Source organism: Mycobacterium attenuatum (genome assembly GCF_900566085.1).
Lineage (GTDB): Bacteria > Actinomycetota > Actinomycetes > Mycobacteriales > Mycobacteriaceae > Mycobacterium > Mycobacterium attenuatum.
This window is the reverse complement of sequence record NZ_UPHT01000059.1, coordinates 1-55,217: the sequence shown is the minus strand read 5'-3', so window position 1 is coordinate 55,217 and position 55,217 is coordinate 1. Positions and strand designations below refer to the sequence as shown.

58 protein-coding genes and 1 pseudogene are annotated in these 55,217 nt (G+C 65.6%); 31 read left to right on the top strand and 28 right to left on the bottom strand.

Going from position 1 to position 55,217, the window contains the following annotated elements; all coding sequences use genetic code 11:
* Nucleotides 1-193: 193 nt before the first annotated feature.
* The 3 genes and pseudogenes from EET13_RS10520 (at nucleotide 194) to EET13_RS30305 (ending at nucleotide 1,637) form a co-directional block, all read left to right on the top strand.
* Entirely contained in the window at nucleotides 194-748 is a 555-nt protein-coding gene (locus EET13_RS10520; RefSeq protein WP_168991262.1) for a PE/PPE C-terminal domain-containing protein, read from the top strand.
* A gap of 65 nt (nucleotides 749-813) precedes the next feature.
* Nucleotides 814-1,104: pseudogene (locus EET13_RS10515) on the top strand (PE family protein); the annotation flags it as partial.
* A gap of 185 nt (nucleotides 1,105-1,289) precedes the next feature.
* Entirely contained in the window at nucleotides 1,290-1,637 is a 348-nt protein-coding gene (locus EET13_RS30305) for a hypothetical protein (RefSeq protein WP_168991261.1), read from the top strand.
* Here the strand turns inward: EET13_RS30305 and EET13_RS32260 are convergent.
* Both EET13_RS32260 and EET13_RS10510 read right to left on the bottom strand, forming a co-directional pair.
* Nucleotides 1,620-1,904: a hypothetical protein gene (locus tag EET13_RS32260; protein WP_280177868.1), complete on the bottom strand. Its 285-nt coding sequence runs from the start codon at nucleotides 1,902-1,904 to the stop codon at nucleotides 1,620-1,622. The genes EET13_RS30305 and EET13_RS32260 overlap by 18 nt on opposite strands.
* Nucleotides 1,801-2,694: a tellurite resistance/C4-dicarboxylate transporter family protein gene (locus tag EET13_RS10510; protein WP_280177869.1), complete on the bottom strand. Its 894-nt coding sequence runs from the start codon at nucleotides 2,692-2,694 to the stop codon at nucleotides 1,801-1,803. Before EET13_RS10510 ends, EET13_RS32260 begins: the two co-directional genes overlap by 104 nt.
* Before the next feature lie 632 nt (nucleotides 2,695-3,326).
* Between EET13_RS10510 and EET13_RS10505 the strand changes: the two genes are divergently transcribed.
* From EET13_RS10505 to EET13_RS10490, 3 genes are all read left to right on the top strand, one after another.
* The gene (locus EET13_RS10505) at nucleotides 3,327-3,827 is read left to right on the top strand and encodes a DUF421 domain-containing protein (RefSeq protein WP_122442228.1); all 501 of its coding nucleotides are present in this window, start codon (nucleotides 3,327-3,329) and stop codon (nucleotides 3,825-3,827) included.
* 419 nt (nucleotides 3,828-4,246) lie between these two features.
* Nucleotides 4,247-5,341: a PPE family protein gene (locus tag EET13_RS32255; protein WP_122442226.1), complete on the top strand. Its 1,095-nt coding sequence runs from the start codon at nucleotides 4,247-4,249 to the stop codon at nucleotides 5,339-5,341.
* 11 nt (nucleotides 5,342-5,352) lie between these two features.
* Nucleotides 5,353-5,568 (top strand): hypothetical protein, encoded by a 216-nt coding sequence (locus EET13_RS10490; protein ID WP_122442225.1) that lies wholly within the window; start codon nucleotides 5,353-5,355, stop codon nucleotides 5,566-5,568.
* Nucleotides 5,569-5,723: 155 nt separating this feature from the next.
* On the opposite strand, the gene EET13_RS10485 is transcribed toward EET13_RS10490, so the two are convergent.
* Together EET13_RS10485 and EET13_RS10480 are read right to left on the bottom strand one after the other, a co-directional pair.
* Nucleotides 5,724-6,911 carry a class I SAM-dependent RNA methyltransferase gene (locus EET13_RS10485; RefSeq protein ID WP_122442224.1) on the bottom strand — a complete coding sequence of 396 codons (1,188 nt, stop codon included), beginning with the start codon at nucleotides 6,909-6,911 and terminating at the stop codon, nucleotides 5,724-5,726.
* A complete protein-coding gene (locus EET13_RS10480) occupies nucleotides 6,908-8,905 on the bottom strand; it encodes an APC family permease (protein ID WP_122442223.1) in 1,998 nt (665 codons plus the stop codon). Before EET13_RS10480 ends, EET13_RS10485 begins: the two co-directional genes overlap by 4 nt.
* 132 nt (nucleotides 8,906-9,037) lie before the next feature.
* Here EET13_RS10480 and EET13_RS10475 point away from each other — a divergent pair, with 132 nt between their 5' ends.
* Together EET13_RS10475 and EET13_RS10470 are read left to right on the top strand one after the other, a co-directional pair.
* Nucleotides 9,038-9,721: a potassium channel family protein gene (locus tag EET13_RS10475; protein ID WP_122442222.1), complete on the top strand. Its 684-nt coding sequence runs from the start codon at nucleotides 9,038-9,040 to the stop codon at nucleotides 9,719-9,721.
* Between the two features lie 64 nt (nucleotides 9,722-9,785).
* Nucleotides 9,786-10,448: a potassium channel family protein gene (locus EET13_RS10470; protein ID WP_122442221.1), complete on the top strand. Its 663-nt coding sequence runs from the start codon at nucleotides 9,786-9,788 to the stop codon at nucleotides 10,446-10,448.
* Between the two features lie 136 nt (nucleotides 10,449-10,584).
* Here the strand turns inward: EET13_RS10470 and EET13_RS10465 are convergent, their stop codons facing one another.
* Together EET13_RS10465 and EET13_RS10460 are read right to left on the bottom strand one after the other, a co-directional pair.
* A complete protein-coding gene (locus tag EET13_RS10465) occupies nucleotides 10,585-11,253 on the bottom strand; it encodes a DUF3159 domain-containing protein (RefSeq protein ID WP_122442220.1) in 669 nt (222 codons plus the stop codon).
* A 24-nt stretch (nucleotides 11,254-11,277) separates the two neighbouring features.
* Complete coding sequence (locus tag EET13_RS10460) at nucleotides 11,278-11,646, bottom strand: OB-fold nucleic acid binding domain-containing protein (RefSeq protein WP_036411151.1); 369 nt, start codon at nucleotides 11,644-11,646, stop codon at nucleotides 11,278-11,280.
* A 156-nt stretch (nucleotides 11,647-11,802) separates the two neighbouring features.
* Here EET13_RS10460 and EET13_RS10455 point away from each other — a divergent pair, with 156 nt between their 5' ends.
* Nucleotides 11,803-12,528: an alpha/beta fold hydrolase gene (locus EET13_RS10455; RefSeq protein ID WP_122442237.1), complete on the top strand. Its 726-nt coding sequence runs from the start codon at nucleotides 11,803-11,805 to the stop codon at nucleotides 12,526-12,528.
* Here EET13_RS10455 and EET13_RS10450 read toward each other — a convergent pair.
* Both EET13_RS10450 and dut read right to left on the bottom strand, forming a co-directional pair.
* A complete protein-coding gene (locus EET13_RS10450; protein WP_425293666.1) occupies nucleotides 12,525-13,283 on the bottom strand; it encodes a DUF3710 domain-containing protein in 759 nt (252 codons plus the stop codon). The genes EET13_RS10455 and EET13_RS10450 overlap by 4 nt on opposite strands.
* Complete coding sequence (dut, locus tag EET13_RS10445) at nucleotides 13,280-13,744, bottom strand: dUTP diphosphatase (RefSeq protein WP_122442218.1); 465 nt, start codon at nucleotides 13,742-13,744, stop codon at nucleotides 13,280-13,282. The genes EET13_RS10450 and dut overlap by 4 nt, the downstream gene beginning before the upstream one ends.
* A gap of 25 nt (nucleotides 13,745-13,769) precedes the next feature.
* Here dut and EET13_RS10440 point away from each other — a divergent pair, with 25 nt between their 5' ends.
* The gene (locus tag EET13_RS10440) at nucleotides 13,770-14,246 is read left to right on the top strand and encodes a DUF3093 domain-containing protein (RefSeq protein WP_122442217.1); all 477 of its coding nucleotides are present in this window, start codon (nucleotides 13,770-13,772) and stop codon (nucleotides 14,244-14,246) included.
* A gap of 14 nt (nucleotides 14,247-14,260) precedes the next feature.
* On the opposite strand, the gene EET13_RS10435 is transcribed toward EET13_RS10440, so the two are convergent.
* Nucleotides 14,261-14,563: a DUF4193 domain-containing protein gene (locus EET13_RS10435; RefSeq protein ID WP_023372621.1), complete on the bottom strand. Its 303-nt coding sequence runs from the start codon at nucleotides 14,561-14,563 to the stop codon at nucleotides 14,261-14,263.
* 185 nt (nucleotides 14,564-14,748) lie between these two features.
* Here EET13_RS10435 and cei point away from each other — a divergent pair, with 185 nt between their 5' ends.
* Nucleotides 14,749-15,402, top strand: a complete 654-nt coding sequence (gene cei, locus EET13_RS10430; RefSeq protein WP_122442236.1) for an envelope integrity protein Cei — start codon at nucleotides 14,749-14,751, stop codon at nucleotides 15,400-15,402.
* A 5-nt stretch (nucleotides 15,403-15,407) separates the two neighbouring features.
* Here the strand turns inward: cei and EET13_RS10425 are convergent, their stop codons facing one another.
* Entirely contained in the window at nucleotides 15,408-16,277 is an 870-nt protein-coding gene (locus EET13_RS10425) for an inositol monophosphatase family protein (protein ID WP_122442216.1), read from the bottom strand.
* 120 nt (nucleotides 16,278-16,397) lie between these two features.
* Here EET13_RS10425 and ppgK point away from each other — a divergent pair, with 120 nt between their 5' ends.
* The 3 genes from ppgK to EET13_RS10410 all read left to right on the top strand — a co-directional run bounded on the left by ppgK (nucleotide 16,398) and on the right by EET13_RS10410 (nucleotide 19,567).
* Entirely contained in the window at nucleotides 16,398-17,192 is a 795-nt protein-coding gene (gene ppgK / locus EET13_RS10420; protein ID WP_122442215.1) for a polyphosphate--glucose phosphotransferase, read from the top strand.
* A gap of 179 nt (nucleotides 17,193-17,371) precedes the next feature.
* Nucleotides 17,372-18,916 (top strand): RNA polymerase sigma factor, encoded by a 1,545-nt coding sequence (locus EET13_RS10415; protein ID WP_122442235.1) that lies wholly within the window; start codon nucleotides 17,372-17,374, stop codon nucleotides 18,914-18,916.
* 261 nt (nucleotides 18,917-19,177) lie between these two features.
* Entirely contained in the window at nucleotides 19,178-19,567 is a 390-nt protein-coding gene (locus EET13_RS10410; RefSeq protein ID WP_122442214.1) for a RidA family protein, read from the top strand.
* On the opposite strand, the gene EET13_RS10405 is transcribed toward EET13_RS10410, so the two are convergent.
* Nucleotides 19,552-19,920, bottom strand: a complete 369-nt coding sequence (locus EET13_RS10405; protein WP_122442213.1) for a DUF952 domain-containing protein — start codon at nucleotides 19,918-19,920, stop codon at nucleotides 19,552-19,554. The genes EET13_RS10410 and EET13_RS10405 overlap by 16 nt on opposite strands.
* A 126-nt stretch (nucleotides 19,921-20,046) precedes the next feature.
* On the opposite strand from EET13_RS10405, the gene EET13_RS10400 reads away from it, so the two are divergent.
* Both EET13_RS10400 and EET13_RS10395 read left to right on the top strand, forming a co-directional pair.
* Nucleotides 20,047-20,232 (top strand): DUF7455 domain-containing protein, encoded by a 186-nt coding sequence (locus EET13_RS10400; protein WP_023372607.1) that lies wholly within the window; start codon nucleotides 20,047-20,049, stop codon nucleotides 20,230-20,232.
* A gap of 75 nt (nucleotides 20,233-20,307) precedes the next feature.
* Entirely contained in the window at nucleotides 20,308-21,240 is a 933-nt protein-coding gene (locus EET13_RS10395) for a YihY/virulence factor BrkB family protein (RefSeq protein ID WP_122442234.1), read from the top strand.
* A 522-nt stretch (nucleotides 21,241-21,762) separates the two neighbouring features.
* On the opposite strand, the gene EET13_RS10390 is transcribed toward EET13_RS10395, so the two are convergent.
* On the bottom strand, nucleotides 21,763-22,002 hold the full coding sequence (locus EET13_RS10390; RefSeq protein WP_211186404.1) for a DUF3039 domain-containing protein: 240 nt from the start codon (nucleotides 22,000-22,002) through the stop codon (nucleotides 21,763-21,765).
* A gap of 45 nt (nucleotides 22,003-22,047) precedes the next feature.
* On the opposite strand from EET13_RS10390, the gene EET13_RS10385 reads away from it, so the two are divergent.
* From EET13_RS10385 to ideR, 3 genes are all read left to right on the top strand, one after another.
* Nucleotides 22,048-22,482: a DUF3099 domain-containing protein gene (locus EET13_RS10385; protein ID WP_168990744.1), complete on the top strand. Its 435-nt coding sequence runs from the start codon at nucleotides 22,048-22,050 to the stop codon at nucleotides 22,480-22,482.
* A gap of 148 nt (nucleotides 22,483-22,630) precedes the next feature.
* Nucleotides 22,631-23,590: a sigma-70 family RNA polymerase sigma factor SigB gene (gene sigB / locus EET13_RS10380; protein ID WP_122442210.1), complete on the top strand. Its 960-nt coding sequence runs from the start codon at nucleotides 22,631-22,633 to the stop codon at nucleotides 23,588-23,590.
* Between the two features lie 192 nt (nucleotides 23,591-23,782).
* Nucleotides 23,783-24,475: an iron-dependent transcriptional regulator IdeR gene (gene ideR / locus EET13_RS10375; RefSeq protein WP_122442209.1), complete on the top strand. Its 693-nt coding sequence runs from the start codon at nucleotides 23,783-23,785 to the stop codon at nucleotides 24,473-24,475.
* Here ideR and EET13_RS10370 read toward each other — a convergent pair whose 3' ends face one another.
* Nucleotides 24,476-25,552, bottom strand: a complete 1,077-nt coding sequence (locus EET13_RS10370) for a DUF4192 domain-containing protein (protein ID WP_122442208.1) — start codon at nucleotides 25,550-25,552, stop codon at nucleotides 24,476-24,478.
* Nucleotides 25,553-25,666: 114 nt separating this feature from the next.
* Here EET13_RS10370 and sthA point away from each other — a divergent pair, with 114 nt between their 5' ends.
* From sthA to EET13_RS10350, 4 genes are all read left to right on the top strand, one after another.
* Nucleotides 25,667-27,073 (top strand): Si-specific NAD(P)(+) transhydrogenase, encoded by a 1,407-nt coding sequence (gene sthA / locus EET13_RS10365; protein WP_122442233.1) that lies wholly within the window; start codon nucleotides 25,667-25,669, stop codon nucleotides 27,071-27,073.
* 261 nt (nucleotides 27,074-27,334) lie between these two features.
* Nucleotides 27,335-28,309, top strand: a complete 975-nt coding sequence (locus tag EET13_RS10360; protein ID WP_122442207.1) for a proteasome assembly chaperone family protein — start codon at nucleotides 27,335-27,337, stop codon at nucleotides 28,307-28,309.
* Between the two features lie 54 nt (nucleotides 28,310-28,363).
* Complete coding sequence (locus tag EET13_RS10355; protein WP_122442206.1) at nucleotides 28,364-29,389, top strand: alpha/beta fold hydrolase; 1,026 nt, start codon at nucleotides 28,364-28,366, stop codon at nucleotides 29,387-29,389.
* Nucleotides 29,390-29,434: 45 nt separating this feature from the next.
* On the top strand, nucleotides 29,435-30,121 hold the full coding sequence (locus EET13_RS10350; protein ID WP_122442205.1) for a PhzF family phenazine biosynthesis protein: 687 nt from the start codon (nucleotides 29,435-29,437) through the stop codon (nucleotides 30,119-30,121).
* A gap of 2 nt (nucleotides 30,122-30,123) precedes the next feature.
* Here the strand turns inward: EET13_RS10350 and EET13_RS10345 are convergent, their stop codons facing one another.
* The 3 genes from EET13_RS10345 to EET13_RS10335 all read right to left on the bottom strand — a co-directional run bounded on the left by EET13_RS10345 (nucleotide 30,124) and on the right by EET13_RS10335 (nucleotide 31,767).
* Nucleotides 30,124-30,609: a peroxynitrite isomerase gene (locus EET13_RS10345; RefSeq protein ID WP_122442204.1), complete on the bottom strand. Its 486-nt coding sequence runs from the start codon at nucleotides 30,607-30,609 to the stop codon at nucleotides 30,124-30,126.
* 23 nt (nucleotides 30,610-30,632) lie between these two features.
* Nucleotides 30,633-31,097 carry a transcriptional regulator NrdR gene (nrdR, locus tag EET13_RS10340; protein WP_122442203.1) on the bottom strand — a complete coding sequence of 155 codons (465 nt, stop codon included), beginning with the start codon at nucleotides 31,095-31,097 and terminating at the stop codon, nucleotides 30,633-30,635.
* A gap of 166 nt (nucleotides 31,098-31,263) precedes the next feature.
* Nucleotides 31,264-31,767, bottom strand: coding sequence for a LysM peptidoglycan-binding domain-containing protein (locus tag EET13_RS10335; RefSeq protein WP_122442232.1), 504 nt, complete (start codon nucleotides 31,765-31,767; stop codon nucleotides 31,264-31,266).
* 297 nt (nucleotides 31,768-32,064) lie between these two features.
* On the opposite strand from EET13_RS10335, the gene lexA reads away from it, so the two are divergent.
* A complete protein-coding gene (gene lexA, locus EET13_RS10330) occupies nucleotides 32,065-32,745 on the top strand; it encodes a transcriptional repressor LexA (protein WP_122442202.1) in 681 nt (226 codons plus the stop codon).
* 40 nt (nucleotides 32,746-32,785) lie between these two features.
* Here the strand turns inward: lexA and EET13_RS10325 are convergent, their stop codons facing one another.
* Nucleotides 32,786-35,002, bottom strand: a complete 2,217-nt coding sequence (locus EET13_RS10325; protein WP_211189051.1) for an LGFP repeat-containing protein — start codon at nucleotides 35,000-35,002, stop codon at nucleotides 32,786-32,788.
* 290 nt (nucleotides 35,003-35,292) lie between these two features.
* On the opposite strand from EET13_RS10325, the gene EET13_RS10315 reads away from it, so the two are divergent.
* Nucleotides 35,293-36,471, top strand: coding sequence for a TerC/Alx family metal homeostasis membrane protein (locus EET13_RS10315; protein WP_122442200.1), 1,179 nt, complete (start codon nucleotides 35,293-35,295; stop codon nucleotides 36,469-36,471).
* 7 nt (nucleotides 36,472-36,478) lie between these two features.
* Here EET13_RS10315 and EET13_RS10310 read toward each other — a convergent pair whose 3' ends face one another.
* The 7 genes from EET13_RS10310 to EET13_RS10280 form a co-directional block, all read right to left on the bottom strand.
* Entirely contained in the window at nucleotides 36,479-37,639 is a 1,161-nt protein-coding gene (locus EET13_RS10310) for an acyl-CoA dehydrogenase family protein (RefSeq protein WP_122442199.1), read from the bottom strand.
* A 68-nt stretch (nucleotides 37,640-37,707) separates the two neighbouring features.
* The gene (gene hflX / locus EET13_RS10305) at nucleotides 37,708-39,153 is read right to left on the bottom strand and encodes a GTPase HflX (protein WP_122442198.1); all 1,446 of its coding nucleotides are present in this window, start codon (nucleotides 39,151-39,153) and stop codon (nucleotides 37,708-37,710) included.
* A gap of 46 nt (nucleotides 39,154-39,199) precedes the next feature.
* Nucleotides 39,200-40,084: a diaminopimelate epimerase gene (gene dapF / locus EET13_RS10300; RefSeq protein ID WP_122442197.1), complete on the bottom strand. Its 885-nt coding sequence runs from the start codon at nucleotides 40,082-40,084 to the stop codon at nucleotides 39,200-39,202.
* A gap of 4 nt (nucleotides 40,085-40,088) precedes the next feature.
* On the bottom strand, nucleotides 40,089-41,018 hold the full coding sequence (gene miaA / locus EET13_RS10295) for a tRNA (adenosine(37)-N6)-dimethylallyltransferase MiaA (RefSeq protein WP_122442196.1): 930 nt from the start codon (nucleotides 41,016-41,018) through the stop codon (nucleotides 40,089-40,091).
* Complete coding sequence (locus tag EET13_RS10290) at nucleotides 41,015-41,713, bottom strand: class III extradiol ring-cleavage dioxygenase family protein (RefSeq protein WP_122442195.1); 699 nt, start codon at nucleotides 41,711-41,713, stop codon at nucleotides 41,015-41,017. The genes miaA and EET13_RS10290 overlap by 4 nt, the downstream gene beginning before the upstream one ends.
* Nucleotides 41,714-41,800: 87 nt before the next feature.
* On the bottom strand, nucleotides 41,801-42,826 hold the full coding sequence (locus EET13_RS10285) for a DMT family transporter (protein ID WP_168990740.1): 1,026 nt from the start codon (nucleotides 42,824-42,826) through the stop codon (nucleotides 41,801-41,803).
* 449 nt (nucleotides 42,827-43,275) lie between these two features.
* A complete protein-coding gene (locus EET13_RS10280; protein WP_122442194.1) occupies nucleotides 43,276-44,178 on the bottom strand; it encodes a DMT family transporter in 903 nt (300 codons plus the stop codon).
* A 591-nt stretch (nucleotides 44,179-44,769) separates the two neighbouring features.
* Between EET13_RS10280 and EET13_RS10270 the strand changes: the two genes are divergently transcribed.
* Together EET13_RS10270 and EET13_RS10265 are read left to right on the top strand one after the other, a co-directional pair.
* Complete coding sequence (locus EET13_RS10270; RefSeq protein WP_122442192.1) at nucleotides 44,770-46,563, top strand: serine/threonine-protein kinase; 1,794 nt, start codon at nucleotides 44,770-44,772, stop codon at nucleotides 46,561-46,563.
* Nucleotides 46,564-46,774: 211 nt separating this feature from the next.
* Complete coding sequence (locus EET13_RS10265; protein WP_122442231.1) at nucleotides 46,775-48,121, top strand: DUF349 domain-containing protein; 1,347 nt, start codon at nucleotides 46,775-46,777, stop codon at nucleotides 48,119-48,121.
* Between the two features lie 18 nt (nucleotides 48,122-48,139).
* Here EET13_RS10265 and EET13_RS10260 read toward each other — a convergent pair whose 3' ends face one another.
* From EET13_RS10260 to recA, 4 genes are read right to left on the bottom strand one after another with little or no spacing between them, the layout of a single operon-like run.
* Nucleotides 48,140-48,754: an Rv2732c family membrane protein gene (locus EET13_RS10260; RefSeq protein WP_122442191.1), complete on the bottom strand. Its 615-nt coding sequence runs from the start codon at nucleotides 48,752-48,754 to the stop codon at nucleotides 48,140-48,142.
* On the bottom strand, nucleotides 48,738-50,336 hold the full coding sequence (miaB, locus tag EET13_RS10255) for a tRNA (N6-isopentenyl adenosine(37)-C2)-methylthiotransferase MiaB (RefSeq protein WP_168990739.1): 1,599 nt from the start codon (nucleotides 50,334-50,336) through the stop codon (nucleotides 48,738-48,740). Before miaB ends, EET13_RS10260 begins: the two co-directional genes overlap by 17 nt.
* A gap of 41 nt (nucleotides 50,337-50,377) precedes the next feature.
* Complete coding sequence (recX, locus tag EET13_RS10250; RefSeq protein WP_425293665.1) at nucleotides 50,378-50,917, bottom strand: recombination regulator RecX; 540 nt, start codon at nucleotides 50,915-50,917, stop codon at nucleotides 50,378-50,380.
* Entirely contained in the window at nucleotides 50,874-51,923 is a 1,050-nt protein-coding gene (gene recA / locus EET13_RS10245) for a recombinase RecA (RefSeq protein WP_122442188.1), read from the bottom strand. The genes recX and recA overlap by 44 nt, the downstream gene beginning before the upstream one ends.
* Nucleotides 51,924-52,094: 171 nt before the next feature.
* Here recA and EET13_RS10240 point away from each other — a divergent pair, with 171 nt between their 5' ends.
* From EET13_RS10240 to EET13_RS10225, 4 genes are all read left to right on the top strand, one after another.
* Nucleotides 52,095-52,790 carry a (2Fe-2S)-binding protein gene (locus tag EET13_RS10240; RefSeq protein ID WP_122442230.1) on the top strand — a complete coding sequence of 232 codons (696 nt, stop codon included), beginning with the start codon at nucleotides 52,095-52,097 and terminating at the stop codon, nucleotides 52,788-52,790.
* A gap of 309 nt (nucleotides 52,791-53,099) precedes the next feature.
* On the top strand, nucleotides 53,100-53,480 hold the full coding sequence (locus EET13_RS31320) for a helix-turn-helix domain-containing protein (protein ID WP_122442187.1): 381 nt from the start codon (nucleotides 53,100-53,102) through the stop codon (nucleotides 53,478-53,480).
* Nucleotides 53,477-53,839, top strand: coding sequence for a hypothetical protein (locus EET13_RS10230; protein WP_122442186.1), 363 nt, complete (start codon nucleotides 53,477-53,479; stop codon nucleotides 53,837-53,839). The genes EET13_RS31320 and EET13_RS10230 overlap by 4 nt, the downstream gene beginning before the upstream one ends.
* A gap of 542 nt (nucleotides 53,840-54,381) precedes the next feature.
* Entirely contained in the window at nucleotides 54,382-55,158 is a 777-nt protein-coding gene (locus tag EET13_RS10225) for a reverse transcriptase domain-containing protein (RefSeq protein ID WP_211189050.1), read from the top strand.
* The last annotated feature ends 59 nt before the right edge of the window (nucleotides 55,159-55,217 follow it).

Sequence of the window (55,217 nt, the reverse complement as noted above, 5' to 3'; positions counted from 1 at the left end):
GATCGAACGGGCAAACGAAGAGACCACCGACGCAACGCGCCGGTGGTCCCATAACTGGCAATCCAGGTGGTCCCATCACCCTGGCAAAAATCAGGTCACACTGGTCCCAAGCTCATGGCAAACGACAGTCTCGGGAACCGCTGCGGCGCTGACGGCGACCGCGATCCCGGTCGTACTGACCAATATCGGTTTGGTGTCAACCAATATCGGACTCACGTCACACAGCATCCAGCAAAAGGAGCAGCAGCAACAAAGTCAACAGTCCCGAACGCCGTCGGGGCCAACAACGCCAGGCTCGGCTAGCAGAGGTTCGGCAGGCATTGGGCGAGCGACTGTCGTTGGTGCACTGTCGGTTCCGTCTAGTTGGACCGCGGCCGCGCCGGTCAGGCTGGTCACGGCGGCGTTGCGCGACGCCGGGTTCAGCGCCGCCCCGGCCGCATCGGTACACGACATGCCCGGTGGCCCGGCTCTTCCGATCGCGGGCATGGCCGGTGCCGGCCTCGGCGGTGCCGCCGGGGGCGCCCTGGCGGCTGGAGCGCGCGCCGAAAAGTCCACCGGCCGCAATGACTACCGCTCCGGAATCGCCGCAACCTTAGGACAGCCGGCCGACCGGGCCGACGATGCCGCGAACTCGGATTTCACCGCCCGGTCTGCGGGGGACGAAGGTCTCGAGAGCGTGAAACTAACCGGATTTGAACGCGAAATCGTTGCGTTGGTGCGCCGTTACACCGAAGGCCACGGGCCGTGACGCGCCGGACCAAACACAACATCACTGAACCGCGATAAGCCGACGCAACGCGAAGGGAGTCTGAAATGTCCATTGTCACTACTCAACCGGAGAGTTTGGCAACCGCGACCAGCGATTTGCACGTCATCGGATCTGACTTGGCCGCTCAGAATCCGGCTTCGGCGGCCCGACCAGCGGCGTGACTCCAGCCGCCGTTGATGAGTTATCTGCACTGACCGCAGCACAATTCGCCGCTCAATGCCAGCTGTATCACGCGATCGCCCCACAGGCTGCCGCCTTCCACGACATGTTTGTCAACACTTTGGCTAGCAGTGCGGGATCATATGCGACAAACGGAGGCCACCAATGCGGTCGCCACAGCTAACAGCAAGCATGCTCAGTCCACGAACTTGGACAGGAGCAGGTCTGCCATGCCACTGCGAGGAGGTGCACACTAGCCAGCAACCTCAACCAGAGACAACTCACCGCTTCGACGTTCCTGCCTAGACCGTCGGGGAATCCTGGCTGTTGGACGCGAGCGTCTTGTCACTGAGCATCGCCGGTGCCCGCAGGAGCGGATCCGCCCCAGACCAGCTCTGACGACGCCGTGATTCAGCTGCATCAGGCGCAATCCGACGTTGTCAACATGCTGAATGGCGTTCGAGACGAAGATCAGCAATTCGCGCTGGCGACAGCTTCTTCTCAACACCACCAGCGGTCAACGGTCCCTATCCGACACGCCAAGGTCCTTGTAGGACGAATCCGCATAGCCGGGTTAGAGCATCGAGCACGGCTCGACGGCGCGGAGTTCGTGATCCGATGGCGAAGCAATCCGATCGTCTTCGACAACTCGAAAGCCGATGCGGCGGCGAAAGATTCAGGCAAACCGTGGCTATCTTCGATAACCTAAGCCTAGGCTCGTCGAACCGGACCCTGAAGCATCCGCGTGCGGCGCAGCGGCCAACCCGCGGCGGTTCCGCTGAGCTGCGCCTGATTGGTGCGGCTGCCTCGGCCCGTGGCCACTGATAGCGCCCAGCGCCCGCAGAACCCGCATCACGCCCCCGATGGCCACGCTAACCCAAACTAGAAGTGCATCCCAAAAGGCAACCAGCGCAACCGTTCCCAGTGATCGCCAATGGGTCAGATCGGCCACGAGGCTGGTGGCAACCGAATACATGCCCAGCGGGAAAACCAGCGTCCACCATGCCCCGGTGAATCGCAACATGTCCGGGCGCCGTTTTGATGTGGCGCAACCCGAAGTAGATCAGCGGCGGGATCCACATCGTTGCCACTGCCCAGGCTGTCAACGTCACCGCGTGCAAAGTACCGGCGAGTCCATCTCGGGATTGCCGGTGCATGAAGTAGCCCGCAACGGCGGCGATGGCCACTGAACCCGTTAGGAGCCAGGAGTCCGGCTCGAATCCCTCACGATCAAGCCGCTGGGTGACGGCACGCCACACCATCAGCGATGTCAGCAAGAGATAGGTGATTAGCGCGAGTATCCAGAGCGGGAGGGCGACCATCAGCCATTGACGTTGACCGGTGTTGGTAAGCAGCTTGGCCGCCACGATCGCCAATCCTGAGGTCGCCACGCTGGAGAGCAGCCAAGCACCGTGGACATGGTCGCGTAATGCTGCCCATCGAAGCCTCCCAACATTACGCATGGTGAGTACTACCAATCCCAGCCAGGCCACCCCGGCGACGACGCCGAGAATCGGCAGCACCGGCGGATACTGGGATGACAACCGGTTGTTGAGGACCGCGCATGCAGCGACAAATGTGAACAGCGAGAAGGTGACTTGAGGATCTGACAGATCCCAAGGCAGGACCCTGTGCTTGGCGACGGCTACCGCGACCACCATGGCGACCAGAACCGCCAAAGCGACTGTGGCGAGGATGCCGAGGACGTTACTCATCCGGGTGTAATCGTGATTTTGCGCAGCAATCGACAAGATCCCGGTAGCCATTACCGCCGCGAACGCATCCGGTGTCAGCCGACTCTGACTAAGCCGCGGCGTCATGGCTCGTCCAAAGTATTCGCGACGCACCCATGCTGCCTATGGCGTCGCCATTTCGCGCGTACCAGGCGAGGCTCTTGTACATACCCACAGGTTTCCCCCCCGGTGGCAGTCCATGCTCCGTGAGGTTGAATTCGTATCCGATTCGCCGTCAAGGTCGAGCGCCGAATATCGGTTACCACGGTCAGAGCTGACGAGAAAATGACTGGACCACAGTATTAGTCGGAATCAGAGCCGTGAATCTTAGCCGCCATGTGGCAAGTCGGCCCGGCCGGACACCAAAGCGTGAATTTTACAACCGGATCCGCCGCCAAGAAAGACAGCGCAGCCACCCGCGTGGTCCGCCCAGGCGACAGCGTACCCAAGGCGCGAGCGGACTCGGCATGATCACCGGGGCGGCCGCAATCGTTGCGTCGGACATTGGGGCTTACTTCGGCGTGCAGCGGGTAACCCACTCGCATGAATGAATCGGACGCCGTTGTCCAGTGCCCTTGGGTTCGGCCGGACGAGAACAGACTCGCCAACACAGATGAGTCGAGCTCTGGCCTTGAAGGCACACCTAGAGCGGCATCCGTTCTGACATGAGCGAGTTGCTACTTCAGCTGGTCGGCGGCTGGCGTCCCGCAATGTTTGCGGCTCTCAAGGCATTTGCATTGTTCCTGACGGCCGCGACGGCTTTTCGACTCATGTTGCGCCGCACCATCGCCGAGTTCACTCCCTTTGACTGGGTCACCGCCGTTGCGGTAGGCGCCATCGTGGGCCGCACCGCCACGGCCTCCGACACGTCGTGGCTCACTGGAACAGCGGCCCTACTGGCCTTAATCGTGGCTCATGATGTGGTCGCGCGGCTGCGGTTCATTCCCTGGGTGCGTCGCCTCGTCGACCCGCCGGTGCGAGTACTGATCCGCAATGGTCGCGTTGACCAGCGCAACTTGAAACGATGCAGGCTCACCCGCGACGACCTAGACGCAATCCTGCGCGAACATGGCCATGACACAACTGATGACATTCGATTGGCCCTCTTCGAGACCAAAGGAGTCGTCTCGATCCTCACCGACAACCAGCCGCCCAGGCGGGCGTAGCTAACGACGCTTTCTGGACCGCCACCGGTGGTCTGCCAACACCAGACCTGGACATCGGCTGACTCATCGCGCCGGCAACGGGTACCCACTTGCGACATGAGAGCCTGGCGACCAGATCAGCGGAGTTGGAAACCACATGTCGTTCATGGGCACGCACCCGGAGGTTATTCGGATCGGCACCAAGCGCCGCGAATGCCACCGCGGCGCCACCAACAGCCGGGGTGGTCCCAACCGCTTCGAAATAGGCATCAGCCTTGACCGCAAGATAATTGGCTGCCCAAGCCAAAAGTGCCACACCGTCGCAGCGCGGCCCAAGGCGATGCACGGCCAATCCTCGGGCACCTCCACAGCCAGCGGTGCGTCCCACGACGTCGCTGAGGGCGCCGACGTGACCATAGCTTGGAAAGTGGCCTAGTCCAATGGCATTCGCGATGTTGCCGCCGGAAGTCAACCACGACAGGATGTACGCCGGCCCCGGTCCTGGACCCATGCTGGCCGCCGCGGCGGCCTGGGACGGGCTCGCCAGCGACCTGGACTCGACCGCCGACGCCTGTCAATCGGTCGTGTCGCAGCTGACCAGCGGATGGTTAGGTCCGGCGTCGACGTCCATGGCGACTGCGGCGTCCGGGTATGTTGCATGGGTACGCACCTGCGCCGGCGAAGCCGAGCAGACCGCCGGCCAGGCCATGGCTGCTGCGACAGCCTACGAGGAGGCGTTCGCGACGACGGTCCCGCCCTCCGTGATCGCCGCAAACCGCACCCAGCTCGCCGTGCTGATAGCGACTAACGTTCTAGGTCAAAACACAGCGGCAATCGCCGCTAAGGAAGCCGATTACGTTGAAATGTGGGCACAGGATGCTGCCGCCATGTACGGCTATGCCAGCAGCTCAGCGGCTGCCACGACGTTGACACCGTTCACCCCGCCGGCCCAGGCCATCAACTCCGTTGCAGTGGCCGGTCAAGCTGCCGCGGTAGCCCATGCGGCGGCTACCGCTACCGGTTCCGCCACCCAGACGGCCGCCGCGCCGCTCGCAGCCGTGCCGCAAGCGCTGCTGAGCCTGACATCGCCTGCGGCGTTGCAGCAGTTGCCGCTCGGCGCGACCTCGATCCCAGTGGGCGCGGCCTTATCCCTAGCGGCACCGGCCGCAAGTGCCGACCCAGCTTTGACAGTGGCGCTAATCGGATTTGGTGTAGATCTTTTCGGCACGTTCATCATTGATTCGGCGGGCTCGTTCGGTATCGATTCGGCCGGCTCGTTCGGCATTGATTCCGCTGGCATAGGAATTGCCTTGCAGGCAGACGAAATTGAGACAAAGGACGCATTTCCGAGCTTGGGCATGCCGACCGCGGCGAGTATGGGTCAGTCCGTCCCGGTCGGAGCGTTGTCCGCGCCACCTGCATGGGCCACGACGGCCCGGCGTACCGGCCGGTTGCCCTTGCGCTACCGCCCAGCACCGCTGGGATTGCCACCAACGTGGCGGCGGGCAGCTCGGCAGGGCTGCTTAGCGATATAGCGCTGGCCGGCATGGCGGGCCGGGCTCTCGGCAGCACTGCCGAGCTGCGCCGCCGTGATCACGAGGCGTTGCGTGCCGACGAGCCCGCGGAACCCAACCACCGGTCGACCGGAAGCCCGATAACCGGGATCGCTGCCGAGCTGCGCGAGCTAGCCGACCTGCGGGATTCCGTAATCCTCACCGATGAGGAATCTGCGCAACAGAAGCAACGCCTGCTCAGTCAGTAAGGCGCCACCAATCGGAGCGATTCAGCGACCGGACGACCTCAGCTATGACGATAGCAGCGCCCGCCGAGACTGAACTGGTGGCGCTGAGACTGCGCCCACCGCGCGCCAAGTGCCTTGGCGCGCAAGCTCATCGCGGTCTGGCGGCACAACCGCTCCTAGCGGGTCAGCAGCGCAACGCACTCCACGTGATGAGTCAGTGGGAACGCGTCGAACACCTTGATCTTCTCCACCACATAGTCATGACTACGGTAAAGGCCGATATCACGCGCGAAAGATGCTGCCTCACAACCGATATGCACAATGCGCGGCACCCGCGCGGCGGCCAGCAGGTTGATCACGTCGCGCCCGGCGCCGGTGCGCGGCGGGTCCAGCACCGCGACGTCGGCACGAGATTGACTCGACAAAGCCCGCCGCACCGAATCGTTGACGACGGCTACCTGCGGCAGATCGGCCAGCGCAGCGTGGGCGGTTCTGGCAGCCGCACGCGCGCTGTCGACGGTCAACACTTGCCCCGACTCCCCGACCGCCTCACCCAGCACCGCGGCAAAAACACCAGCGCCGCCGTAGAGATCCCACGCGGTCATACCGACACCCGCCTCAGCCCAATCCGCGACCAGTCGGCTGTACACGCCCGCCGCATCCCGGTGCGACTGCCAGAAAGCCGTCACCGGCACCCGCCAACTGCGCCTGCCGACCCGCTGTACCGCGTGATAGCTACCCTCGACGACTCTGGTGGTGACCCTTCGGCCGTGACGCACCGTGAGAACCACGTGACGCTGGGCGTCGTCGTCAAGGACCACATTCAGCTGGCCGCCGGGCGGCCAGGAACGACCAGCGTTCAGGTCGTCGAGCATCCCGGTGGGCACCTGCCCGCAATGCAGATCGGTCACCAACGCGCTGCTGTGGTAGCGGTGAAAGCCGACGCGACAGGACGGTCCCACATCGAGCCGCACCCGAGTGCGCCAGCCGGTGGGACCGGCATCGGATAGCGGTTCGACCGAGCCGAACCAGCGGTGTCCGCCGAGCCGTTCCAGCTGATCGGCCACAACCTGGGTCTTGATCGCCCGCGCGGCTTCCGGGGTGGCAAACGCCAGATCGCAACACCCCGCGCCGTTCACCCCGGCAATCGGACACAATGACTCGGTCCGATCGGGAGATGGGTCGATTACCTCGACAACCTCTGCGTGCCAATAGGATTGGCGCTCAGCGGTCACCCTGACCCGCACCTTCTCTCCGGGCAGCGCATAGCGGACGAAGATCACCCGGCCGTCGTGACGCGCCACGCAGCTGCCGCCGTTGGCGGGGGCGCCGGTGACCACCGTCAGGTGGGACCCCAGGGTCAATCGAAAATTCCCCGTCTCGCGTCGCCGGGAGCCACGTGCGGCTGCAACGTCTTTACTCGCTCCGACGAAGTCAGTTGCCAGGGAACCGAAGTCACCATCACCCCGGGCATGAACAGCAGCCTTCCCTTGAGCCGTAGCGCACTTTGGTTGTGCAACAACTGCTCCCACCACCGGCCCACCACGTACTCCGGGATGAACACCGTCACCACGGTGCGCGGGGATTCCTTGCTGACCCGTTTGACGTAATCGAGCACCGGCCGGGTAATTTCCCGGTACGGCGAGGCAATGACCTTCAGCGGCACGCTGATATCGCTTTCCTCCCACTTGTGCACCAGATCTCGGGTTTCGGCGTCGTCGACGCTGACCGTGACGGCCTCGAGCACATCGGGACGTGTCGCCCGCGCGTAGGCCAGCGCGCGCATCGTCGGCAGGTGCAACTTAGACACCAGGACCACGGCGTGATTTCGGCTGGGCAACACGATTTCGTTGTCCTGTGCTGCGGCCTGTTCGGCCAATTCCCGGTTGACCGTGTCATAGTGGCGGCGGATCAGCTTCATGAGGATGAAGAGGGCGCCCATGGCGACAATCGCAATCCAGGCGCCTACTAGGAATTTCGTTACCAGAACGATAAGCAGGACGGTGCCGGTGGAGACCAATCCGACGGCGTTGACCACCCGAGAGCGGATCATCCTGCGCCGCACGGCGGGATCGGTCTCGGTGCGAAGCAACCGGGTCCAGTGCCGGACCATTCCGATCTGGCTCAGCGTGAACGAAATGAAGACTCCGACGATGTACAGCTGGATCAGTGCCGTGAGTTCGGCGCGGAAGGCCACCACCGCAGCGATGGCGGCGGCCGCAAGGAACAAGATCCCGTTGGAGAACGCCAGGCGGTCACCGCGGGTGTGCAGCTGGCGTGGCAGGTAGCTGTGCTGCGCCAGCACCGAGCCCAGCACCGGGAAGCCGTTGAATGCGGTGTTGGCCGCCAACACCAAGATCAGCGCGGTGACCGCGGCGATCAGCAGGAACCCGATGTGGAAGCCGCCGAACACGGTCTGCGCCAGCTGGGCGACCAATGTCTTTTGTTGATAGCCCGACGGGGCTCCGGTCAGCTGGGTCTCGGGATCGTCGACGACCTGGACGCCGGTCTCGACGGCCAGCAAGACCATGGCCATCAGCAGGGTCACCGCGATGGTGCCCAGCATGAGCAGCGTTGTCGCAGCGTTACGCGACTTGGGTTTTTCAAACGCCGGCACCCCGTTGCTGATCGCCTCTACGCCCGTCAGCGCCGCGCAGCCCGAGGAGAACGAGCGGGCCACCAGGAATGCCAGTGCGGCACCGACGACCTTGCCGTGTTCGGCGTGCATGACGAATCCGGCGGATTCGGCGCGCAGCGGGTTGCCCAGCACGTAGATCCGGAACAGCCCCCAACAGAGCATCGCGCCGACGCCGATGATGAACGCGTAGGTCGGCACGGCGAATGCCAGCCCTGATTCGCGAACCCCGCGCAGGTTCATCGCCGTCACCAGCACGATGGCGCTGACGGCGAACAACACCTTGTGCTCATAGACGAACGGGATCGCCGAGCCGATATTCGACATCGCCGATGCGATCGAAACCGCAACCGTGAGAACATAATCGACCATCAGGGCGCTGGCGACCACGAGACCGGCGGTGGGGCCCAGGTTGGTGCTGACGACTTCGTAGTCCCCGCCCCCGGATGGATAGGCGTGGACGTTTTGCCGGTAGCTCGAAACCACCACGAGCAATACCGCGGCCACCGCCAGCGCTATCCACGGCGCCATGGAGTAGGCGGCCAGACCGGCCACTGACAGCATCAGGAAGATCTCTTCGGGGGCGTAGGCCACCGACGACATCGCATCCGAGGCGAATACCGGCAACGCGATCCGCTTCGGCAGTAGCGTGTGGCTCAGCCGGTCGCTGCGAAACGGCCTGCCGATCAGCAGCCGGCGCGCGGCGGTGGAAAGTTTGGACACGAGAGCCAAGGGTAAGCCCCGACGGCTTTGACGGTAGCGTTCCCTGGGCGAGAATTTTCCGCACCGGAATCAGCTGCCCGGACGGTTCGCCGATTGGGTGCGACGCGCAGGACACAGCCGAGAGGACGTCAAGTGCGAGTGGTAGTGATGGGCTGCGGCCGGGTCGGCTCGTCGGTGGCCGACGCGCTGTCCCGGATCGGCCACGATGTGGCGGTGATCGACCGCGACAGCACCGCTTTCAACCGGCTCAGCCCCGAGTTTGCCGGTGAGCGGGTCCTGGGACAGGGATTCGATCGAGACGTACTGCTGCGGGCCGGCATCGAGGGAGCCGACGCATTCGCCGCGGTGTCTTCCGGGGACAACTCCAACATCATCTCGGCACGGTTGGCCAGGGAAACCTTCAGTGTGCCGCGGGTGGTCGCCCGCATTTACGACGCCAAGCGTGCCGAGGTCTACGAGCGGCTGGGCATACCCACGATCGCCACCGTGCCCTGGACCACCGATCGGCTACTCAACGCGCTGCTGCGCGAAACCGAGACCGCGAAGTGGCGTGATCCCACGGGTACCGTCGCCGTCGCCGAGGTGATCTTGCACGAGGACTGGATCGGGCGCCGGGTAACCGACCTGGAGCAGGCCACCGGCGCGCGGGTGGCCTTCCTGATCCGCTTCGGAACGGGCGTCTTACCGGAACCCAAGACGATCCTGCAGGCCGGCGACCAGGTCTATGTCGCCGCGATCTCTGGCCGGGCAGCCGAGGCGGTTGCCATCGCGGCCCTGCCACCCAGTGAGGACTTCGAGTCAGGACCGCGCAAATGAAATGCGCCGACGACGAAGACGCCGGCTGGGCCAGGCTTCGAGCCGGGGTTAAGGAGTGGCGCAGATGAAAGTAGTCGTCGCCGGGGCCGGCGCGGTCGGCCGCTCAGTCACTCGCGAGCTCATCGGCAATGGGCACGACGTGACCTTGATCGAGCGCAACCGCGACCACCTCGACCCCGACGCCATCCCGACCGCGCACTGGCAACTGGGCGATGCCTGCGAGCTGAGCCTGCTGGAGTCGGTGCACCTCGAAGATTTCGATGTGGTGGTTGCCGCTACCGGCGACGACAAGGTCAACGTGGTACTCAGCCTGCTCGCCAAGACCGAATTCGCGGTGCCCCGGGTGGTGGCCCGAGTCAACGATCCCCGCAACGAATGGCTGTTCACCGACGCCTGGGGCGTCGACGTTGCCGTGTCCACCCCGCGCATGCTGGCCTCGCTGATCGAGGAGGCCGTGGCCGTCGGTGACCTGGTACGGCTGATGGAATTCCGCAAGGGCCAGGCAAACCTGGTGGAGATCACGCTGCCCGACGACACGCCCTGGGGCGGCAAGCCGGTGCGCAAACTGCAATTGCCGCGAGACGCCGTTCTGGTGACGATCCTGCGCGGACCGCGCGTCATCGTGCCGCAAGCCGATGAACCGCTGGAAGGGGGCGATGAGTTGCTCTTCGTCGCGGTCACCGAGGCAGAGGAGGAGCTGAGCCGGCTATTGCTGCCGCCGACGTGACCGGCAGGCACGCAACGCGCCTTGAGCGTGCGCCCAAGGCCTTCACTGTGAGTACTCGGGCGGGTCGAACCCGGCCGATCCCGCCCGGTATGCACATTCGTCGCCGTGCGCGCACGCGCTTATAGAGGACGGGCGCCTAATCCCGACCGGCGTCGATATCCAGCTGTGCGACGCCTTTGGCCACGGGATCCTCCAGGACCGGCATCACCCGCTGAGCGGCCTTTATCGCGGCGTAGGTAGCCAGCGCTGCCATCGCGGTGAGCGGCCAGCCCATCCCGATCCGTGCGACGCCCAGCCAGCCGGTCTTGTCAGCGTCGTAGAGAAGCCGCTGGACGACGAACCGAGCTGCAAACACCAGCGTCCAACCCAGCGTGGCGATGTCAAACGCGCACCTGGCCCGGGCTGTGTCTCGCCAATTGCGGTCCCGTCCGGCGGCCCAGCTCCAGAGGACGCCGACGGCGGGCCGGCGAATCACCACCGACAGGGCGAAAATCACCGCCCACAGCAACGACATCCAAATACCCAGCAGGAAATAGCCCTTGGACTGACCCACCAGGTATGCGATCAGTGCACACACGGCGACCCCGAAGAACCCGGAAACGGCGGGCTGGGCGGACTCCCGCCGAATCAGCCGCAGTAGCAACACCAGCGCGGCCACGCCCACGGCAGACGCGATTGCGGGCAGCAATCCGGCGATGCTGGACACCGCGACAAAAATGACCACCGGCAGCGACGAATAGATCAGACCGCTCACACCACCGGCTTGCGCCAGCAGGCGCTCGGCGCTGAGGCGGTTAGCACTCACGACGGACCCAGATGATGCAGATGGTCACCGCTGAATTTCGTAGTGCGGGTTGTAGATGGCCTTGCTCCCGTTTTCCAGCTTGCCCAGCCGGCCGCGTACCCGCAGCGTGCGGCCCGAGTCGATGCCGGGGATCCGGCGCTGGCCCAACCACACCAACGTCACGGTGTCGCTACCGTCGAACAACTCGGCACGTACACCACCGGCGCAACCTTTGCCGTTGGTTTCCACACTGCGCAGCGTGCCCACCATCGTGACCTCCTGACCACGCTGGCAATCGATGACGCGCTGCGCGCCGGTAGTGAGCACTTCGTCCGACAACTCTTCGACGTCGCGCTGCTCGGGGTCTTCCGTCAACCGACGGGTCAGCCGGCGCAGATAACCTTGGGCCCCCATGGCCTCTCCTGACACTTCAACGTCGTTACGGAAGCTCTTCTTGCAATCAGCATTCCATCTATGCCAACGGTCACCGTAGACCTGTTGGTTCCCCTCCGCCACACGTATCGATGCACCCGGGTCGGAATACCCGCAATGGCCGGGCACTATCAAGCAATGCCAATCGATTTTCGCGGAGTCACGGCCGTGGTGTTGCCTGGAACCGGTTCCGACGAAGACTACGTCCAGCGGGCGTTTTCGGGGCCCGTGCGCGGTGCCGGCGGGGTGCTGATGACACCTGCGCCGCAACCGGAGCAGTTGATAGCCGGCTACCTCGCCGCCTTGGATGACGCCGCACGCCGCGGTCGCGTGGTGGTCGGCGGCATTTCGATCGGAGCCGCCGTCGCCGCCGCATGGGCGCTGGCCCACCCCGACCGGACAGTGGCCGTCCTGGCCGCGCTACCCGCGTGGACGGGGCCACCCGAGGCGGCCCCGGCCGCGCATGCGGCTCGTTACACAGCATCGCAGCTGCGCCGTGACGGCCTGGCGGCGACCACGACGCAGATGCGGGCATCCAGCCCAGCCTGGTTGGCCGACGAGCTGGCCCGCTCCTGGCGGGTGCAATGGCCGCAGTTACCCGGCGCCATGGAGGAAGCCGCAGCCTATGTCGCACCTGGCTGCAGCGACCTGGAGCGGCTGAATGCGCCCTTGGGGATCGCCGCGGCTGTCGACGACCCGATTCACCCGCTGCAGGTGGGTGTTGACTGGGTAACCTCGGCTCCGCAGGCCGCGTTACGGACGGTCACGCTGGATGAGATCGGCGCTGATCCCGCTGCGCTGGGAGCCGCCTGCCTGGCAGCGCTGGCCGAGACCTGGGAAGGCCCCCAGAACCGCAAACCCTAGCCGCTGGTGCTGCTGCGCAACTGCTGCATCGCCGACCCACCAGCACCGCGCCGCGCTGTCGGCGGGCTGGCTTGCTGCTGAGCCTCCGCCTGCGCCTGCGCCTGCTGGACGGCCGCGGCCTCGCGCAGCTGCTCCACCATCGGCTCGGGCAACTGCACCGGCAGCGGAGTACGCACCGGCAGCGGGGTGTCTCCGCGACGCACCACCGTGTCCGCCAATGCCTCGCGGGCCTCCTCGGTTAAAGCATCGATCGTCTCGTGCGGGCCGTTGACGACGCACCGGATCATCCAGCGGTAGCCGTCGACACCGATAAAACGCACCACGCCCGCGGCCGTACCGATCACTTCCCGGCCCCATGGGCCGTCTTTGATGGAAACCTGCGCGGAGTCTTTGCGCAGCGACTCGGCGAGCTCACCGGCCACCTCACGCCACAGGCCGGCAGATTTGGGCGCCGCGTAGGCCGCGATGGTGAAGCGGCCGTTGGGCGTCACCATCCACACCGCACTGGGAACGCCGTTCTCGGTCAGTTCAACCTGCACCTGGCCCGCCGCCGGCATCGGAATCAGCACCGAACCCAAGTCGAGCCTGGCCAACTCCGCAACCGAAGGATCGTCGAAGTCTTCGATGTCGAACGGGCCCACCAACTCGTCGCCGTCTTCGTCGGCCAGTTCCGATGCTTTTGGAACAGCCGCGGCCGGTTCGGCCGAGGTCGACCCGCCATCAATCTTGCGTGTGCGTTTACCGAATGTCATCACAAACTCGCATGTCCGCCGGAGGAGCCGTGACCGCCATCGCCACGGGATGTCTGTGCCAGTCCGGCCTCGTCGAACGACGCGACCTCGACCAGCTCGACCAACTCGACCCGCTGCACCAGCAGCTGGGCAATACGGTCGCCTCGATGCACCACGATCGGCGTGGCAGGGTCGAGGTTGATCAGTGCGACTTTGATCTCGCCACGGTAGCCCGCGTCGATCGTGCCCGGGCTGTTGACGATCGAAAGCCCCACCCGCGACGCCAAGCCCGAGCGCGGATGGACAAGGCCCACCATCCCCAACGGGATGGCGACTGCGACGCCCGTCGGCACCAGGGCACGCTGCCCCGGGGCCAGCTCAACGTCTTGCGCGCTGTAGAGGTCTACCCCCGCGTCGCCGTGATGAGCGCGGCTGGGCAGCGGAAGTTCGGGGTCAAGACGGACAACGGCCAGACTGGTCGACACGGGGCCACAGACTACTCTTGACCGAATGTCAGGTACGCGCGTCGCGCCGCACAGCGTGCGATACCGGGAACGGCTACGGGTGCCTTGGTGGTGGTGGCCGCTGGGCTTTGCAGCGGCCGCGCTCATCGCGTTCGAGGTCAACATGGGTATTCGCGCCCTGCCCGACTGGCTGTCGTTCGCGACGTTGTTCGCCGTCGCCGCCGGCACGCTGCTGTGGCTGGGCCGGGTGGAGATCCGAGTCACCGCCGGCCAGGCCGGCGTCGAGCTGTGGGCCGGTGCGGCGCATCTGCCCGTCACCGTCGTCTCCCGATCGGCCGAAGTGGCGCGCACCGCCAAGTCGGCAGCGCTGGGGCGCCAGCTCGACCCGGCAGCGTTCGTCCTGCATCGCGCGTGGGTCGGCCCCATGGTTTTGCTGGTGCTGGACGACCCTGATGACCCCACCCCATATTGGCTGGTGAGCTGTCGCCACCCCGAGCGGGTGCTGTCGGCCCTGGCATGCTGAGCGCAGCTGTTCGCTCAAGCAGCGCAGTCAGTACAGATCATCACGCCGTTCTTCTCGCTGGCCAGTCGACTGCGGTGTTGCACCAGGAAACAGCTCGAGCAGGTGAACTCGTCTGCCTGCTTCGGGATGACACGCACCGACAGCTCTTCACCTGACAAATCGGCGCCTGGCAGCTCGAATGACTCGGCGGACTCGGACTCGTCCACGTCGACCACAGCCGACGCCGCCTCGTTCCGTCGAGCTTTGAGCTCCTCCAGCGAATCCTCCGACACATCGTCGGCCTCGGTGCGCCGTGGAGCGTCATAGTCGGTAGGCATTATTCCGTCCCCTCGCATGCCCTCTCATAAGTTCAAGCATCGCTTTGTACCAGCGTCGAACGCATCCACCAAACGATTCGTGCCCGGAACTCGGTTCAATCAACTGTGATTTACGTCACACCACCCCGGTCGAGCTCGTCATCGTCCCCGAATACGGCGATAGACGCGCCGACTACAGTGCACATGTGGTCGCACAAATCACCGAGGGCACCGCCTTTGACAAGCACGGTCGGCCATTTCGGCGGCGCAACCCCCGCCCGGCCATTGTCGCCGTTGTCCTGCTGGCGATCGCGACGGCGGTGGTATGGACGGTTGCCCTGACGCGCCCGGTAGACGTCCGCGAGGCTGCGGCGTGCAATCCTCCGCCGCAACCGGCCGGATCGACGGCGCCCCCCAGACTCGGTGAACCCGTGTCGCGAACCGAAATGACCGACGTGACCCCGGCCAAACTCAACGAGACCAGGGTGCGCGTGCTCAACGCCAGTGGACGAGGCGGTCAAGCCGGCGACATCGCCGGGGCCATGCAGGATCTCGGTTTCGCCCAGCCGACGGCCGCCAACGACCCGGTCTATGCCGGCACCCGCCTGACCTGCCAGGGCCAGATTCGGTTCGGCACCGCAGGCCAGGCCGCCGCGGCGGCGGTATGGCTGGTGGCGCCATGCACCGAGTTGTTCCACGACAGCCGTGCCGACGACTCGGTCGATCTCGCCCTCGGCACAGACTTCACCACGTTGGCCCACAACGACGACATCGACGCGGTGCTCGCGAGCCTGCGGCCGGGCGCCACCGAGCCGACCGATCCCACGCTGGTGTCCAAGATCCACGCAAGCAGTTGCTGAACAGCTCAGACCGGGAGCGGTTCGAGCGCGTCGAATCGTCCCAGCACCGCCAACAGCTCATCGGCAATCCCGGGGGCGGCCGCGACCACCAACCCCCCTCCCGGGGCATCCGCGGCGGGCAGCACCACCCGTGCGCCCGCCTCGGCTGCTATCAGGGCACCAGCCGCGCGGTCCCACACCTGCAGCCCGTGCTCGTAGTAGGCATCCAGCTGACCGGCGGCGACCATACACAAATCCAACGCCGCCGAACCGATCCGGCGCACGTCTCGCACCATCGGCAACATGCGGGCCAGCAACCCGGCCTGCGCGGTGCGGCGCCGCGTCGAGTACGCGAAACCGGTACCCAGCAGCGCCATCGACAAACTCTCGACCTCGGTGCAGCACAATCGACGAGTCCCGTGTTCATCGGCGACGTGTGCGCCTAGCCCGACCGCAGCCGAATACACCTTGTCGCCGACGACGTCGGCGACCGCACCGGCCACCGACACGCCACCGACCTGGGCTCCGACGGACACCGCGTAGGCCGGAATGCTGTAGACGAAGTTAACGGTGCCATCGATGGGATCAAGCACCCAGGTCACAGCGTCGGTCGCCACGCCTGTCGGGTCGGCTGGGCCCCCGCCCTCCTCCCCTAGAATGGGGTCCCCGGGCCGAAGCTGAGCCAGTCGGATGCGTAGCAGTCGCTCGGTATCGGTGTCGACAACGGTCACCGGGTCGGTCGGGGTGGTCTTGGTACGCACCGCACCGTCGCCGCCGGTGGCCGGGTCGGCTCCGAAGATCTCGGCGCGCCGAGCGCGCACGAACTCGGCAGCCTCGGCCGCGAGTGTCTCGGCCACCGAACGCAACTGTGCGGGCTCGTTGTCGGATTGAGTCACTCCGCTATCGCATCACAGTCGGCCGGACCCACGCGCATCATCACCCGGGCAGGAATGCCGGGGTCTCGACAAGTACCGGGCTAAGGTGATCGGACACACATACCTCGCCGAGGAGATCCCATGACCAGCGCCGACCCTCTAGCCGATACAGCCGGTGCCACCCAGCAGCGTCGCGGATTCGGTATCGATGTCGGCGGCAGCGGCATCAAGGGCGGAATCGTCGACCTGGACACCGGTCAGCTGATCGGCGACCGGATCAAGCTGCTTACCCCGCAGCCGGCTACCCCGCCCGCCGTCGCCAAGACCATCGCCGAGGTCGTCCACGGGTTCGGCTGGACCGGTCCACTCGGGGTGACCTACCCCGGCGTAGTAACGCACGGCATCGCCCAGACGGCGGCCAATGTGGACAAGTCGTGGATCGGGACCAACGCGCGCGAGGTCATCAGCGCCGAGCTGGCAGGTCAAGACGTAACGGTCCTCAACGACGCCGATGCCGCCGGGCTTGCCGAAGAACGCTATGGAGCGGGCAAGGGCAATTCGGGCCTGGTCATCCTGCTCACCTTCGGGACCGGCATCGGTTCGGCGGTCATCCACAACGGCAAGCTGATACCCAACACCGAGTTCGGGCACCTTGAGGTCGGCGGCAAGGAGGCCGAACAACGGGCCGCGTCATCAGTCAAGGAACGCAAAGGCTGGAGCTACCAAAGGTGGGCCAAGGAGGTGACCAGGGTCCTCGTCGCCATCGAGAACGCCATGTGGCCCGATCTGTTCATCGCCGGCGGCGGCATCAGCCGCAAAGCCGACAAGTGGGTGCATCTGCTGGGAAACCGCACGCCGGTGGTACCGGCAACTCTGCAGAATGCTGCCGGGATAGTCGGTGCGGCAATGGCGTCTACCACCGATGTGACCCACTGAATTTTGCCGGCTGGGCCAGCACCAGGGCGCAGTGAAGTTACAATGGTCGTCGGCGACCGCCCGACCGATAGAGCGCACGTATCCACGCCGATATCAACGCCGACATTCGACATAACAGACACTTTCGGTTCAGCACGCCCAGACTCATACCGGAAGTGAGTACCACCGAAGGGGTGTATGTGGCAGCGACCAGGGCCAGCCAGGCGACCGGAGAGCCGGTGAAGCGCACCGCCACGAAGTCTCCCGGGGGGTCACCGGCAAAAGCCGGCGCCAAGCGATCGGCGGCAAAGACAGCCAATGGGTCTGCCCCCGCGAAACGGGCCACCAAGGCATCGGGGGCAGCAGGCCGGTCCACGAAAGCCGCAGACGCCTCCATAGACGCCGAGACCGCCGAGACCACTGGCTCGAAGAAAAGCCGTACCGCGGCCAAAGCCGCTAAGGCGCCGGCCCGCGAATCCGACACGTTCGGCGGGGAGCTCGAAGGCGCAGCCACGGACCCGGCTATCGGGCTCGATGCCACCGAAGACCTCGACGATGATCCTGACCTGGACGTCGACCCGGGCGAGGACCTCGACCTGGAGGCAGGTCTGGGCCTAGAGGACCTGGAAGACGACGTGGTCGCCGACGTCGTCGAGGACACCGACGAGGTTGAATCTCCGGCTGTTGCTGCGCCCGGGAATGCCGCCGACGACGAGGAGGAGATCGCCGAGCCCACCGAAAAGGACAAGGCCTCCGGCGATTTCGTGTGGGACGAGGACGAGTCGGAAGCGTTGCGCCAGGCGCGCAAGGACGCCGAACTCACGGCCTCCGCGGACTCGGTTCGCGCCTACCTCAAGCAAATCGGCAAGGTGGCGCTGCTCAACGCCGAGGAAGAGGTCGAGCTGGCCAAGCGGATCGAGGCCGGCCTCTACGCCACCCAGTTGATGGCGGAGATGGCTGAGCGCGGTGAGAAGCTGCCGGCCGCGCAGCGTCGCGACATGATGTGGATTTGCCGCGACGGCGATCGCGCCAAGAACCATCTGCTGGAGGCCAACCTGCGGCTGGTGGTCTCTCTGGCCAAGCGCTACACCGGCCGCGGGATGGCGTTCCTGGACTTGATCCAGGAGGGCAACCTCGGCCTGATCCGGGCAGTCGAGAAGTTCGACTACACCAAGGGTTACAAGTTCTCCACCTATGCGACCTGGTGGATCCGCCAGGCCATCACCCGCGCCATGGCCGACCAAGCTCGCACCATCCGCATCCCGGTGCACATGGTCGAGGTGATCAACAAGCTCGGCCGAATCCAGCGTGAGCTGCTCCAGGACCTGGGCCGCGAGCCCACGCCCGAGGAGCTGGCCAAAGAGATGGACATCACCCCGGAGAAGGTGCTGGAGATCCAGCAATACGCCCGGGAGCCGATCTCACTGGACCAGACGATCGGCGACGAGGGCGACAGCCAGCTCGGCGACTTCATCGAAGACAGCGAAGCGGTGGTTGCGGTGGACGCCGTGTCGTTCACGCTGCTGCAGGACCAGCTGCAGTCGGTCCTCGACACGCTCTCCGAGCGCGAGGCCGGCGTGGTCCGGCTGCGTTTCGGTCTCACCGACGGCCAGCCCCGTACTCTCGACGAGATCGGGCAGGTCTACGGTGTCACCCGCGAACGCATCCGGCAGATCGAGTCCAAGACCATGTCGAAACTGCGCCACCCCAGCCGCTCGCAAGTCCTGCGCGACTACCTGGACTGAGTTGTGCCGCTGTCGGGCGCGCTGCTCCGGCTACGTCTCGTCGGCATGTCAATCCCGAGTCGGATGCAGACCCGGCGCGCCCGGATCGTCGCCCTGATGTTGCAGTTTTTCCCGCAACTCTCGTTAGCTCGTCGGTCGGCTTTCAGGCGTCATGAGGCATGGGCGGCGGGTTGGCGTTCTCATGCATCAGAAATCCTCCTGCGTCACCAACTGCAGCACCTAATGGCTGCGCGCCCGCTGCCGCCGTCGTAGTGTCACGGCATGTCAGCAAGCCGCAGGTGTGTCTCCTCCGGATCCGACTTCGAATCGGCTGTTGGCTATTCGCGTGCGGTACGCGTTGGCCCGCATGTGGCGGTGGCCGGGACAAGCGGCAGCGGCAACGGCGTCGCCGCGCAGACCCGAGACGCCCTGCGCCGCATCGAGGCGGCGCTCGGGCAGGCGGGCGCAAGCCTCGCCGACGTGGTCCGCACCCGGATATACGTGACCGATATTTCCTGCTGGCGGGAGGTCGGCAATATCCACGCCGAGGTTTTCGGCGGAATCCGACCCGCCGCGACCATGGTGGAGGTTTCGGCGCTGATCACACCCGGCCTGCTGGTGGAGATCGAAGCCGACGCCTACCTGGATGCCGACGCCTACCTGGATGACTGAGGTCGCGAAATCGGCCGGAAGCTGCCGTCCGGCGCCGGGAGGTAGGCGACGACCTTGATCACCGCTCGTGCCGGAAGCTCGCCGTACAAGTGCGGGAACAACATCCGGTCGGGATCGTCCACCGTTCCCGGCTCCCAACGCACGGGCGAGTCGAGGGCCGCTGCGTCGACGTACAGCAGGACCATGTCACGACGGCCGCTAAAGAGCCGATTAGCTGGCAGATGTATCTGCTCGGGCGTCGACAGATGGATGAACCCAGGGGCCGCTTCAGGACGGAAGCCGCCGCGCTGGCGAGCGGACGACCATTCGCGGGCTGCACACATGTGCACCAACACCGGTGGGGCGGACGACATGCCAGCTAGCATGCCTGAACCTATCCGCCGAAATCCGTGAGAAAGGACACACCTGATACCACCCGGGGAACAAGGCGAAAACGGGGAACGTCTGAGACAGTGAACTTACCTAGATATGGAGAAGTCATGAACGCAACGTTGACCAGTCCTGAGCTGACTAGAGCCGACCGCTGCGACCGCTGTGGCGCGGCAGCGCGGGTACGCGCAAAGCTGCCTTCTGGCGCCGAACTTCTCTTCTGCCAGCACCACGCCAACGAGCACGAAGCAAAACTGATCGAGCTGTCGGCCGTGCTGGAGGTCAGTGGAAACTAGGTCCGCCGAACTCGTTGCCCTAAAGTCGGGGCCCAATGTGCCACGTGTGACCGGCCTTCGGTAATGCTGGACCGGATGAGCGACCAAAAGCCCAAACCGTCCCGCCACCACATCTGGCGAATCAGCCTTCGAACACTTTCCAAGAGTTGGGACGACTCGATCTTCTCCGAGTCAGCACAGGCAGGTTTCTGGTCGGCCCTGTCCCTTCCGCCCCTGCTTCTGGGAATGCTGGGCAGCTTGGCCTACGTGGCTCCGCTGTTCGGTCAGGACACCTTGCCCGCGATCGAGAAAACCATTATTTCCACCGCCCACAGTTTTTTCTCCCCCAGCGTCGTCAACGAGATCATCGAGCCGACCATCCGCGACATCACCGCCAATGCCCGCGGCGAGGTGGTCTCGGTGGGATTCTTGATCTCATTATGGGCGGGGTCGTCGGCAATCTCGTCCTACGTCGACGCCGTGGTGGAGGCGCATGACCAGACTCCGCTGCGCCATCCGGTGCGGCAGCGATTTTTTGCGCTATTCCTTTACATGGTCATGCTGGTGTTCGTGGTAGCGACCGCGCCGGTGGCGGTGGTGGGCCCGCGGAAGGTGAGCGAACACATTCCGGCCAGTTTGGCCAACGTCCTGCACTACGGCTACTACCCGGCGCTGATCGCGGGCCTGACGTTCGGGGTTATCGTCCTTTACCGCGTCGCGCTGCCGGTACCGTTGCCGACACATCGACTGGTCATGGGTGCGGTGCTGGCCACGGCGGTATTTCTGGTCGCGACGCTGGGTCTACGGTTTTACCTGAGATGGATCACCAGTACTGGTTACACCTACGGCGCTTTGTCCACGCCCATTGCGTTCTTGTTGTTCGCGTTCTTCGGCGGCTTTGCGATCATGATCGGCGCCGAACTCAACGCCGCCATCCAAGAGGAATGGCCCGCGCCGGCGACGCACGCTCATCGGCTGCGCAATTGGCTGAGAGCCCGCACCGCGGCCATCACGGGAACGGCCGACTAGGCGCACCAGCCGGGATAGCGTGGCCGCGGACGTTGGTCCCAGCTCTTGGTCGCCGGTGTTGTCAGCCCGGTGAGTTCATCCCACGAAACGGCTTCCTTGGATTGCGGCCCACACCCAGCGTGATGAATTCAACGACACCGCGCCAGGCGCGATTGGGAAAACGTCGGATTGGCGGACGTCGGAGGATGAACTTCATGTTCTACAGCCGGCAGAGACGCCTTGACCACCGGACGTTGAAGCTCAGCCGGTACCTGCACGAAAAGCCTTGCACACCGCAAGTATTCATATTCCACTGCCCATCGACCAGGCTCGCCCGATCCCGAAGGCGGCCCGGAAGCGCACGACGGTTGTCGACGTGCGCGCGACCAAGGATCGCTACTGTGGACGCATGCTCCTGTGGTAGCGGAAGTAGCTCGAGACGAGGGTTGCACCTGAAAATGAATAAATCACGGATGACAGGCGGTGCGTGCCGGGCCGTTGCCGTCGTTGGGGCGGTGCAGGCACGGTACCGGCGCGCCACATTCAGTCCCTCTTGAGCTTCTCGTAGATCTGCTTGCAGTCCGGACACACCGGCGACCCCGGCTTGGCCGCCCGGGTCACGGGAAACACCTCGCCGCATAACGCCACCACATGGCTGCCCAGCACTGCGCTTTCCGCGATCTTGTCCTTCTTGACGTAGTGGAAGTACTTCGGGGTGTCGCTGCCGGTACCGTCGTCGACGCGGTCCTCGGTGTCGGTGCGTTCGATCGTCTGCGTCTGCATACCAGACATTGTGCCCCCTGACGCACTCCTGCCGGAATCCACTGGATATGGGAGAGTAGAGAAATGAAGCGCGGCTTCGAGCTGAGTTTCGACGACTTCGACGATCGGGGTCGCCCGGTACTGATCACCGCCGCCGCACCATCCTACGAAGAGCAGCACCGAGCCCGGGTGCGTAAGTACCTGACCTTGATGGCGTTCCGGGTTCCGGCACTCATCTTGGCGGCGATCGCGTATGGAGCCTGGCACAACGGTCTTGTCTCACTGCTGATCGTGGCTGTCTCGATTCCGTTGCCGTGGATGGCCGTGCTCATCGCCAACGACAGACCGCCCCGTAGCGCCGATGAGCCCCGACGATTCGACGACGCCCGGCGGCGGACCCCGCTGTTTCCGACGGCCAATCGTCCGGCGCTAGAACCGCGACGAGACCCTAAGGTCCAACCGGACTCCCCCGATCTCGACAACTGGTCCAATCCCGCTTAGTCCGGCGCCGCTGCACACTTCTCAGGACATTCTCAGGTCGTCGGCACATTTCTGCACGTCACGGTGTGTGAGATGACGCCGCGGCGGGAACTCTGTGGTCGAGCCTGTCGTTAACCCCGTGACAGGACAAGCCGATCGGGAGGGCGCTATGGCACATGCCACCACAAGCCGGGCTGACAGCGATTTGGACGCTCAAAGCCCCGCCGCGGACTTGGTGCGCGTATATCTGAACGGCATCGGTAAAACGGCGTTGCTCAATGCCGCCGATGAAGTCGAGCTGGCCAAGCGCATTGAAGCCGGACTGTACGCCGAGTATCTGCTCGAAACCCGAAAGCGGTTGGGCGAGAATCGTAAACGCGAACTGGCGGCCGTGGCCCGAGACGGCGAGGCGGCGCGCCGTCACCTTCTCGAGGCCAACCTCCGGCTGGTGGTGTCGCTGGCCAAGCGTTACACCGGCCGCGGAATGCCGTTGCTCGACCTAATCCAGGAGGGCAACCTTGGCTTGATCCGCGCGATGGAGAAGTTCGACTACACAAAGGGATTCAAGTTCTCGACGTATGCCACCTGGTGGATCCGTCAGGCCATCACCCGCGGCATGGCCGACCAGAGCCGTACCATCCGTCTACCCGTGCACCTGGTTGAGCAGGTCAACAAGCTGGCGCGGATCAAGCGCGAGATGCACCAGAACCTGGGACGGGAAGCCACTGACGAGGAGCTGGCGGCCGAATCCGGAATTCCGGTCGACAAGATCAACGATCTGCTCGAACACAGCCGCGACCCGGTGAGCCTCGATATGCCGGTCGGCTCCGAAGAAGAGGCCCCACTGGGTGATTTCATCGAGGACGCTGAAGCCATGTCCGCAGAGAACGCGGTCATCGCCGAACTGCTGCACACCGATATTCGTAGTGTGCTTGCCACCCTCGACGAGCGTGAGCACCAGGTGATCCGGCTGCGGTTCGGGCTGGACGACGGTCAGCCACGCACGCTGGACCAGATCGGCAAGCTGTTCGGACTGTCCCGTGAGCGGGTGCGCCAGATCGAGCGGGATGTGATGTGCAAGCTGCGCCATGGCGAGCGCGCCGATCGGTTACGGTCGTACGCCAGTTGAGAAGCCGGCCCGGCGCCCGTCCCGAAACAGCGCTGAGACAGCGCCGAAAAGCGTCAACAAAGCGCCGAAAAAGCTAGGTACAAGACAGTGTGCCCGCCGCGATGAGCGGCGGGCATACTGCTGCGTGGGGCGTTTTGAGCCAACCACATCCGCGGCTGGCCAAGTAGACTCGGCGGCAACGGAGGATGCTGAATGAACGACTTGGTCGATACCACCGAGATGTATTTGCGGACCATCTACGACCTCGAGGAAGAGGGCGTCACGCCGCTGCGCGCCCGGATTGCCGAGCGCCTGGAGCAGAGCGGGCCGACTGTCAGCCAGACCGTTTCCCGGATGGAGCGTGACGGGTTGCTCCGGGTGGCCGGAGACCGCCACCTCGAACTCACCGACAAGGGCCGGGCCCTGGCGATCGCGGTGATGCGCAAGCACCGCCTCGCCGAGCGGCTTCTCGTCGACGTCATCGGATTGCCGTGGGAAGAGGTGCACGCCGAAGCATGCCGGTGGGAGCACGTGATGAGCGAGGATGTCGAGCGCCGGCTGGTCAAGGTGCTGAACAACCCGACTACGTCGCCGTTCGGCAATCCGATTCCGGGGTTACTGGACCTTGGCGTGGGCCCCGAGTCCGGCGCCGACGATGCCAACTTGGTGCGGTTGACCGAACTGCCGGCCGGTTCACCGGTGGCGGTGGTCGTGCGCCAGCTCACCGAGCATGTTCAGGGCGATATCGACTTGATCACGCGGCTCAAGGACGCCGGCGTCGTGCCGAACGCCCGGGTAACGGTCGAAACCAGTCCGGGCGGCGGGGTGACCATCGTCATCCCGGGGCACGAGAACGTCACTCTGCCGCACGCGATGGCGCACGCCGTCAAGGTCGAGAAGGTCTGATTACCCCGCGCATCGGCCGGATTGGCCGAACGGGCCGTATGCCCGCCGCGGCGGTAGCCGCACGCCGAGTTGTTGAGCCAGCCGGTAGCCGGTCGTCGCGAGTTCGCGGATGTGCTCAGGCCGAAGCCCGGACTGTAGCGCCGTATCCAGCATTCCGGCCATCCGATGTCCAGGCGAGCAGCGCAGCGCGGCCTCCAGTGACACCCCGGCAAGTGGACCGTCGCCGCGGGCATAGGCACTGAACGCCAGCAATACCAACGCCTCCACCCGCCACGGCTCCGGCAGCGCGCGGGCCAGTATCGCCCACAACGACTCGGCTGGACCGGCATTCTCGCCCACTGCGAGGGCATACAGCGTGTCGCGCACCCGCACGTCGGTCAGCGCGCAACCCAACCGGACCAGTTCCGCATCGGACAGCTGTTGCCCGCCGGCCACCCGCATGGCGGCAGCCATCGCCTCCTCTACGTCACGGCGGCTGCAGCCCACCGGGTCGGCGCGCTGCGCGACCTCACGCTCGGCCGCTTCTCGCTGCACCGCGGCCGCCAGTGTGTTGCCGCGTGCCCGGTCGTCGATCGCGACGACGGCCTCGAGATCAGCTCGCCGCGGATACAACTGCCGGCCGTCGAGCACGGCCGCAACCGCCAGCGGCGACGCCGCCGGGTCGTCGATCATTCCACCCGAACCGCACCCGTCGACACATTGCCAGCGTCCGCCGGTTGCGATGCGGTCGACCACGTGGGCTGCCGACAGCAGGATGTCACGCCGCGCCAGTGCCTTGGCCAACGCGTCACATACCCGCCGGTACTCTTCGCCGCACCCCGGGCACCGCGCTCCGTCCGCGTCGACGATCACCGCGATCACGGCCTCAGGGGCCGCCGCTGCGGCCACTTCCGCGAGCTGCTCCACGCGGTCGGCAAGCTCCTCCGATAGGTCGACGCGCATCACCGATCCCAGTTCACCCTCGTCCACCGAGACCAGAACCAGCGATTTTTCCGGTACGAAGCCCAGGATTGCCGGTAAGGCGGCAATCAGGGTCCCGGGGCGATTCAGTTCAAAGTCAGCTCGATGCTTCGTCATAAGCGTCAACGCTGACGAGGGGCACCGTCAGCCGGTGCGCACGTCCGCCGGCTGGGCCGCGATCCTGTGGACGAAGTCGCCACTGTGCGTTCTACTGTCTATCTCATGGGGTCGATGCGCGAGTACGACATGGTGGTTCTCGGCTCTGGGCCTGGCGGCCAGAAGGCCGCCATCGCCTCGGCCAAGTTGGGCAAATCCGTCGCGATCGTCGAGCGGGGCCGAATGCTGGGCGGCGTCTGCGTCAACACCGGCACCATCCCGTCGAAGACGCTGCGCGAGGCGGTGCTCTACCTCACCGGCATGAATCAGCGCGAACTCTACGGGGCGAGCTACCGAGTCAAGGACCGGATCACCCCGGCCGATTTGCTGGCCCGGACCCAGCATGTGATCGGCAAGGAAGTCGACGTGGTGCGCAACCAGTTGATGCGCAACCGGGTCGACCTGCTGGTCGGGCACGGCCGGTTCATCGATCCGCACACCATCATGGTCGAAGACCAGTCGCGCCGCGAAAAGACTACTGTCACAGGCGATTACATCGTCATCGCCACCGGCACCAGGCCGGCGCGGCCGTCCGGCGTCGAGTTCGACGAGGAACGGGTTCTCGACTCCGACGGAATATTGGACCTCAAGTCGCTGCCGTCCTCGATGGTGGTGGTGGGCGCCGGCGTGATCGGCATCGAATACGCCTCGATGTTCGCCGCGCTCGGAACGAAGGTGACCGTCGTAGAGAAGCAGGAGAACATGCTCGACTTCTGCGACCCCGAGGTCGTCGAGGCGCTGAAATTCCACTTGCGGGATCTGGCGGTGACGTTCCGGTTCGGCGAGGAGGTCACCGCGGTCGACGTCGGTTCGGCGGGCACCGTCACCACCCTGGCCAGCGGCAAGCAGATTCCGGCCGAGACGGTGATGTACTCGGCGGGACGCCAGGGCCAGACCGACCACCTGGACCTGCACCACGCCGGCCTGGAGGTCGAACGCCGCGGGCGGATATGGGTGGACGAACGGTTCAAGACCAAGGTGGATCACATCTACGCCGTCGGCGACGTTATCGGCTTCCCGGCCCTGGCCGCGACGTCGATGGAACAGGGCCGGCTGGCGGCCTACCACGCATTCGGGGAACCGACCGACGGCATCACCGACCTGCAGCCGATCGGCATCTATTCCATCCCCGAGATCTCCTACGTGGGCTCCACCGAGGTGCAGCTGACCAAGGAATCCATCCCCTACGAGGTGGGCGTGGCCCGCTATCGCGAACTGGCCCGCGGTCAAATCGCCGGCGACTCCTACGGCATGCTCAAACTGCTGGTGTCCACCGACGATCTCACGTTGCTCGGCGTGCACATCTTCGGCACCAGCGCTACAGAGATGGTGCATATCGGACAGGCGGTCATGGGATGTGGAGGCACGGTCGAGTACCTGGTCGACGCCGTATTCAACTACCCGACGTTCTCCGAGGCCTACAAGGTGGCCGCGCTCGACGTGATGAACAAGGTGCGCGCGCTCAATCAGTTCCGCCGCTAACACGCTATGAGGCCGTATCGTCGAAATCGGTCGGCCTAGGCCGGTCGGCAGCGTCGGACCGTTTTGGCCCAACGGGCCCGGCGGTTTTGGGTGTCGACTCGGGCGTTCAGGCTCGCCCGTCGCCGTTCGCTGCGGATACGGCGTGGGCCGTTTCGCGTTATGAAGATGTGCGCATTAGTGAGATGTTCGTTCGGTGTGCCCGGTGATGTGAGAGACACTGATCAGGGCACCCGGTTAGACCCCCGAGAGGAGGCAACACCCATGACGCACGATGACGACCGGGATGAGGCGCAGGACTACCAGCCCGGGCAGCAGGGCATGTACGAGCTTGAGTTGCCGGCGCCGCAATTGTCGACGTCGGATGGCCGCGGTCCGGTGCTGGTGCACGCGTTGGAGGGCTTTTCCGACGCGGGCCACGCAATCCGGCTGGCTGCCGCCCACCTGAAGGCGGCGCTGGACACCGAGCTGGTCGCGTCGTTCGCGATCGACGAATTGCTGGACTATCGCTCCCGTCGGCCGCTGATGACCTTTAAGACGGACCACTTCACCAACTACGACAATCCCGAGCTCAGCCTGTACGCACTGCGTGACAGCGTCGGTACCCCGTTTCTGCTGCTGGCCGGCATGGAACCGGACCTGAAATGGGAGCGGTTCATCACCGCTGTACGGCTGCTGGCCGAGCGTCTGGGCGTCCGGCAGACCATCGGCCTGGGCACTGTTCCCATGGCGGTGCCGCACACCCGCCCGATCACGATGACCGCCCACTCCAACAATCCCGAACTCATCGCCGATTTCCAGCCATGGATCTCCGAAATCCAAGTGCCGGCAAGCGCATCCAACCTGTTGGAGTACCGAATGGCGCAGCACGGTCACGAGGTCGTCGGGTTTACGGTGCACGTCCCGCACTATCTGACGCAGACGGACTACCCCGCGGCCGCACAGGCCCTGCTCGAACAAGTGGCCAAGACCGGATCGTTGGAGCTGCCATTGGCGGTGCTGGCAGAAGCCGCAGCAGAGATCCGGGCCAAGATCGACGAACAAGTCCAGGCGAGCGCAGAGGTCGCCCAAGTGGTGGCCGCCCTCGAGCGCCAGTACGATGCCTTCATCGACGCTCAGGAAAACAGATCGTTACTCACTCGTGACGAGGATCTGCCCAGCGGCGACGAGTTGGGCGCGGAGTTCGAGCGATTTCTGGCCCAGCAGGCAGAGAAGAAGTCCGACGACGATCAGGCTTGATGCCTCCGACAACGCCCGACAACGGCGTAGGCGGCCCGACAACGAGGTTGGCGAATGACCGAGCGGAAGCGCAATCTTCGCCCGGTGCGGGAAGTGACTGCGCCGTTGCTGCAGTTCCGCACTATTCATGGGTACAAGCGCGCGTTCCGGATCGCCGGATCAGGGCCGGCGATCCTGTTGATCCACGGCATCGGGGACAACTCGACCACCTGGACCGGCATCCACGCCAAGTTGGCCCAGCGGTTCACTGTCATCGCTCCCGACCTGTTGGGTCATGGAAAGTCCGACAAGCCGCGCGCTGACTACTCGGTCGCCGCCTACGCCAACGGCATGCGCGACCTGCTCAGTGTGCTCGATATCGAGCGGGTGACCATCATCGGTCATTCGCTCGGCGGCGGAGTGGCGATGCAGTTCGCCTATCAGTTTCCGCATCTGGTCGACCGGCTGATCCTGGTCGGCGCCGGTGGCGTTACCAAAGACGTCAACGTCGTGTTCCGGTTGGCCTCGCTGCCGATGGGCGCCGAAGCGCTGGCGTTGCTGCGGTTGCCCATGGTGCGCCCGACGGTCCAGGCGGTCGGGCGGGTGCTGGGCCTGGCCATCGGCTCGACCGCCCTGGGACGGGACCTGCCTAACGTGCTGCGGATCTTGGACGACCTGCCCGAGCCGACGGCCTCGTCGGCGTTCACGCGCACCCTGCGCGCCGTGGTGGACTGGCGCGGGCAGATCGTCACCATGCTGGACCGCTGTTACCTGACCCAGGCCACCCCGGTGCAGATCATTTGGGGCAGCCGCGACGTCGTGGTCCCCGTCCGCCACGCCCGGCTGGCACACGCCGCGATGCCCGGTTCGCACCTCGAAATCTTCGAAGGCTCCGGCCATTTCCCGTTCCATGACGATCCCGCCCGGTTCATCGACACCGTGCAACGCTTCATCGACCGCACCGAACCTGCCGAATACGATCAGGCCGCACTTCGGGAATTGCTGCGCACTGGCGGTGGCGAAGGATCTGTGTCCGGCCCGGCCGACACCCGCATCGCCGTGCTCAGCGCCATGGGTTCCGATGAACGCAGCGCCACCTGATCAACCCGGCCGTCATCGATTCGCGTGGCGTCGTACAGTCGGGCCATGAGCATCGAGGTATCGGTGTTGCGGGTGTTCACCGACTCCGAGGGGAACTTCGGCAATCCGCTCGGTGTCGTCGATGCCGCCACGGTCGAACCGCGCGACCGCCAGTACTGGGCCACCCAGCTCGGTTACAGCGAAACCATCTTCGTCGACCTCCCCGCCGCCGGCTCACACACTGCGCACGCAGCCATCCACACGCCGCGCACCGGCATTCGGTTCGCCGGCCATCCCGCCGTCGGCGTGTCATGGTGGCTGCGGGAGCGCGGAACACCGGTCAATACGTTGCAACTGCCGGCCGGGATCGTCCAGGTCAGCTATGAAGGGGACCTCACTGCCATCAGCGCTCGTGCCGAGTGGGCGCCCGAATTGGCCATTCACCGTCTCGACTCCCTCGATGCCCTTGCGGCCGCGGATCCCGGAGACTTCTCCGACGACACGGCGCACTACCTGTGGACTTGGACCGACGAATCCGCCGGGGCACTGCGTGCCCGAATGTTTGCCTCGAATCTCGGGGTCGAAGAGGACGAAGCGACCGGTTCGGCGGCAATGCGGATCACTGACTACCTCAGCCGCGACCTGACCATCATGCAGGGCAAGGGATCGGTGCTCCAGACCACGTGGAGTCCCGAGGGCTGGGTCACGGTTGCCGGTCGAGTCGCCAATGACGGTGTGATGCAACTCGTTTGACGTCAGTGCTGGCGCCGCAACAAGGCAGCGACGTGATCCTGTAAGGGTTGCCCGACAGCGGCCATCCGCAACGCGTGAGAGAGCTCGTCGCCGTTGAGGACGAACGACCGCGCAATCGCGGTGACCTCTTTTGCGGTGGGCGTCAATCCGATGGTTGCGGTGGCCAATTCGAGGCGCACCACCTCGTCGCTCACCGAATAGGTGCCCAACTCGATTTCGGCGATGCCACTCGGGTGGGCTAGAACCAACTCGATGTGCCCCGGTTGTGGCACCCGCAGGTAACCCGTCTCGGCATGCAACGGCCTCCCGTCGTCGGCCGCGCTGGTTCTATGCCCGTAAACGAGAAATGGCTTACCCACGTGAGAGAACACCAGCTCCTCGAAATACTCGAACGGCTCGATGGTGGGGTAATCACCCGAACCCCGGCCTGTCCAGGTACCCAAGAGCGGCGCCAGCGATTCCAGGTCAGGGTGCAAGTCGGCAGGCATGACGAAAGCCTAGCGGCCCGCCGTCAGCTCGAAGTCGATATCTTTCGGTGCGCTCGCAGTGCCTCGATCTCACGCTCGAAATCCTCGGCCGACGAAAAAGACCGGTACACCGACGCGAAGCGCAGATATGCAACCTCGTCGAGTTCGCGAAGCGGCCCCAGGATGGCCAGCCCGACGTCGTGGCTGGGTACCTCCGGCGACCCCGCCGCACGCACAGCGTCTTCCACCTGCTGGGCGAGCAGGTTCAGGGCATCATCGTCGACGTCGCGGCCCTGACACGCCCGGCGCACGCCTCTGATGACTTTTTCCCTGCTGAACGGTTCCGAGACACCACTGCGCTTGACCACTGCCAGCACCGCCGTCTCCACCGTGGTGAATCGTCGGCCGCATTCCGGGCACGCCCGGCGCCGCCGGATCGCCTGGCCCTCATCGGTTTCCCGCGAGTCGATCACCCGCGAGTCGGGATGGCGGCAGAACGGACAATGCATGGCCGCCCCTTCGCCGTCGTGACATCCCGGTGTTTCAGACCACTCCGAGACTACCTGCGCGCTCCCACGCACCGCCAACGCCGCCGCGATCCACCCTCGCTCGATTCTACGATGCCCGGAAAACATTGGCGTGCAGTGGTTTTCGCTGCCATCTAGCATGACGCCGTCAGCCGACCGGCGCGATCAATGTCTGCCCGGCGGCCGGCATCGACGCATCCAGGTCGTTGAGTTCGCGAATGCGGTCGACAACCTGGCGCAGCGGCGCATCGGGCGCCACCCGGGCCGCAATGTCCTGAAGGGACTCGCCCGCCGCCACCCGCACGACTGCCAGCCGGCCGGGCACGCGACCCGACAAATCCGCCGCACTGCCGTTGACCATGTCGCCGAGGTGCGCCATCAGGCCCAGCCATAGGGTGATCAACCCGGCAAGGACCGCCAGCCCCATCGTCGTCGCCGCCGTGACGGGACGTTTGCGATGGGCAGTCGTCGATATCGCCACCCCGCTCGCCCGATAGCGCAGCGGCGCTCCTGCCGGCCGGGACGGCCCGGGCCGCCGCGGTGGCACCGTCCTGTCCCGGCCGGCAGGAGCGCCGAGCGGGTCACGGACAGGCCCGTTGGTTAGTCTGCGCACGCTCCGGGTACGTGCCGGGATTGCCTGCATGAGTGTCATCTTTTTTTCCTCCGGCTGACATTTGGTCGCTCGTGTGTTCGACACACTAGTCGATTGTGTGTTCGATTTAGCCGAACATTTGATCGAAGCGTGTCGCGCGAGCAAAACGCTGGACCATGCCACCGACAAGCCCCGCCGGTCGCCATCACTGCCATGACGTCGGATACCCGGTCGCGCCGATAGTTACGCGTTTGTGATTCAGCACCTCAACCGAGTGGCTACGCCGCCGGCCCGACTGCGACACACCGGTCGAACACATGTTTGATTCTTCAGCGCCCGCCGGCTACATTCGGTTCCATGAGCGATAGCAAAGCCCCCTCAGTCGGCTCCGTGGATCCCACGCTCACGGAGCGGCAGCGCACCATCTTGAACGTCATCCGCAATTCCGTCACCAACCGCGGATATCCGCCCAGCATTCGTGAGATCGGCGACGCCGTTGGTCTCACGTCGACCTCGTCTGTCGCCCACCAACTGCGCGTTCTGGAACGCAAGGGCTACCTGCGGCGTGACCCGAACCGCCCGCGTGCGGTCGACGTCCGTGGCGTCGACGACGTCGTGACACCGGCTCCGGTCACCGAGATCAGCGGCTCGGACGCGCTACCCGAGCCGACCTTTGTCCCCGTCCTCGGGCGCATCGCGGCCGGCGGCCCGATCCTTGCCGAGGAAGCTGTCGAAGACGTGTTTCCGCTGCCGCGCGAACTGGTTGGCGAGGGGACGCTGTTCCTGCTCAAGGTCGTCGGGGACTCGATGGTCGAAGCCGCGATCTGCGATGGCGACTGGGTGGTGGTGCGGCAGCAGAACGTCGCCGACAACGGCGACATCGTTGCCGCAATGATCGATGGCGAGGCCACGGTCAAGACCTTCAAGCGCGCGGGGGGTCAGGTGTGGCTGATGCCCCACAACCCGGCCTTCGATCCGATACCCGGCAACGACGCAACGGTGCTCGGCAAGGTTGTCACGGTGATCCGCAAAATATAGGACCGAGCCGCCACCCCGACCTCGCCGGGACCGGCAATTGCTAGTCCGCTTTGATGAAACCGTTGGCTTGGGCGGCTTCCTCGCTGGCGAACCAGATCTCGGCGAGCGTGTCGTAGTACAACGCACTGCTGGGCGTGTAATACAAGCCGAACCGGGCACTGGCTTTGATCGGATATCCCTCCGGCGCCTGATAGGGGTCGTGGTCCAGCGGCATGTGGATGGTCGGTCGTATCGTTGGCCCCGGCGCGGCGGCAGCCACGGGCGCCGGAGCGGGTTCCGGCGCGTCGGATGACCCGTCCTCAGGCTCTGCGGCAGCGTGACGACCCGTCCTGCTCTGGGTAGCCGAGACCTCCGGGACGTCGTCCGCCATGGTGGAGTCAGCATCCGCGGCGGCAGCGCGCGGCGCAAAGACGTCGAAGGCGACTTCGGCAACCGCGGTCTCCGGAACGGCCACATCGGGAGCCGCTGCCTCCGGGACCACGGCTTCGGGGGCATAAATTTCTGGTACCGCCGGTTCCCCGGTCACTGTCTCCGGAACGTCGGGCTCGGAACCCGCCGCCTGCACGAGGTCGGCGCGGGTCACGATCGGCGTCGGCGTGGTGTCCACGGCGTCGGGGTTTTCGTCCTCGAATTCGAAACCCATCTCGGACGGGGACAGCGCTTCGCTGCCGGAGGCGTACTCGTCGACACCACCGCTGGTCGCAGCGCCCCGCGGCCAGCTGACCCGCGGCGCGGCCCCGGCATCCGGCCCGTGATGCTCCTGCAGGTGCTGGTCGTCGGCCGGGAAATCTTCGGAGCCGAAATCGATGTCATCGTGCGGCCAGCGCCCGCCGCCGGCGTCATAGCCACCCTCGGCCTCGCGATCCTGGTCTTGCTCGTATGCCTCGTAAGCGGCAGCGGGCTGCCCCGTGCGCCGCCGGCGCACGCCCAACACCACCAGCACGAACATCAGAATCAGCAGCACGACGGGGACCACGGCCACCAGCCACCACCAGTGCCAGGTGAACTTCTTGCCATGTGGTGGCGCCGCCGACGTGCTGGGCTGGTTCTGCCCGGACACCTGCAGCCCGGTCAGCAAGGGCGCCAAATTCGCCGGGTCGGTGGTAAACGTGTTGTTCGCGCGGTTCCAGGACACCTTGCCGCCGGTGAACCTCTGCGACACCACGTCTCCGTCAACGGTCTGGTCGGCTACCGGCGCACCGAGTTTGCCGGTGGCGCCTTTGAGCTTGTCCCAGGCTGCCTTCATCGCACCGCGCACCACGAACGCGCCGTGATCAGGTGTCCAGAAGATCACCGGCTTGTCGGCGGCGGAGAACGCCGCGATCCGACTGGCCGGCGCGATGCCGCCGTCGGATTCGTTCGCGATGGGGAAACCAAGGTCGCTGCTGACCGGTCCACCCAGCAGCTCATACTTGCCCAGGATCGCGCCCTCCACCGCGTTCGCGCCGGTGGCCGGACTGAAGAAGATCTTGCCGCCGGCAAAGTCCTGGGCGATACCGTCACCGCCGATCGGGTACGGCGCGCCCTTCTTGGCTCCCAGCGGACCGGCGGCGCCGCCGGCCGCGCGCCAGGCCATGTTGATGGCCGCGGTCGGGTCGAGCACCACCTGCAAGCCCTTCAACTGATCGGCCAACACCGCCGGGGTGGTGGTGAACTCCTTGGTCTTCCTGTTCCAGGAAACTTCCCCGCCGGTGAACTTCTGGGACACAACGTCCCCGTCGTAGGTTTCATCGGCGACCGGGGCACCCAGCACTCCGCCGGAGCTGCCGAGCTTGTCCCACGCGGCGTTTATCGCGCCGCGCACAACAAACGCGCCGTGGTCGGGCGTCCAAAAGATCACCGGGTTGTCGCTGGCAGAAAAGGTGCTCACCCGACTGTCCGGGCCGGCGAGGCCGGGAACCTCATTGATGGTAGGGAATCCCAAATCGCTGTCGGCCGGGCCGCCCAGCGCCTCATACTTCGCCAGGACCGGGCCGTACAGATACTTGGCGCCCGTATCCGTGGTGTAGAACATCTTGCCGCCATCGAAGTCGAGGCCGAAGCCATCCCCTACGGGATAGACATCACCCTTCCGGGCGCCGAGCGTTGAGGTCTCGCCCCCCGCCTTCTCCCACGCGGCCATCATGGCGGCCTCGGCGTCACCTATTGGAGACGCTGCCGCAGTAGGCGCCAGCAGCCCGACAGCCAGCACCGTAGCCGTCAGGCTGAGCAACGCGCGCCCAAACAGCCTGCTCAATTGACCTCTCTGCCCGTTCACCAAGCCTCCCAGCCGATGCCCTGCCCGCGCCGCGAGCTGGTGGATTGCCACCTGTGGGCCGTCCCCCAGCTACGATCCGCATCGTCGCCGGGCTCGCATTACTTTGCTCTAGCGAACGACAAATGCGAAGTCAAATCGTAAATATTCCGAAAACGGATACCCAGCCGATTCCGAAATGATGCCGGATCGCGCGCGTGTCGCGAGGAACCGCAGCTCGGCCAGCACCGGTTGTAGGTTACCGTGCCCGAGAGCCCAGCCCGACTGACCCGATGAGAGGAAACCCGGCTGACATGGGTGTTTCCGTAGTTGTCTGGGCCCTCACGATCCTCCTCATCGCGGCGCTCATGCTGGTGGATTACGTCTTCCACGTACGGCACATGCACGGCCCGACGCTACGGGAGTCCGCATTATGGTCGGCGATCTTCATCGGTATCGCCGTTCTGTTCGGTGTCGCGGTGGCCGTCTTCGGCAGCGCCGGCATGGCGATCGAGTACTTCGCGAGCTACTTGAGCAATGAAGCACTGTCCGTCGACAACCTGTTCGTGTTTCTGGTGATCATCAGCAGCTTCGGGGTTCCGCGGGTGACACAGCAGAAGGTGCTGCTGTTCGGTATTGCGTTCGCGCTCATCGCGCGCACCGGGTTCATCTTGCTGGGGGCCGCCCTCATCGACAACTTCAACTGGGCGTTCTATGCGTTCGGCCTGGGTCTGCTGGTCATGGCGGGCAACCTCGCCAAACCCGAACAGCCCGAAACCCGTAACGACAACCTGATCCTGCGGCTGGCCAATCGATTCTTGCGGACATCCCAGGACTACAACGGCGACCGATTGTTCGTCGTCGAAGACGGCAGGCGGGTCATGACGCCGCTGCTGCTGGTCATGATCGCCATCGGCGGCAGTGACGTGCTGTTCGCATTCGATTCCGTGCCCGCACTGTTCGGACTGACCCAGAATGTCTACCTGGTGTTCGCCGCGACCGCGTTCTCGCTGTTAGGGCTGCGCCAGTTGTACTTCCTAATCGACAATCTGCTGGATCGGCTGATCTATCTGTCCTACGGGCTGGCAGCGATCCTGGGTTTCATCGGCGTCAAGCTGATGCTGGAAGCGTTGCACGACAACAACGTTCCCTTCATCAATGACGGCAAGCCGGTGCCGATCGTGGAGATCACGACGACGACATCGCTGACAGTGATAGTCGGCGTCCTGTTGATCACGACCGTGGCGTCGGTGTTCTCGGCGCGCGGCCGCCGGCAAAACGCGGTTGCCCGGGCACGCCGGCACGCACTGGAATATCTCGATCTGCATTGCGAGGCCACCCCCGCCGAACGGGAGAAGATCTTCGCGGCGTTGCTGGCCGCCGAACGTGAGATCGGCTCACTCGGAGAAAAAAACCGCAAACAGACCAAGCAGGAAGCCGAGCTGACGACGCTGTTACGGCGGGCGCACCAGGCGCACGAAGCCCACGGGTGAGGCTGGGCTAGACGCCGAGGCTGCGTCCGATGATCTCCTTCATGATCTCGGTGGTGCCACCGTAGATCGTCTGCACCCGGGCATCGAGATAGGCTCGGGCAACCGGGTATTCGCGCATGTAGCCATAGCCGCCGTGCAACTGCAGGCAGCGGTCGATCAGGTGTACCTGCTTCTCGGTGGAATACCACTTGGCCATGGCGGCCTGCTCGGCGGTCAGCTTGCCATCGAGGTGCAGGCGCACGAACTCGTCGACCATGATGCGCACCGCGGTGGCCTCGGTCGCGAGCTCGGCCAGCACGAACCGGCTGTTCTGGAAACTGCCGATCGGCTTGCCAAAGGCCTTGCGCTCCTTGGTGTATTGCAGCGTCTGCTCCAGCACTCCTTCCATCGCCGCGGCCGCCATGATCGCGATGTTGATCCGCTCCTGCGGCAGGTTCTGCATGAGGTAGATGAAACCCATCCCCTCCTCGCCGAGCAGGTTTTCGGCCGGCACCTCCACATCGGTGAACGACAGTTCGGCAGTGTCCTGAGCGTCCAAACCGATTTTGTCCAGATGACGGCCGCGTTCGAATCCCGCCATCCCGCGCTCAACCACCAGCAAACTGAATCCCTGCGCGCCCTTGTCGGGGTCGGTCTGAGCGACGACGATCACCAGGTCGGAGTGGATGCCGTTGGTAATGAATGTCTTTGACCCGTTGAGCACGTAGTGATCACCCTGTTTGACCGCGCGGGTTTTGATGCCCTGCAGGTCGCTGCCGGTGCCAGGTTCGGTCATCGCGATCGCCGTGATCAGCTCGCCGCTGCAGAATTTCGGCAACCAGCGCTGCTTCTGCTCTTCGGTGGTCAAGGCCAAGAGATACGGCAACACGACGTCGTTATGCAACCCGAAGCCGATTCCGCTGTAGCGCCCGAGGGTGGTCTCCTCGGTGATGACCGTGTTGTATCGGAAGTCGTCGTTACCCCCGCCGCCGTATTCCTCGGGCACCGCCATGCCGAGGAAGCCCTGCTTGCCGGCCTCCTGCCACACCCCACGATCGACGATCTTGGCCTTTTCCCATTCGTCGTGGTAAGGCGCCACGTGGCGGTCCAGAAAAGTCCGGTAGGACTCGCGGAACAACTGGTGCTCGGGTTCGAAAAGTGTGCGCTGGTACTTGACGGCACTGCCCATGAATGACCTCCGGCGAAGACAACTCTGCTGCCCAACATATACCAACCAGCCGGTTGGTCGGCAGCTGGCTAGGCCGGTGGTGCAGCTGCGGCCGAGAACTCGCGCAGGCTGGCCGCCAGCGCTTGGGGCACCCTGGCCTTGATCCGGGTACCCTCCGGCTGGTGCTCGGCCTCCTCGACCCGCCCGTCGGTGTGCAGGCGGGCCACCAGGTCACCGCGGTGATACGGGATCAGCAGATCCACCGATGTATCGGGGGGAGCGGCAAGTTCGGCCACCCGCCGCCGCAGCGCGTCGATACCGTCTCCGGAACGGGCCGAGACGAATACCGCGCCCGGCAGCGCGTGACGCAGCTTGGCCAGCGCCAGGTCACTGGCGGCGTCGACCTTGTTGACGACCAGCAGCTCGGGCGGCGCGGCTCCGCCGTCAGCGCCGTGGTCGGCGATCACCTCGGAGATCACTTGACGCACCGCGTTGATCTGGGCCAGCGGGTTCGCGTCGGAGCCGTCGACGACGTGCAGTAGCAGATCCGCGTCGACGACCTCTTCCAAGGTCGAGCGGAACGCTTCGACCAGCTGGGTGGGCAGATGGCGCACGAACCCGACGGTGTCGGTGAGCACGAATGCGCGCCCGTCTGAGAACTCCGCGCGCCGCGTGGTGGGTTCCAGCGTCGCAAATAAGGCGTCCTGGACCAGAACACCGGCCCCGGTCAGTGCGTTGAGCAGGCTGGACTTGCCGGCGTTGGTGTAGCCCACGATGGCGATCGACGGCATGTCGCTGTGCAGCCGGCGGCTGCGCCGGGTGTCGCGGGCCTGTTTCATCTCTTTGATGTCACGTCGCAGCCGGGCCATCCGCTCTCGGATGCGGCGCCGGTCGGTCTCGATCTTGGTTTCACCGGGACCGCGCAGGCCCACTCCCCCGCCGCTGCCACCGGCGCGGCCGCCGGCCTGCCGCGACATCGACTCACCCCAGCCCCGCAGCCGCGGCAGCATGTACTCCATCTGGGCCAGCGAGACCTGGGCCTTGCCTTCACGGCTGGTGGCATGCTGGGCGAAGATGTCGAGGATCAGCGCGGTACGGTCGATGACCTTGACCTTGACCGCCTTCTCCAGCGCGGTGAGCTGGGCCGGGGAGAGTTCTCCGTCGCAGATGACGGTGTCTGCGCCGGTCGCCAGGACGATCTCGCGGAGTTCCTCGGCTTTGCCCGAGCCGATGTAGGTGGACGGGTCGGGGCGGTCGCGGCGCTGGATAAGCCCCTCCAGCACTTCCGAGCCTGCGGTTTCGGCCAGTGCCGCCAACTCGGCCATGCTGGCCTCGGTGTCGGCGGCGCTGCCCTCGGTCCACACGCCGACGAGTACGACACGCTCCAGGCGCAGCTGGCGGTACTCGACCTCGGAGACGTCGGCGAGTTCGGTCGATAAGCCGGCGACACGGCGCAGCGCGGATCTGTCTTCGAGGGCCAGTTCGCCGGTGCTGGGCGCCGACTGGTCTTGCTGGGGAAATTCGGGATATGTCATAGGCAATTAGCAATAGTGCACGCCGAATCGGTGTCGCGCACCTCAATTAACGCTGCTGGGCGCGCCACCATTCCCCGCTGACTTCGCCCGTGGCCACCAGCACCGACGGCCCGCGCAGGAAACTGGTGGCATCGGTGACGGTCACCGTGACCTCGCCGCCGGGCACGCGCACGGCGAGCGTGCCGGTCTCGGTCCCGGCGTGGGCCAGTGCGGCGACGGCGGCCGCGACGGTGCCGGTGCCGCAGGATCGGGTCTCCCCCACCCCGCGCTCGTGAACCCGCATGCAGACCACGCCGTCGGCCGGAGCCGTCAGCACCTCGATGTTGACGCCGTCGGGGAACTGCCGGGCATCGAAGCTCACCGGCGCAGCAACGTCCAGCGCCGCCAGTTCGGCAACCGTCAGCCGGGGGTCCAGACACGCCAGGTGCGGGTTGCCCACGTCGACGGCCAGGCCGGTGAACCGTCGCCCACCGACGACAGCCTCGAACCTGGCCTCACCTGCGCCGAGCCGGTTGGCTTTGCCCATATCGACGGCGATGTCGGCGGTGGTCTGATCGACGCTGTGGACGGTGACCGGCCGCGGCCCGGCCAGCGATCCGACGACGAATTCGTCGCGGCGCTCCAGCCCGCTGGCCCGCAGGTAGTGGGCGAACACCCGCACGCCGTTGCCACACATCTGCGCCACCGACCCGTCGGCATTGCGGTAGTCCATGTACCACTCGGCGCCGCCGACGCCGTCGGGCAGGCGGTCGAGCACACCGGCTGCCATGGCGGCTTGCCCGGTGGTGACCCGAAGCACCCCGTCGGCGCCCAGGCCCCGGCGACGGTCGCACAAGGCGGCAATCTGAGCGGCCGACAGCACCAGCTGGGCCTCGAGGTCGGGCAACAGCACGAAGTCGTTCTCGGTGCCGTGGCCCTTGGCGAACATCACCAGATCAGGATACGTCTTGCCAGCTGTGCAGAGCGCGGTCCACCAGGCCGCCGGCCGAGCTCACATCCAGCCACTGCACCCGGTGATCCCGGCGGAACCAAGACCGCTGCCGCCGGACGTAGCGACGGGTGCCCAGGTACGTCTGCTGGTGGGCCTCGCGTAGTTGGGCAGCGGTCCCGCCGGCGTCCAGCGCCGCGATCACCTGCGCATAACCGAGCGCGCGTGCGGCAGTCACCCCGTGCCGCAGGCCCTGGGCGAGCAGCGCGCGTACTTCGGCAACCAGGCCCTGTTCGAACATCGCGTCGGTTCGCTGCGCCAATCTCTCGTCGAGAAGCGTTGTGGTGCAGTCTAATCCGATAATGACGGTGCCCCACCGCGGCGCGCGGATGCGCGGCGCGGACGCGGCGAAGGGCCGCCCGGTGAGCTCGATCACCTCGAGCGCGCGCACGGTGCGGCGAGCATCGGTGGGCAGGATCACTGCGGCCGCGGCCGGGTCACGGCGAGCCAACTCGGCGTGCAACTCGCCCACCCCGACTTCGGCAAGCCGCTGCTCCCATTGCGCGCGCACCGAGGGATCGGTGGCCGGAAACGACCAGTCGTCGAGCAGCGACTGGATATACAGCATCGAGCCGCCAACTACGATCGGCAGCGCTCCCCGTGCCAGGATGTCCTCGATATCGGCCGTGGCGGCCTGTTGGTAGCGTGCGACGGTCGCGGTTTGGGCGACGTCGAGGACATCGAGTTGATGGTGCGGGAGGCCCCGGCGGTCTTCGACGGACAATTTGGCAGTCCCGATGTCCATGCCGCGGTAGAGCTGCATCGCATCGGCGTTGACGATTTCTGCGCTCGCCTCGCCGGCGAGCCGGGCGGCGATATCCAGCGCCAGTTGCGATTTGCCGGTTCCCGTCGGACCGATGATCGCCAGTGGCCTCATGGCTGCCAAACGCCGATGAAGTACCCCACCCCGTAGGGCGCCCCCCGGTAAAGTTCCTTGGCTGACTGCGGCCCTCCTTCGGTCAGGCCGGCCAGTACCTGAAATGCCGCCCGACCGAGGACCCGCGAGGGCAACGTGTGCAGCGCCGCCACGTCACCGGCTGCCAGTGCGTCGTCGAGGGCCAGCTGGGCGTCGGCGCCGCCAGGGTCGTAACCGCCCGGAGCCCGCGGTGTCAACGTGTTGACGCCGTCCGCCACGACCAGCACGCCAACCGGCTGGGTCACCCGGTCAATCTCGGCACGCAGTTGTCTGCCATGGGCCAGCGCTGCGCCTCGGCCGTGGTCGTCGGCATAGACGCGGACCTGTGCGGTGGCCTCCGGGCACGCCCGGCCCCGCACCCAAGCCGTCATCAGTGCGCACAGGGGCAGTTCAGCCGGCGGTCCGGGTGCGTCGTCGTCGCGCGGTGGCGAGAGCCGGACACCGACGTCGGCACCGAAACCCGCGAACGTGCCGACGGCACCACGGCCCACCACCGCGTCGGCGGGGCCCACCCCAACGCCAATCCACCGCGGCGGCAACATCGCCGCCGCGGTGGTCATCGCAGCGCGGATGTCGGCCAGCTCGTCAGCCGCCGGCCCGGCGAGTTCGGCAACGAGCACGGGCGCGGACGGAACGATCGCGATGGCGCCCAGCACGCCACCAAACTAACGTGTCGACGGCACGCGGACCCAACGGTCCGCGAGCGGGCGTGCGGACCCGGTGGCGGCCCATAGCCGGCAGGATCAGGCGGAGGAGGATCCCCAGACCGGGCCGTCTACCACGATGATGGGATCGGCGACGACGACGGGGTCGGCGACCTGACCGGTATCGGCGACCTGACCGGCCTCAGAATCACGCGTGGCCGACATCGCCGGCGGCGACGCCGGTATCGTGTCGCGCCCGCTCTGAGCGACCATCGTCGCGGCTTCGCCGCGAGCCAGCGCAACGGTCGCAGTGATCACCGCTGCCACCCCAAGTACCAGCACAATCGCTTCCGGGCCGCCGGCTTCCAGGGTCTCGTCGAGCACGGTGACGCCCAGGACCGCCGCCACCACGGGCTTGGCGACCGTGATCGTCGGCAGTGAGGCGGTCAGGGCACCAGCGCGAAAGGCGGATTGCTGGAAGATCATGCCGGCCAATGCCGCCAGCAGCCACGGATAGAACTCCGGTGCCCGCAGCACCGCGCCCAGGCCGTCTTCAGCGACTTCGACCACTCCCTTGGTCAGCACGGCGAACAGCGCGAGCGATGCACCCGACACCACCGCCAGCAACACCGCCGCTTGCGGGCGACCAACCCATACGCGGGCCGCAAGGACGCACAGCACCAAGATGGGGCCCAACACCACACCGACGATGATCCAGGTGTGCAGCGGTGCCCGCTGGTGGCCGGCCGCCGGGTCGCCGACGATGATCACCACCGCCAAGGCGGCCGCCAGCACCACCGCCCACATCCATTCCCAACGGGTGATCCGGTGATGCGCAAACCGCGCGTAGATGGGCAGGGCAAACAGCAGCGCGGTGACCTGCAGCGCGGTCACCAGCATCACCGACGCCCAGGCCAGGGCCAACGCCTGCAGGCTGTAGTTGAGAACTGCGGCCCCGCCGCCCAGCCACCACCGGGTGTCGCGCAGCGAAAGTCCGAACAGCTTCAGGTGGCCCACCTGCTTGTCGGTGATTTCCTGAGCGGATCGTTGACGAATCACGTCGCCCACCGCCGATGCCAGCGCCGCGCACAACGCGATTACCGCGGCGATCTCAACCTTGGACATGGCCGACCCTCCACCTCTCCGCTCGCCTACCAGCGTTCCCCCGGCCAGCTTGACGTACACCCGTTGTTCGCTAGCAGTTCACTGGAAATCCTATGGCGCTGCTCACATTTCTGGTCGCAGATGCGGTTTGCTGGTTGCCCGTTCCTCGCCTCCGAATACTTCCGCGACGACCTGTGCACGAGCTGTGCCCGGCTATGCCGCAGCTGTGAAACCACCATGATCCGAAGGCCGCCGGGATCCATCCCCCGCCCGTTCCCACCAGACGGGCCGCACCGCGAACACCTGCTGGTTCCGGCCTGCGGCCCCCTTGCCGCCGACTCCCCGATGTCCCGCGCCACGCTACCGCTCGTTGGAAAGTCGTCGCGCGCCCACGCCCAACGGCAACCGAACCGTTACCGGCCTCCTGGCCGATCACCGAAAAGCCGGTGCGGCTCGGATAGCGACAGCCATTACGAGACCGCAAGCTGACCTGGCACGTTCAGGTCGCTCACCGGCGCGGTCATCATGGCGGCCTCGTCACGGGCGAGCGCCACGGTCGCGACGATCACCACCGCCACCGCAACCGCGAGCGTGAACAGCTGCCCTTCGCCCGAGTGGATCACCTCGTCGAGCACGGTGACCCCCAGAACTGACGCGATCACCGGTCTGGCCACCGTTATCGTCGGCAGCGATGCCGTCAGCGAACCGGCCCTCAGCGACGATTGTTGAAGCATCAGCCCGATCGGCAGGACCGCCAGCCAGCCGTAAAACTCGGCGGCCCGAAACATCGCCGGGAAGCCGTGACCCAGTTCGGACACCACTGCCTTGGTCAGCACGGTGAACACCGCCAACGCCGCCGATGATGCCAGTGCCAGCAACACCGCCGCCACCGAACCCGACCAGACCCGTGCGCCGACCACGCACAGCAACACCGCGGGGACCAACACGATCGCGACGACCGCCCAGGCCGACAGCGGAGCTCGGGCGTGGCCGGCCGCCGGATCGCCCGCCAGAACGATGACCGCAACCGCGCCGGCCAGCAACACCGCCCACATCCACTCCCTGGCGGTGCACCGGTGGTGGGTCAGCCGAGCGTCTATCGGCAAGGCGAACAGCAGCGCCGTAGCCTGCAAAGATTGCACCAACACCACCGACCCCATGGTCAGTGCCACAGCCTGCAGACCAAAACTGCCCAGGGCCGCCATGCTGCCCAGCCACCACAGCGCATGGCGCAGCGAGAGATGAAACAACGTGAAGTGTCCGACGTCCTCGTCGGTGACCTGCTGAGCAGACCGCTGCAGGGTCACATACCCGACGCCGGCCAGCAACGCAGCGCCCAGCGCGAGCAATGTCGCGAACTCGACGTGGGCCACGATGACCTCCCTGCGAACGGCCGGAAGCGTTCCGACAAAGGTCTGCTACACAGTTGTTCAATAATGACTCTTGTGCGGCTGGTTAAGCATCACAACGGGACTTTCCATTCGAAATGCTTCAATTGCCGCCGGCGCCGCAACTTTGCCGGCCCCAACCCCCCGATGTTCGTGATGTCGCGAATGACCGCGCGGTCAATTTCCGCTGCACCGCACAGCCGAAAATCCGGCTCGAGACAGCAAACCAGCCCACGGTCCGCACCGACCGCGAGCAACCCCGCTGACGCCGGTGACACGGTCGACGCGGGATTCGCCGTCGCCGGCCACAAATCGGGCGTCAGTCATGCTGCCCGCACCTTCCCGCAGGTCCGGCTACCGCGCCGGGGTTGTCGATCACGCCTGCCCGCCGGCAGCCCGGGCGAGCGTCCCCAGCTAACGGAACGATTGCAGCTGTGGGACGGATGCTTCATTTTTGGTGCGCCCGCTATAGCAAGCAATTACCGTCATGATTGCTAGACCGGGGTATGCGGTCAGCAGGTCGGCCGGTGAGTGTGGCTTGCTGGTGCGATTACCCGTTGGTTTGAGGAGTCGGCGATGAGTGCCTCCGCGCGAGGTTCGCGAGTGGGTACCCGGTTCGGGCCCTACTACCTCAAGCGATTGCTGGGCAGCGGCGGCATGGGCGAGGTCTACGAGGCTGTCGACACCGTCAGACAGCGAGTGGTGGCGCTGAAGTTGATGTCGGAGTCGCTAAGCCACGATCCCGTGTTCCGCATGCGGATGCAACGCGAAGCGCGCAATGCGGGCAGGCTGCAGGAACCGCACGTGGTGCCAATCCACGACTACGGAGAAATCGACGGGCAACTGTATTTGGACATGCGCTTGATCGAGGGCACCCACCTGGCGCTGCTGCTGGAACGGTTCGGCCCGGTGACCCCGCCGTGGGCGGTGGCCCTGGTACACCAGGTGGCCTCGGCGCTGGACGCCGCCCATGCGGCCGGGGTGATGCACCGCGACGTGAAACCGGAGAACATTCTGGTCACCCGCGACGACTTCGTGTACCTGGTGGATTTCGGGATTGCCAGTGCGGCAACCGACGAGAAACTGACCCAGCTCGGCAGTGCGGTGGGCACCTGGCGATACATGGCCCCGGAACGATTTTCCGACGCCGAGGTGACGCACCGCGCCGACATCTATTCCTTGACCTGTGTGCTGCACGAGTGCCTGACCGGCACGCCGCCGTATCGTGCCGACAGCGCCGGCATGCTGATCACCGCCCACCTGATGGCGCCGATTCCACGCCCCAGCCAGTTGCGCCCGGGGATCCCCACCGCTTTCGACGCGGTGATCGCCCGGGGGATGGCCAAACGGCCGGAGGACCGCTACGCAAGCGCGGGTGATTTGGCGCAGGCGGCTCATCAGGCGCTCAGTGCACCGCATCAGGCCCAGGAGTTTCGCATCCTCAAGCGCAGCGAGGAGGCGGGCGGCCTCTACGGCGACGCGCTGGCTGAAGGCGACATTACCGGCGTCACCTACGCGGTGCTTTCGACCGGCACGCCATCGGCGGCCACCCCGGTAGCGGCGACAGCGCACCCGGACTTCAACGTGTCCGGGCCGCAAGCACTTCCGTCACTTCCGACGTCGGAGGTGAACGTTTCGTCGTCTGGCCCCGACATCAGCTCCTGGTCCGGTGTCTCCAGCAGCGCACCCGCGCAACCTCCGCCGCTGCCACCACAGCCGCAACCACCACCGCAAAAGGCCGATGGCACACCGCCTTCCGGCCGGGTCGCGCCGTCATGGGCCGGGCGGCTGCGCAACCCGTGGATTCTGCTTGCGGCCGCCGCCCTGGCCGTCGTGCTCGTTTTCGCAGTGCAGGGCATCTGGGTTACCGTTCGGCCGAACACAACGTCAGCTCCCCGGACCGTCACGGCCTCCCCGGCACCGACGTCTCCGGCTTCGACGGCGTCCGCAGACGCGTTGGCCCGGCTGCTGAGCCTGCTGCCGTTGGGCTACGCACCAGGCACGTGCCGGCCTTTCCTGCCGCCCAAAGACGCGCTGGCCAGAGTCATCTGCGACAAGAACGTCGACGCCGGCGGGCCATCCCGGGCGATCTATACGCTGTTCGGGGAAACCGCCACCTTGCGCCAATTCTTCGACGGACTCCTGCGAACCGACATCATGGTCAACTGCCCCGGGGAAACCAAGTCACCGACGGGCTGGCACCGTCCCGACAGCCCACAAGTAAGCGGCATGGTCTTCTGCGCGGTCCAAGAGAGCAGCCCCACCGTGGTGTGGACCAATGAGGCCCAATTGATGATCTGCCTCGCCCAGGGCGATCCCGAGGGACCCAACCTCGACCAGCTCTACGCATGGTGGAAAAAGCACTGGTGAGCGGCGGGGCGATCCGTTGACACGGAGACGACACCGATAAGGTGGCGGCGCACGGCCCGGCAAGCTGCTTCAATACTGTTGGAACCGGTCGGAGACCCTGGTGACACATCGGGCCGTCATCGAAGAGCTGCCGGCCGTACGGGTGCCGCTTCGCGCGGCAGATGCGCGGGTATTCGACGCGCGAAGGGTGCAAAGGGTAGGTGACGAGCACATGACGGCTGACGAGCCCCGCGGCAGCGAACCGCACCCACCGGTGCCGGGGCCGGTTCCGGGTCCCGTGCCGCGTCCGGGACCGCGGCCAGGTCCGGTGTCACGGTCCCTCCGCCACCCGGTGGCGGCACCCCCGCACAGCGATCCGCACCGCTTCGGGCGGGTTGATGACGATGGGACGGTATGGCTGATCACCGCGGCCGGTGAGCGCGTCGTCGGCACCTGGCAGGCAGGCGATGCGGAAGCTGCATTTGCACACTTCGGCAGGCGCTTCGACGACTTGAGCACCGAGGTCACGCTGATGGAAGAGCGGCTGGCCTCGGGCACCGGCGATGCGCGCAAGATCCGGGCCAACGCCATAGCAGTGGCCGAGACCTTACCCACGGCAAGCGTATTGGGAGATATCGACGCGCTTGCGCAAAGACTGGACTCTCTTCGGGAGCGGGCCGAGGCCATGGTCGCAGCCGAGCGCACCCGACGCGACGAGCACCGAGCCGCACAGACTGCGCGCAAGGAGGCGCTGGCCGCCGAAGCCGAGGAGTTGGCTGCCAACTCCACGCAATGGAAGGCCGCCGGTGATCGGATGCGGACCATCCTCGACGAATGGAAGACGATCACCGGTCTGGACCGCAAGGTCGACGATGCGCTGTGGAAGCGGTACTCGGCGGCCCGGGAGACCTTCAACCGCCGGCGCGGGTCCCACTTCGCCGAACTCGACCGGGAGCGTTCGGGTGTGCGGCAGACCAAGGAGCGGCTCTGCGAACGCGCCGAGGAGCTGTCCGATTCGACGGACTGGACAGCCACCAGCGCGGAATTCCGCAAACTGCTCACCGAATGGAAGGCCGCCGGACGGACCAGTAAGGACGTCGACGACGCCTTGTGGCGCCGTTTCAAGGCCGCCCAGGATTCCTTCTTTACGGCTCGCAATGCCGCGACGGCGGAAAAGGATGCCGAGCTGCAGGCCAATGCCGCGGCCAAAGAAGCACTGCTGGCCCAGGCCGAAAAGCTCGACACCAGCAACCTTGATACGGCCCGGGCGGCGCTGAGATCCATTGCCGACAAGTGGGATGCGATTGGCCGGGTGCCGCGGGAACGCTCCGCGGAGTTGGAGCGTCGCCTGCGCGCGGTCGAAAAGAAGGTGCGCGATGCCGGCGAATCGGAGTGGGCGGACCCGCAGGCCCAGGCCCGCGCCGAGCAGTTCCGCGCCCGCGCCGAGCAATTCGAGCAGCAGGCTGCGAAGGCCGCGGCGGCCGGCAAGGCCAAGGAAGCCGAACAGGCCAAGGCGAATGCCGAACAGTGGCGGCAATGGGCCGAAGCTGCCGCCGACGCCCTGAGCCGTAGGTCCTAGTGGTCTCCTAGTGGTCTGCTAGTGGTCACCGCCGTTGGTGGCCGTGCCGTTGCGGGGCTCGCCGGGCGGGTCCAGGCTGTCCAACAACGATTGGGATTGTTGCTGAGCCGCCAAGTGGCGACGTTGTTCTTCGGCCGCGAGTTGCACCAGGGTGCGCTGCCACACCACCCGTGCCCAATGGAACGTCAGCAGCATCACGGTGATCCACGAGACGATAAGGCCACTACCCGGCCCGGGGTGACCTGCGGCGACAGTCTGGCGCGACCACACCGCCAATAGCCCGGTGGCACTGGCCAGTCCCGACCCCACCAGCGCGATCCAGGCCAGTGACCAGCGCCGGGTCATCAAGGCCAGCATCGAGAAGCCGACGCCGAAAATCAGCGCCAACCATGCAAAGACCCGCGACGGCAACGCGACCGCTGCGGCGCCTGCGCCATGGCTGCTGAACAGTACGTCCCAACCCCGCACGCTGCCGGTGTGCGGCAAGATGAAGGATCCCAGCAGCACGAACACCAGAACCGCGACCACGAAACCCCTTGCGCCAGGCTCGATCTCACCTGCAACACGGCGTTCTGCCGCCTCGATTTCAGACCGGTAGGCGTCAAAATCTGCCACGTCAACTTCTCCGTTCATCGCAAAGCCCCTTACCCGGATCGACCGCCGGACCGCACCCGGCGCTCCAACCCACGGGTTCGGCGGCGACCGGGCGTCCGATACCGGGCATTCCGAGGCCGACTCCGGGTGATCGCTGTCCGGCGGCGTAGGCGTCCCCGGCGCGGGTGCGGCGGTGAGTGATGACCCCCGCGTCGGCGATGAGATGGTGCGGGGCGGCGCCCGTGACCTTCGTGGTGACGATATCGCCGGGACGCACCTGCCGATCGCCCGCTTTGAAATGGACCAGTCGCCCGTCGCGCGCCCGTCCGCTCATGCGCGACGTACGGCTGTCTTTGCGTCCTTCACCGGTGGCGACCAGCACCTCAACGGTCTGCCCCACAATGTCTGCGTTGCCCTCGAGTGAGATCTGCTCCTGCAGCTCGATGAGCCGCTCATACCGTTGCTGCACGATGGCTTTCGGTAGTTGCCCGTCGAAGCCGGCGGCCGGAGTACCGGGGCGTTTGGAGTACTGGAAGGTAAACGCGGCTGAGAAACGGGCCTGACGCACCACGTCGAGGGTGGCCGCGAAGTCCTCCTCGGTCTCCCCGGGAAAGCCCACGATCAGGTCGGTGGTGATGGCAGCGTGCGGCATCGCCGCACGAACCCGTTCGATGATGCCGAGATAGCGCTCGGCGCGATAAGACCGCCGCATCGCACGCAGAATTCGGTCGGAGCCGGATTGCAGGGGCATGTGCAGGGCGGGACAGACATTGGGTGTGTGCGCCATCGCCTCGATCACGTCGTCGGTGAACTCGGCGGGATGTGGTGAGGTGAACCGGACACGTTCCAGCCCAGGCACCTGGCCGCAGGCGCGCAGCAATTCGGCGAATGCGCCCCGGTTGCGGGGCAGGAGGGGGTCGGCGAACGACACACCGTAGGCGTTGACGTTTTGGCCCAGCAGCGTGACTTCGAGCACACCGGCATCCACGAGCGAGTGCAGCTCGGCCAGGATGTCCTCCGGACTGCGGTCGATCTCCTTGCCGCGCAGCGCCGGAACGATGCAGAAGGTACAGCTGTTGTTGCACCCGACGGAAATCGAAACCCAAGCGGCGTAAGCCGATTCGCGAGCACTCGGCAGCGAGGACGGGAACTGCTGCAGCGCCTCGGCGATTTCGACTTGGGCGACCTTGTTGTGCCGGGCCCGCTCGAGCAGCGTGGGCAATGACCCGATGTTGTGCGTCCCGAAGACGACGTCGACCCAGGGCGCTTTGCGCAGCACCGCGTCTCGATCCTTCTGTGCCAGACAACCCCCGACCGCGATCTGCATCTCCGGATTGGCGCGCTTGCGCGGGGCCAGGTGACTGAGGTTGCCGTACAGCTTGTTGTCGGCGTTCTCGCGAACAGCGCAGGTATTGAACACCACGACGTCGGCGCCTCCAAAATCTGTGCCGTCGGCGGCACGCTGGTAACCGGCAGCTTCGAGCAGGCCGGCCAAGCGCTCCGAGTCGTGGACGTTCATCTGGCAGCCGTAGGTGCGCACCTGATAGGTGCGCACCGCAGCAGGCGCGGCGTTGACCGCTGCATCCGCAGCCTGAGACTGCTGGGCCACCGTCGAAGTCACGGGGCCATGGTACGGCGACCGGACGGTTCGCGTCGGGTCGCCTAGACCCGGCGCCGCTCCCGTTCTGCGGCCAGCTCGGCGATGACCACCTCGCATGCCACGGTCTGGCTGTAGCCGCGGCGGGCCAGCATCGCCACCAGCCGGCGGCTGACCCGCGTTTCGTCCCTGTTGTCCTCGCCCAGTGTCTCCCTTCGCAGCCGGGCCCGCACCAGTTGCTCAGCCCGCGCCCGCTCGGCGCCGGCATCGATCCCGGCCAGCACCGTTGTGATCACATCGTTGTCCACACCCTTGGTATGCAGCTCAGCAGCCAAGGCGCGCCTGCTTTTTCCCGTGTTGGCTCGCCGGGACTGCACCCACTGTTCGGCGAAGTCGGTGTCATCCACCAAACCAACAGCGGCTAGCCGATCCAACACCCGGTTGCTGATGTCGTCTGGATATCCACGCTTGGCTAGCTGGCCGGATAGCTCGGCCCGGGTCCGTGATCGCGCGGTGAGCAGGCGCAGGCACAGCGCCCGCGCCTGCTCTTCGCGAGATGGCTCAGAAGTCGACGGGGGCGGGCAAGACGTCATTTGAGGGGTCATCGGTCACCACTGCGCCAATGCCAAGCTTTTCCTTGATCTTCTTCTCGATCTCGTTAGCCACGTCGACGTTCTCCATCAGGAAGTTGCGGGCATTTTCCTTGCCCTGGCCGAGCTGCTCGCCCTCGTAGGTGAACCAGGCCCCGGACTTGCGGATAAAACCCTGGTCCACACCCATATCGATCAGGGAGCCCTCTCTGCTGATGCCCTTGCCGTAGAGGATGTCGAACTCGGCCTGCTTGAACGGCGGCGACACCTTGTTCTTGACGATCTTGACCCGGGTGCGGTTGCCGACCGCATTGGTGCCGTCCTTGAGCGTCTCGATCCGTCGCACGTCCATGCGCACCGACGCGTAGAACTTCAGCGCCTTTCCGCCGGTGGTCGTTTCGGGCGATCCGAACATGACCCCGATCTTGTCGCGGAGCTGGTTGATGAAGATCGCCGTGGTTCCCGAATTGTTCAGCGCGCCAGTCATTTTCCGCAGCGCCTGGCTCATCAGCCGGGCCTGCAGGCCGACATGGCTATCCCCCATCTCACCTTCGAGCTCCGCGCGCGGAACCAGCGCCGCCACCGAGTCGATGACCACGATGTCCAGCGCCCCCGACCTGATCAGCATGTCGGCGATCTCGAGCGCCTGTTCACCGGTGTCCGGCTGGCTGACCAGCAGGGAATCGGTGTCCACACCGAGCTTCTTGGCGTACTCCGGATCCAGCGCGTGTTCAGCATCGATGAACGCCGCAACACCGCCGGCGGCCTGCGCGTTGGCCACCGCATGCAAGGCCACGGTGGTCTTACCCGAAGACTCCGGACCGTAAATCTCGATCACCCGGCCGCGCGGCAAGCCGCCGATACCCAGGGCGACGTCCAGTGCGATGGACCCGGTCGGAATGACAGATATCGGTTGACGCACCTCGTCGCCGAGGCGCATCACCGAACCTTTGCCGTAACTCTTCTCGATCTGGGCCATCGCCAATTCGAGAGCTTTCTCACGATCGGGGGCTTGCGCCATGGTGCCTCTCCTATAGTCGGTGTTCGGTTGACCGGTATCGGTCGGTTGGCCGTGACACTAGAGAAGGCCACCGACAAGTTGACCCTTCGCCAATGTTCACCACAGTAGCCGAACACCTGTTCGACTCAAGTGGACACGCCGAACATGGCGACATCAGCTGTTGACGACGACATGGATATCTCCGCGGAGCTCGCCGAAATCGCTACATATGGCGGCTTTTTCGCATTGAGCACGGGCGCAGACGGTACCGGATGGCATCCCGTCGTCCAGTCTTACTCCGACGGGTTCGCCGACTTGGTCGAGGCAACCGCCCGGCGCTACCGCACCGCGGAACTCAGGATCGGCGCCTCGCTGGTTCATCTCGGCCACGCCGCCCGGCTGTGGTCGCCGGTGCTGGCCTGCGCGCTGGCCCACGGCGTGCTGCCGGACCTGAGCGACCTGCAACGCGCCGACGACACCGCGCAACTCAGACTTCCCGAGCCCGTGGGCCAGCCTGTGCCGGCTCCCCCGGAGCTCCCGGACGCGTTGTACCGCGTTGTCGTGCGCGACCACATGGAACAGTTCGCGGCCGGCCTTGAGGTCAAGTTGGCCCCCGGCCTGCTATGCGGCAATATCGCGTCGGCACTGGTCGGAACGTCCCGCGTGCTGCTGTCGCTACGGCCCGACCTGCGGATGCCGATCGTCGAAACCACCACTTCCCTGCTGCGCATCGGCAGGATGGCCGCCACCGGTGTGCTCACCGGCCCCAACCTCGGCTTCAAGCGGCGCAGCTGCTGCCTGTTCTATCGGGTGCCGGCGGGATCGACATGCGGCGATTGCCCGCTTGAGCGTGGCGAGTCTGCCTCCAGTGCATCGAACCCGCGGTGAGCGCGTGTTGTGGGCCTTGGGCTCAAGTGGTCGCTGCAACACCTGATTGATTGAGAGGGTGTTGCGTTGTGGCTTTTCGAGGTCATGGTGTGAAGCTTGCCGTCGAGGTGGTGGCGGCGGTTCGCGAAGAGTTCTGGAAGGCGCTGGAGTCGGGTTTGTCACCGACGGCGGCTGCCACCGTCGCCGGGGTCGGCGGGTGCGACGGGCCGAAAGTGGGCCAAGGCTGCGGGGTATCAAAGGAATCCCAAGCACTGCGGTACGCGGTATTCGGCCCATCCACAGGCGTTCTGGGATGCACTGCGCACGGGGATGACCCCGACGGAAGCTGCGGTGGTCGCCGGTGTGTCAGAAAACGCTGCGCGGTGCTGGGTCGCGCAAGCTGGATTTGTGCCGAGAACACCTTTTCCCGCTGGTCTAGAGCTTGTCGTGCCATCCGGGCGTTTGTTGTCATTTCTGGAGCGGTGCCGCTTGGAGCAGCTGCTTGAGGCAGGACATTCCCAGGCCGCGGCGGCCCGCCTGTTGGAGCGAGATCGCTCGACGATTGGTCGAGAGGTTGGGCGCGGCGCCACGGGTTCGGGATACCGTGCGCGGGTCGGACAAGACGTGGCTGAGGCCAACGCTAAACGCCCGAAGGCGCGCAAGCTCGGGGGATGCCCCCCGCCCTGCTCGAGGCGGTTCTGTAAGGCTTGAGAAAGCGGCACAGTCCCGAGCAGATCGCGGGCCGGCTGCGCGCGGACTTCCCCGATGATCGGGAGATGTGGGTGTCACACGAGACGATCTATCAAGCCATGTATGTCCAGCCGCGCGGGGAATTGGCCCGGCTGGTCAAAGACGCGCTGCGTACCGGCCGTACTCAGCGAAAGTCGCAGGGCCGCAAGCCAACCGGCGTCGGCAAGCTCAAGGGAATGATCAACATCAGTGAGCGTCCCGCCGAAGCCGATGACCGCGCGATCCCCGGACATTGGGAAGGGGATTTAGTGCGCCACGAGGCGCTGTGTGACCGAGCAGAGGTGAGAGACCTGCGCCGTTGTGCTGTCGCAGCAGCATAGCGAAGCTGGGGGCAGCCCGAACCGGGAGACGCCGGTAAGGGTGGCAAGCAGCCCCGACGACGACGGGACAGACTAGGACTACCGGATGGTCTGGGTCCGGCAAGCATGAGGAGAAGGTGTGCGCGAGGAACCAGTGCTTTAACGCCTCTTAAGTCTTCCGCCAGCTCTAACCCGGTGGATTCGGGCTGGATTGCGATGCGCACCAACATCGTCGGTATTGCGATGTTGGGAACTCCGGTTGCGGTTTAGGTCGCTGTCGCCGGAGGCCACGGTGAATGCCTGCGGCGTAGCTGTGGCGATGTCGCAGGGGCATAGCTGGGCACCTCCCTCCTCGAGCGGTTCGCAGTGAACGTGGGAACCACCACGAGGCTCCCGAGCATCGGCCTCAGCCAGAGGCCAATGGCTCGGGTTGATACGTCGTCTGTCGATGGCCACGTGGTGGGGCGGAGGGGCCGTAGTAGTCCGAGCGGGGGAAAGCCCCGCACATGGCCAAGGGCCCCAGCGGAATTGATGCAGCGAGCAAGTCACGAACGGAGGCACTGGTGAATACCGGTGAGCTGGCATGGCCCGATCCCGATCAGGCGGCATGGCGGGTACGACAGATGCAACGCAAGCTGCACCACTGGGCGGTCGAGGATTCCGACCGCTGTTTTGACGATGTGTTCAACCTTGTCTGCCACCCGGATTTTCTCACCGTCGCGTGGGAGCGGGTGCGGGGTAATAAGGGCGCACGCTCGGCCGGTGTTGACCGGCTGGCACCTGCGTCCATCACAGGAAACGCCGAGACGGTGGCATTTCTGGGTCAAGTACGAGGCGAGCTGAAGCCTCGGACATTTGCTCCACTTCCGGTGCGGGAGAGATTGATTCCCAAACCGAGCAGCAGCAAACTCAGACGCCTCGGCATCCCCACGGCGATGGACCGCACGGTGCAGGCGTCGTTGCTGTTGGTGTTGGAGCCGATCTTTGAGGCGGATTTCAAACCGGTCAGTTACGGTTTCCGTCCCAGACGTCGCGCTCAGGACGCGATCGCTGAGATTCACACTTTGGGGTCCCGGAACTATCACTGGGTCTTCGAGGCAGACATCACAGCGTGTTTCGACGAACTGTCCCATGCCGCAATCATGGAACAGGTCCGTCAGCGGATCGTCGATAAACGTGTATTGGCCCTGATCAAGGCGTTCCTGAAGGCCGGCATCATGTCCGGCGACGGGACGGTCAGGGATTCCGACGCCGGCACGCCCCAGGGCGGCAGTGCGACGCGAGGTCGCACGTTTGTGAGTGGATGCACCGAGGGAGGTTCGATTATGTCGATGGTGTAGTCCCCGATCGGTGTCCGCGGATCGGTCCTCGCCCCGACGTGCGTTGCTGGTAACGGCAG

What these genes read in the sequence shown, in the direction of transcription:
- EET13_RS32260 (WP_280177868.1), bottom strand. Translation starts at nt 1,904, where the DNA reads ATGTATTCGGTTGCCACCAGCCTCGTGGCCGATCTGACCCATTGGCGA.
- EET13_RS10510 (WP_280177869.1), bottom strand. Translation starts at nt 2,694, where the DNA reads ATGGCTACCGGGATCTTGTCGATTGCTGCGCAAAATCACGATTACACC.
- EET13_RS10505 (WP_122442228.1), top strand. Translation starts at nt 3,327, where the DNA reads ATGAGCGAGTTGCTACTTCAGCTGGTCGGCGGCTGGCGTCCCGCAATG.
- EET13_RS32255 (WP_122442226.1), top strand. Translation starts at nt 4,247, where the DNA reads ATGGCATTCGCGATGTTGCCGCCGGAAGTCAACCACGACAGGATGTAC.
- EET13_RS10490 (WP_122442225.1), top strand. Translation starts at nt 5,353, where the DNA reads ATGGCGGGCCGGGCTCTCGGCAGCACTGCCGAGCTGCGCCGCCGTGAT.
- EET13_RS10470 (WP_122442221.1), top strand. Translation starts at nt 9,786, where the DNA reads ATGAAAGTAGTCGTCGCCGGGGCCGGCGCGGTCGGCCGCTCAGTCACT.
- EET13_RS10460 (WP_036411151.1), bottom strand. Translation starts at nt 11,646, where the DNA reads ATGGGGGCCCAAGGTTATCTGCGCCGGCTGACCCGTCGGTTGACGGAA.
- EET13_RS10455 (WP_122442237.1), top strand. Translation starts at nt 11,803, where the DNA reads ATGCCAATCGATTTTCGCGGAGTCACGGCCGTGGTGTTGCCTGGAACC.
- EET13_RS10440 (WP_122442217.1), top strand. Translation starts at nt 13,770, where the DNA reads ATGTCAGGTACGCGCGTCGCGCCGCACAGCGTGCGATACCGGGAACGG.
- EET13_RS10435 (WP_023372621.1), bottom strand. Translation starts at nt 14,563, where the DNA reads ATGCCTACCGACTATGACGCTCCACGGCGCACCGAGGCCGACGATGTG.
- ppgK (WP_122442215.1), top strand. Translation starts at nt 16,398, where the DNA reads ATGACCAGCGCCGACCCTCTAGCCGATACAGCCGGTGCCACCCAGCAG.
- EET13_RS10410 (WP_122442214.1), top strand. Translation starts at nt 19,178, where the DNA reads ATGTCAGCAAGCCGCAGGTGTGTCTCCTCCGGATCCGACTTCGAATCG.
- EET13_RS10405 (WP_122442213.1), bottom strand. Translation starts at nt 19,920, where the DNA reads ATGTCGTCCGCCCCACCGGTGTTGGTGCACATGTGTGCAGCCCGCGAA.
- EET13_RS10400 (WP_023372607.1), top strand. Translation starts at nt 20,047, where the DNA reads ATGAACGCAACGTTGACCAGTCCTGAGCTGACTAGAGCCGACCGCTGC.
- EET13_RS10395 (WP_122442234.1), top strand. Translation starts at nt 20,308, where the DNA reads ATGAGCGACCAAAAGCCCAAACCGTCCCGCCACCACATCTGGCGAATC.
- EET13_RS10390 (WP_211186404.1), bottom strand. Translation starts at nt 22,002, where the DNA reads ATGCAGACGCAGACGATCGAACGCACCGACACCGAGGACCGCGTCGAC.
- sigB (WP_122442210.1), top strand. Translation starts at nt 22,631, where the DNA reads ATGGCACATGCCACCACAAGCCGGGCTGACAGCGATTTGGACGCTCAA.
- ideR (WP_122442209.1), top strand. Translation starts at nt 23,783, where the DNA reads ATGAACGACTTGGTCGATACCACCGAGATGTATTTGCGGACCATCTAC.
- EET13_RS10370 (WP_122442208.1), bottom strand. Translation starts at nt 25,552, where the DNA reads ATGACGAAGCATCGAGCTGACTTTGAACTGAATCGCCCCGGGACCCTG.
- sthA (WP_122442233.1), top strand. Translation starts at nt 25,667, where the DNA reads ATGCGCGAGTACGACATGGTGGTTCTCGGCTCTGGGCCTGGCGGCCAG.
- EET13_RS10360 (WP_122442207.1), top strand. Translation starts at nt 27,335, where the DNA reads ATGACGCACGATGACGACCGGGATGAGGCGCAGGACTACCAGCCCGGG.
- EET13_RS10355 (WP_122442206.1), top strand. Translation starts at nt 28,364, where the DNA reads ATGACCGAGCGGAAGCGCAATCTTCGCCCGGTGCGGGAAGTGACTGCG.
- EET13_RS10350 (WP_122442205.1), top strand. Translation starts at nt 29,435, where the DNA reads ATGAGCATCGAGGTATCGGTGTTGCGGGTGTTCACCGACTCCGAGGGG.
- EET13_RS10345 (WP_122442204.1), bottom strand. Translation starts at nt 30,609, where the DNA reads ATGCCTGCCGACTTGCACCCTGACCTGGAATCGCTGGCGCCGCTCTTG.
- nrdR (WP_122442203.1), bottom strand. Translation starts at nt 31,097, where the DNA reads ATGCATTGTCCGTTCTGCCGCCATCCCGACTCGCGGGTGATCGACTCG.
- EET13_RS10335 (WP_122442232.1), bottom strand. Translation starts at nt 31,767, where the DNA reads ATGACACTCATGCAGGCAATCCCGGCACGTACCCGGAGCGTGCGCAGA.
- lexA (WP_122442202.1), top strand. Translation starts at nt 32,065, where the DNA reads ATGAGCGATAGCAAAGCCCCCTCAGTCGGCTCCGTGGATCCCACGCTC.
- EET13_RS10315 (WP_122442200.1), top strand. Translation starts at nt 35,293, where the DNA reads ATGGGTGTTTCCGTAGTTGTCTGGGCCCTCACGATCCTCCTCATCGCG.
- EET13_RS10310 (WP_122442199.1), bottom strand. Translation starts at nt 37,639, where the DNA reads ATGGGCAGTGCCGTCAAGTACCAGCGCACACTTTTCGAACCCGAGCAC.
- hflX (WP_122442198.1), bottom strand. Translation starts at nt 39,153, where the DNA reads ATGACATATCCCGAATTTCCCCAGCAAGACCAGTCGGCGCCCAGCACC.
- miaA (WP_122442196.1), bottom strand. Translation starts at nt 41,018, where the DNA reads ATGAGGCCACTGGCGATCATCGGTCCGACGGGAACCGGCAAATCGCAA.
- EET13_RS10285 (WP_168990740.1), bottom strand. Translation starts at nt 42,826, where the DNA reads ATGTCCAAGGTTGAGATCGCCGCGGTAATCGCGTTGTGCGCGGCGCTG.
- EET13_RS10270 (WP_122442192.1), top strand. Translation starts at nt 44,770, where the DNA reads ATGAGTGCCTCCGCGCGAGGTTCGCGAGTGGGTACCCGGTTCGGGCCC.
- EET13_RS10265 (WP_122442231.1), top strand. Translation starts at nt 46,775, where the DNA reads ATGACGGCTGACGAGCCCCGCGGCAGCGAACCGCACCCACCGGTGCCG.
- EET13_RS10260 (WP_122442191.1), bottom strand. Translation starts at nt 48,754, where the DNA reads ATGAACGGAGAAGTTGACGTGGCAGATTTTGACGCCTACCGGTCTGAA.
- recX (WP_425293665.1), bottom strand. Translation starts at nt 50,917, where the DNA reads ATGACCCCTCAAATGACGTCTTGCCCGCCCCCGTCGACTTCTGAGCCA.
- recA (WP_122442188.1), bottom strand. Translation starts at nt 51,923, where the DNA reads ATGGCGCAAGCCCCCGATCGTGAGAAAGCTCTCGAATTGGCGATGGCC.
- EET13_RS10240 (WP_122442230.1), top strand. Translation starts at nt 52,095, where the DNA reads ATGGATATCTCCGCGGAGCTCGCCGAAATCGCTACATATGGCGGCTTT.
- EET13_RS31320 (WP_122442187.1), top strand. Translation starts at nt 53,100, where the DNA reads ATGACCCCGACGGAAGCTGCGGTGGTCGCCGGTGTGTCAGAAAACGCT.